At 47.5% G+C, this 57,671-nt stretch carries 56 protein-coding genes (2 of these 56 cut by a window edge); 25 read left to right on the forward strand and 31 right to left on the reverse strand.

Going from position 1 to position 57,671, the window contains the following annotated elements:
- Positions 1-153 carry the 5' end (the start) of a PTS sugar transporter subunit IIA gene (locus KNO91_RS11340; RefSeq protein ID WP_041917964.1) on the reverse strand. Its footprint begins 192 nt before the window's first position, so the window shows 153 of its 345 coding nt (coding positions 1-153); its start codon is at positions 151-153; the stop codon falls past the left edge of the window.
- A gap of 5 nt (positions 154-158) precedes the next feature.
- The gene (locus KNO91_RS11345) at positions 159-455 is read right to left on the reverse strand and encodes a PTS sugar transporter subunit IIB (protein WP_015880368.1); all 297 of its coding nucleotides are present in this window, start codon (positions 453-455) and stop codon (positions 159-161) included.
- Positions 456-589: 134 nt separating this feature from the next.
- Here KNO91_RS11345 and KNO91_RS11350 point away from each other — a divergent pair, with 134 nt between their 5' ends.
- Positions 590-2,377, forward strand: a complete 1,788-nt coding sequence (locus tag KNO91_RS11350) for a type I phosphomannose isomerase catalytic subunit (protein ID WP_214818004.1) — start codon at positions 590-592, stop codon at positions 2,375-2,377.
- A 186-nt stretch (positions 2,378-2,563) separates the two neighbouring features.
- Positions 2,564-3,001: a hypothetical protein gene (locus tag KNO91_RS11355; RefSeq protein WP_214795977.1), complete on the forward strand. Its 438-nt coding sequence runs from the start codon at positions 2,564-2,566 to the stop codon at positions 2,999-3,001.
- Between the two features lie 113 nt (positions 3,002-3,114).
- On the opposite strand, the gene KNO91_RS11360 is transcribed toward KNO91_RS11355, so the two are convergent.
- The 6 genes from KNO91_RS11360 to KNO91_RS11385 form a co-directional block, all read right to left on the reverse strand.
- Positions 3,115-4,560 carry a glycoside hydrolase family 1 protein gene (locus KNO91_RS11360; RefSeq protein ID WP_214818007.1) on the reverse strand — a complete coding sequence of 482 codons (1,446 nt, stop codon included), beginning with the start codon at positions 4,558-4,560 and terminating at the stop codon, positions 3,115-3,117.
- Between the two features lie 16 nt (positions 4,561-4,576).
- Positions 4,577-6,427 (reverse strand): beta-glucoside-specific PTS transporter subunit IIABC, encoded by a 1,851-nt coding sequence (locus tag KNO91_RS11365; RefSeq protein WP_214818010.1) that lies wholly within the window; start codon positions 6,425-6,427, stop codon positions 4,577-4,579.
- 102 nt (positions 6,428-6,529) lie between these two features.
- A complete protein-coding gene (gene licT, locus KNO91_RS11370) occupies positions 6,530-7,381 on the reverse strand; it encodes a BglG family transcription antiterminator LicT (protein WP_214818013.1) in 852 nt (283 codons plus the stop codon).
- Between the two features lie 210 nt (positions 7,382-7,591).
- Positions 7,592-8,335: an AAA family ATPase gene (locus KNO91_RS11375; protein WP_214818178.1), complete on the reverse strand. Its 744-nt coding sequence runs from the start codon at positions 8,333-8,335 to the stop codon at positions 7,592-7,594.
- On the reverse strand, positions 8,326-9,594 hold the full coding sequence (locus KNO91_RS11380) for a sensor histidine kinase (protein WP_214818016.1): 1,269 nt from the start codon (positions 9,592-9,594) through the stop codon (positions 8,326-8,328). The genes KNO91_RS11375 and KNO91_RS11380 overlap by 10 nt, the downstream gene beginning before the upstream one ends.
- On the reverse strand, positions 9,591-10,241 hold the full coding sequence (locus KNO91_RS11385; protein ID WP_214818019.1) for a response regulator transcription factor: 651 nt from the start codon (positions 10,239-10,241) through the stop codon (positions 9,591-9,593). Before KNO91_RS11385 ends, KNO91_RS11380 begins: the two co-directional genes overlap by 4 nt.
- 144 nt (positions 10,242-10,385) lie before the next feature.
- Between KNO91_RS11385 and KNO91_RS11390 the strand changes: the two genes are divergently transcribed.
- Positions 10,386-10,958, forward strand: coding sequence for a hypothetical protein (locus tag KNO91_RS11390; protein WP_214818022.1), 573 nt, complete (start codon positions 10,386-10,388; stop codon positions 10,956-10,958).
- Positions 10,959-10,993: 35 nt separating this feature from the next.
- On the opposite strand, the gene KNO91_RS11395 is transcribed toward KNO91_RS11390, so the two are convergent.
- Positions 10,994-11,701, reverse strand: a complete 708-nt coding sequence (locus tag KNO91_RS11395) for a hypothetical protein (RefSeq protein WP_214818025.1) — start codon at positions 11,699-11,701, stop codon at positions 10,994-10,996.
- 63 nt (positions 11,702-11,764) lie between these two features.
- Positions 11,765-13,681 (reverse strand): endonuclease MutS2, encoded by a 1,917-nt coding sequence (locus tag KNO91_RS11400; protein ID WP_214818028.1) that lies wholly within the window; start codon positions 13,679-13,681, stop codon positions 11,765-11,767.
- Positions 13,682-14,138: 457 nt separating this feature from the next.
- On the opposite strand from KNO91_RS11400, the gene KNO91_RS11405 reads away from it, so the two are divergent.
- Genes KNO91_RS11405 through nagE form a run of 3 tightly spaced genes read left to right on the forward strand, consistent with a single transcriptional unit; the run spans position 14,139 to position 16,983 of the window.
- On the forward strand, positions 14,139-14,627 hold the full coding sequence (locus tag KNO91_RS11405) for a PTS sugar transporter subunit IIA (RefSeq protein WP_214818030.1): 489 nt from the start codon (positions 14,139-14,141) through the stop codon (positions 14,625-14,627).
- 20 nt (positions 14,628-14,647) lie between these two features.
- Positions 14,648-15,496 carry a PRD domain-containing protein gene (locus KNO91_RS11410; RefSeq protein WP_251126635.1) on the forward strand — a complete coding sequence of 283 codons (849 nt, stop codon included), beginning with the start codon at positions 14,648-14,650 and terminating at the stop codon, positions 15,494-15,496.
- Positions 15,493-16,983 (forward strand): N-acetylglucosamine-specific PTS transporter subunit IIBC, encoded by a 1,491-nt coding sequence (gene nagE / locus KNO91_RS11415; RefSeq protein ID WP_214818032.1) that lies wholly within the window; start codon positions 15,493-15,495, stop codon positions 16,981-16,983. Before KNO91_RS11410 ends, nagE begins: the two co-directional genes overlap by 4 nt.
- A 285-nt stretch (positions 16,984-17,268) precedes the next feature.
- On the opposite strand, the gene htpX is transcribed toward nagE, so the two are convergent.
- Positions 17,269-18,156 (reverse strand): zinc metalloprotease HtpX, encoded by an 888-nt coding sequence (gene htpX, locus KNO91_RS11420; protein ID WP_214818181.1) that lies wholly within the window; start codon positions 18,154-18,156, stop codon positions 17,269-17,271.
- An 18-nt stretch (positions 18,157-18,174) separates the two neighbouring features.
- The gene (locus KNO91_RS11425) at positions 18,175-18,723 is read right to left on the reverse strand and encodes a LemA family protein (protein ID WP_015880351.1); all 549 of its coding nucleotides are present in this window, start codon (positions 18,721-18,723) and stop codon (positions 18,175-18,177) included.
- A 128-nt stretch (positions 18,724-18,851) separates the two neighbouring features.
- Here KNO91_RS11425 and KNO91_RS11430 point away from each other — a divergent pair, with 128 nt between their 5' ends.
- Positions 18,852-20,036: an amidohydrolase gene (locus tag KNO91_RS11430; RefSeq protein ID WP_214818034.1), complete on the forward strand. Its 1,185-nt coding sequence runs from the start codon at positions 18,852-18,854 to the stop codon at positions 20,034-20,036.
- Between the two features lie 10 nt (positions 20,037-20,046).
- On the opposite strand, the gene KNO91_RS11435 is transcribed toward KNO91_RS11430, so the two are convergent.
- The 5 genes from KNO91_RS11435 to KNO91_RS11455 all read right to left on the reverse strand — a co-directional run bounded on the left by KNO91_RS11435 (position 20,047) and on the right by KNO91_RS11455 (position 23,835).
- Positions 20,047-21,366, reverse strand: a complete 1,320-nt coding sequence (locus KNO91_RS11435) for a hemolysin family protein (RefSeq protein ID WP_214795960.1) — start codon at positions 21,364-21,366, stop codon at positions 20,047-20,049.
- Between the two features lie 99 nt (positions 21,367-21,465).
- Entirely contained in the window at positions 21,466-21,939 is a 474-nt protein-coding gene (locus tag KNO91_RS11440; protein ID WP_214790148.1) for a DMT family transporter, read from the reverse strand.
- Between the two features lie 11 nt (positions 21,940-21,950).
- The gene (locus KNO91_RS11445; protein WP_214795958.1) at positions 21,951-22,625 is read right to left on the reverse strand and encodes a Crp/Fnr family transcriptional regulator; all 675 of its coding nucleotides are present in this window, start codon (positions 22,623-22,625) and stop codon (positions 21,951-21,953) included.
- Positions 22,626-22,639: 14 nt separating this feature from the next.
- Positions 22,640-23,065, reverse strand: a complete 426-nt coding sequence (locus KNO91_RS11450) for a DMT family transporter (protein WP_214795956.1) — start codon at positions 23,063-23,065, stop codon at positions 22,640-22,642.
- Positions 23,066-23,175: 110 nt separating this feature from the next.
- On the reverse strand, positions 23,176-23,835 hold the full coding sequence (locus tag KNO91_RS11455; RefSeq protein ID WP_214795954.1) for a type 1 glutamine amidotransferase domain-containing protein: 660 nt from the start codon (positions 23,833-23,835) through the stop codon (positions 23,176-23,178).
- Positions 23,836-24,208: 373 nt separating this feature from the next.
- On the opposite strand from KNO91_RS11455, the gene KNO91_RS11460 reads away from it, so the two are divergent.
- A complete protein-coding gene (locus KNO91_RS11460; RefSeq protein ID WP_214795952.1) occupies positions 24,209-25,312 on the forward strand; it encodes a glycerol dehydrogenase in 1,104 nt (367 codons plus the stop codon).
- A 17-nt stretch (positions 25,313-25,329) separates the two neighbouring features.
- Here the strand turns inward: KNO91_RS11460 and KNO91_RS11465 are convergent, their stop codons facing one another.
- Together KNO91_RS11465 and KNO91_RS11470 are read right to left on the reverse strand one after the other, a co-directional pair.
- Complete coding sequence (locus tag KNO91_RS11465) at positions 25,330-25,797, reverse strand: hypothetical protein (RefSeq protein ID WP_214818035.1); 468 nt, start codon at positions 25,795-25,797, stop codon at positions 25,330-25,332.
- A gap of 55 nt (positions 25,798-25,852) precedes the next feature.
- A complete protein-coding gene (locus KNO91_RS11470; RefSeq protein ID WP_074036747.1) occupies positions 25,853-26,071 on the reverse strand; it encodes a hypothetical protein in 219 nt (72 codons plus the stop codon).
- Between the two features lie 174 nt (positions 26,072-26,245).
- Between KNO91_RS11470 and KNO91_RS11475 the strand changes: the two genes are divergently transcribed.
- Together KNO91_RS11475 and KNO91_RS11480 are read left to right on the forward strand one after the other, a co-directional pair.
- The gene (locus KNO91_RS11475) at positions 26,246-27,085 is read left to right on the forward strand and encodes a M15 family metallopeptidase (RefSeq protein WP_214818036.1); all 840 of its coding nucleotides are present in this window, start codon (positions 26,246-26,248) and stop codon (positions 27,083-27,085) included.
- Between the two features lie 76 nt (positions 27,086-27,161).
- Entirely contained in the window at positions 27,162-27,500 is a 339-nt protein-coding gene (locus tag KNO91_RS11480) for an antibiotic biosynthesis monooxygenase (RefSeq protein ID WP_214795946.1), read from the forward strand.
- Here KNO91_RS11480 and KNO91_RS11485 read toward each other — a convergent pair.
- Entirely contained in the window at positions 27,480-28,181 is a 702-nt protein-coding gene (locus tag KNO91_RS11485) for a CBS domain-containing protein (protein WP_214790131.1), read from the reverse strand. The genes KNO91_RS11480 and KNO91_RS11485 overlap by 21 nt on opposite strands.
- 114 nt (positions 28,182-28,295) lie before the next feature.
- On the opposite strand from KNO91_RS11485, the gene KNO91_RS11490 reads away from it, so the two are divergent.
- A complete protein-coding gene (locus KNO91_RS11490) occupies positions 28,296-29,027 on the forward strand; it encodes an AzlC family ABC transporter permease (protein ID WP_214795942.1) in 732 nt (243 codons plus the stop codon).
- A complete protein-coding gene (locus KNO91_RS11495; RefSeq protein ID WP_214795940.1) occupies positions 29,024-29,326 on the forward strand; it encodes an AzlD domain-containing protein in 303 nt (100 codons plus the stop codon). Before KNO91_RS11490 ends, KNO91_RS11495 begins: the two co-directional genes overlap by 4 nt.
- 31 nt (positions 29,327-29,357) lie before the next feature.
- On the opposite strand, the gene KNO91_RS11500 is transcribed toward KNO91_RS11495, so the two are convergent.
- Together KNO91_RS11500 and KNO91_RS11505 are read right to left on the reverse strand one after the other, a co-directional pair.
- Complete coding sequence (locus KNO91_RS11500) at positions 29,358-30,836, reverse strand: HD domain-containing phosphohydrolase (RefSeq protein ID WP_214818037.1); 1,479 nt, start codon at positions 30,834-30,836, stop codon at positions 29,358-29,360.
- A gap of 103 nt (positions 30,837-30,939) precedes the next feature.
- Positions 30,940-32,691: a mechanosensitive ion channel gene (locus KNO91_RS11505; protein ID WP_214818039.1), complete on the reverse strand. Its 1,752-nt coding sequence runs from the start codon at positions 32,689-32,691 to the stop codon at positions 30,940-30,942.
- 222 nt (positions 32,692-32,913) lie between these two features.
- On the opposite strand from KNO91_RS11505, the gene KNO91_RS11510 reads away from it, so the two are divergent.
- The 4 genes from KNO91_RS11510 to KNO91_RS11525 all read left to right on the forward strand — a co-directional run bounded on the left by KNO91_RS11510 (position 32,914) and on the right by KNO91_RS11525 (position 35,477).
- Positions 32,914-33,327, forward strand: coding sequence for a methylglyoxal synthase (locus KNO91_RS11510; protein ID WP_026824646.1), 414 nt, complete (start codon positions 32,914-32,916; stop codon positions 33,325-33,327).
- A 2-nt stretch (positions 33,328-33,329) separates the two neighbouring features.
- The gene (locus KNO91_RS11515; protein WP_251126185.1) at positions 33,330-34,232 is read left to right on the forward strand and encodes a hypothetical protein; all 903 of its coding nucleotides are present in this window, start codon (positions 33,330-33,332) and stop codon (positions 34,230-34,232) included.
- 111 nt (positions 34,233-34,343) lie between these two features.
- A complete protein-coding gene (locus tag KNO91_RS11520; RefSeq protein ID WP_214790115.1) occupies positions 34,344-34,859 on the forward strand; it encodes a YflT domain-containing protein in 516 nt (171 codons plus the stop codon).
- 12 nt (positions 34,860-34,871) lie between these two features.
- Positions 34,872-35,477, forward strand: a complete 606-nt coding sequence (locus KNO91_RS11525) for a YflT domain-containing protein (RefSeq protein WP_214818040.1) — start codon at positions 34,872-34,874, stop codon at positions 35,475-35,477.
- Positions 35,478-35,515: 38 nt separating this feature from the next.
- On the opposite strand, the gene KNO91_RS11530 is transcribed toward KNO91_RS11525, so the two are convergent.
- The 3 genes from KNO91_RS11530 to KNO91_RS11540 are packed head-to-tail and all read right to left on the reverse strand — an operon-like array spanning position 35,516 to position 38,802.
- Positions 35,516-36,478, reverse strand: a complete 963-nt coding sequence (locus tag KNO91_RS11530) for a 2-hydroxyacid dehydrogenase (RefSeq protein ID WP_214818041.1) — start codon at positions 36,476-36,478, stop codon at positions 35,516-35,518.
- A gap of 48 nt (positions 36,479-36,526) precedes the next feature.
- Entirely contained in the window at positions 36,527-37,669 is a 1,143-nt protein-coding gene (locus KNO91_RS11535) for a YcjF family protein (RefSeq protein ID WP_214818043.1), read from the reverse strand.
- Between the two features lie 14 nt (positions 37,670-37,683).
- Positions 37,684-38,802, reverse strand: coding sequence for a GTPase (locus KNO91_RS11540; protein ID WP_214818045.1), 1,119 nt, complete (start codon positions 38,800-38,802; stop codon positions 37,684-37,686).
- Between the two features lie 80 nt (positions 38,803-38,882).
- Between KNO91_RS11540 and KNO91_RS11545 the strand changes: the two genes are divergently transcribed.
- Together KNO91_RS11545 and KNO91_RS11550 are read left to right on the forward strand one after the other, a co-directional pair.
- Positions 38,883-39,272 (forward strand): VOC family protein, encoded by a 390-nt coding sequence (locus tag KNO91_RS11545; protein WP_214790105.1) that lies wholly within the window; start codon positions 38,883-38,885, stop codon positions 39,270-39,272.
- 93 nt (positions 39,273-39,365) lie between these two features.
- Positions 39,366-40,166, forward strand: a complete 801-nt coding sequence (locus tag KNO91_RS11550) for a formate/nitrite transporter family protein (protein WP_214790103.1) — start codon at positions 39,366-39,368, stop codon at positions 40,164-40,166.
- A 50-nt stretch (positions 40,167-40,216) separates the two neighbouring features.
- Here KNO91_RS11550 and KNO91_RS11555 read toward each other — a convergent pair whose 3' ends face one another.
- A complete protein-coding gene (locus KNO91_RS11555) occupies positions 40,217-41,689 on the reverse strand; it encodes an alanine/glycine:cation symporter family protein (RefSeq protein WP_214790101.1) in 1,473 nt (490 codons plus the stop codon).
- Positions 41,690-42,145: 456 nt separating this feature from the next.
- Between KNO91_RS11555 and KNO91_RS11560 the strand changes: the two genes are divergently transcribed.
- Positions 42,146-43,060: a hypothetical protein gene (locus KNO91_RS11560; RefSeq protein ID WP_214818047.1), complete on the forward strand. Its 915-nt coding sequence runs from the start codon at positions 42,146-42,148 to the stop codon at positions 43,058-43,060.
- A gap of 41 nt (positions 43,061-43,101) precedes the next feature.
- Here the strand turns inward: KNO91_RS11560 and KNO91_RS11565 are convergent, their stop codons facing one another.
- The 5 genes from KNO91_RS11565 to KNO91_RS11585 form a co-directional block, all read right to left on the reverse strand.
- Positions 43,102-43,269, reverse strand: coding sequence for a hypothetical protein (locus tag KNO91_RS11565; protein WP_015880321.1), 168 nt, complete (start codon positions 43,267-43,269; stop codon positions 43,102-43,104).
- Between the two features lies 1 nt (position 43,270).
- Positions 43,271-43,474: a YwbE family protein gene (locus KNO91_RS11570; protein WP_015880320.1), complete on the reverse strand. Its 204-nt coding sequence runs from the start codon at positions 43,472-43,474 to the stop codon at positions 43,271-43,273.
- 57 nt (positions 43,475-43,531) lie between these two features.
- Positions 43,532-43,870 carry a hypothetical protein gene (locus KNO91_RS11575; RefSeq protein WP_214818049.1) on the reverse strand — a complete coding sequence of 113 codons (339 nt, stop codon included), beginning with the start codon at positions 43,868-43,870 and terminating at the stop codon, positions 43,532-43,534.
- 54 nt (positions 43,871-43,924) lie between these two features.
- The gene (locus KNO91_RS11580; protein WP_214790453.1) at positions 43,925-45,580 is read right to left on the reverse strand and encodes a glycoside hydrolase family 13 protein; all 1,656 of its coding nucleotides are present in this window, start codon (positions 45,578-45,580) and stop codon (positions 43,925-43,927) included.
- 129 nt (positions 45,581-45,709) lie between these two features.
- Complete coding sequence (locus tag KNO91_RS11585; protein WP_214818052.1) at positions 45,710-46,471, reverse strand: alpha/beta hydrolase; 762 nt, start codon at positions 46,469-46,471, stop codon at positions 45,710-45,712.
- A gap of 374 nt (positions 46,472-46,845) precedes the next feature.
- On the opposite strand from KNO91_RS11585, the gene KNO91_RS11590 reads away from it, so the two are divergent.
- From KNO91_RS11590 to KNO91_RS11615, 6 genes are all read left to right on the forward strand, one after another.
- On the forward strand, positions 46,846-50,352 hold the full coding sequence (locus KNO91_RS11590; protein ID WP_214818054.1) for a lamin tail domain-containing protein: 3,507 nt from the start codon (positions 46,846-46,848) through the stop codon (positions 50,350-50,352).
- A gap of 99 nt (positions 50,353-50,451) precedes the next feature.
- Positions 50,452-51,654 (forward strand): NAD(P)/FAD-dependent oxidoreductase, encoded by a 1,203-nt coding sequence (locus KNO91_RS11595; RefSeq protein ID WP_214818056.1) that lies wholly within the window; start codon positions 50,452-50,454, stop codon positions 51,652-51,654.
- Between the two features lie 183 nt (positions 51,655-51,837).
- Positions 51,838-52,353: a hypothetical protein gene (locus KNO91_RS11600; RefSeq protein ID WP_251126637.1), complete on the forward strand. Its 516-nt coding sequence runs from the start codon at positions 51,838-51,840 to the stop codon at positions 52,351-52,353.
- 132 nt (positions 52,354-52,485) lie between these two features.
- Entirely contained in the window at positions 52,486-54,495 is a 2,010-nt protein-coding gene (locus tag KNO91_RS11605) for a catalase (protein ID WP_214790089.1), read from the forward strand.
- 153 nt (positions 54,496-54,648) lie between these two features.
- Positions 54,649-55,833 (forward strand): MFS transporter, encoded by a 1,185-nt coding sequence (locus tag KNO91_RS11610; RefSeq protein WP_214795914.1) that lies wholly within the window; start codon positions 54,649-54,651, stop codon positions 55,831-55,833.
- Between the two features lie 112 nt (positions 55,834-55,945).
- Positions 55,946-57,671 carry the 5' portion of a PAS domain S-box protein gene (locus KNO91_RS11615; RefSeq protein WP_214818060.1) on the forward strand. Its footprint extends 335 nt past the window's final position, so the window shows 1,726 of its 2,061 coding nt (coding positions 1-1,726); it begins with the start codon at positions 55,946-55,948; its stop codon lies beyond the right edge, outside the window.

Below are 57,671 nucleotides of genomic sequence, written 5' to 3' on the forward strand. Positions count from 1 at the left end.
TCCACGTGCCTCATCAATCTTTTCTTCGAACGTTTCATAAGAACTCGTTTTATACAGTTGAATCGCTTCCTGAATCGTACTTCTCGCATTGCCACTGTGCAAAATCATCATGAATGCCATTTGCTCCAAGGTTAACTCGTCTACCTGTTCCACGTTGTTCACCCCATTAATTTCATCGCTTGTTCGTATGCAGCTTTTCCATTCGCCGTGCCGTATGCCATCATATCGATTACTTCAATCGGTGTTGATGTTTGCGCTTTCAATTTATCCAACAAGAAACGCATTTGTGGACCAATCAAAATCACATCTGCCTCGTCCATCTCGGTTACGACCTGATCTTGACCGACTGCCCAAATCTTCGCCTCATCCCCGATTGATGTGGCATGATCTTTCATCTTCGTTACGAGTAAACTCGTCGACATCCCTGAACTACACGCTAATAAGATTTTCTTCATGTGTCCTCACTCCTTATTTGAAATCGATTACATGTTTTATTATACACATGATTTATTTCATGTCTATACTTGATTTATACTTTGTTTAGTTTTTAAATTCATAAGTGTATATTAAATTTACGGGAGGACAGGATATGAGCGCTATTCTTTTAAAGCCACACTATCAACAGCGACTTTGGGGAGGGGAGCGTCTGAAGCAATTTGGTTTCGATTTCAATGACCCTTCGATTGGTGAAGCTTGGACGGCTTCTGCATTAGAAAAAGGTAGTTCAACCGTTGTTTCCGGACCTTACGTTGGTCTTTCTTTGCGTGAACTCTATCAACAACATCCAGAGTTGTTTCAAATTAAAGCGGACGTGTTTCCGTTACTGATTAAATGGATTGATGCGAACGATGATTTGTCTATTCAAGTTCATCCGGATGATTCGTTAGCGGAACAACTCGAAAACGAATCATATGGAAAAAATGAATGTTGGTATATTCTCGATGCTCCAGCAAATGCGACACTCATTTACGGTCACTCCTATGCCACCTCAGAAGACTTCAACAAAGCGCTTGAAACAGGCGATTTGGAAAACGGCTTGATACGAAAATCGATTCATACCGGTGATTTTTTCTATGTCCCAGCTGGAACGGTCCATGCATTGACAAAAGGGGTATGCGTACTGGAAATTCAACAAAGTTCGGACACAACCTATCGTCTATACGATTACGAGCGACTGGATGTGACGACCGGTCGTCCACGTGAACTTCACGTAGAGAAGGGCATTCTCGCTTCTTTCGTCCCTCACCTTGGCTATAGTGAACCAATCCGTCAACTCGATCACTTTCGAACACGTTTGACGAAGAATCCATTCTTCTTCGTGGAAAAATGGCATGTTACAGCGAAAGAAAAGATTTCGACCGACACGTTCCGGTTACTATCTGTCGTGCAAGGAACACTAATCATTGATGAGATGGAAATACCTACGGGAGGTACACTCCTTCTCCCGGCCAATGAGTCGTTCTTGATTGAGGGAGAAGCGATTTGTCTAGTGACTGGTGTTCCTTCCGATGAAAAACAAGCTGTTCGAATCGGGATTGATTTAGGAGGGACGAACACTCGGATTGCGGCTGTTTCACTCAAAGGTGAAGTACTGAAACAACTCACCTTTAACACGCAGCCTCAACTTCCTTTCGAAGAGGCACTACAATCTATTGAGACTGCGATTCATCAATTCAATGTTGAATTCGATATCCGGCATGTCGGGATTGTAGCTCCCGGTCCACTCGATTTGAAACAAGGGATGTTTTTAACGCCTCCAAACCTTCCGAATTGGCACAATCAAAAAATCGTTGAGCCTTTAACACAGCGCCTCGACTTTTCTGTCACCCTTGAAAACGATGCGAATGCGGCAGCTCTCGCAGAAGCCAAATTTGGGGCAGGAAAAGGATTCGATGCTGTTTTTTATGTAACAGTCAGCACTGGAATCGGTGGCGGTTATGTCTATAAACATCAAATCATTCGAGGGGCGAACGGCAGTGCCGGTGAAATCGGAAATATGATTATCCGTTCGAACGGACCAGTTCATCCCGTATTGAATCGAGGCTCTCTCGAATCACTGGCAAGTGGAACAGCACTCATGAATCGTGCAAGTGAAAAAGGATATACAACTGTCCCATCGCTACTATTAGATGAGGAGTACCGCCATTACTTCGTCGAGGAATTAGCTAGTGGATTAGCCAACATCATTCATACCGTCGATCCTGATGTCATTGTATTAGGGGGCGGCGTCATGTTGTCGGCCTCATTATTTTGGAACGAATTACAAGAAGCCGTCTCGAATAAAATGTATCCACATGCTAGTGGAAAAACGCGTCTCTGCCTCACTCAATTGTCAGGAGATGCGGGCGTGATTGGCGCCGCCTTTGTCGAAGCATAATGCGATTTGAAAAAACGGACGTTCAACGTGAATGTCCGTTTTTTCGTATACAGACATATGAAATGAATCAAGATTATACTTTGCGAATCATCTACAGTTTCTTTTCTAGCTTGAGTGAGATTCGTTTACTTTAGCGTGGTAACGTGAAATGATAATGATAACAACTCTTTAAAGTGAGGTGACGGTGTGTCTACCACGGAGTACGAACAAGCGACATCTATTTTGCATCACCTCTTTACCGCCTCTTCCTTTGTAGGAATCGATTTCGGTTCCGGCCCGAATCATCATCTCCTCTATTTCAGCCGCCAAGGACTGGAATCTTGGATCTCCATCGAGGGACCTTGGCATGTCCATGCCACACAAGACACATTTGATGAAGGCGAACAACTCGAACAACTCATGCGACTCCGTCGTGAACGCATCCATCACGTACGACTCGGAGACGAGCATCCGCATCTCGAACTTCAATTCGAATCCGGTTCTCTACTATTCATCAACGGATACCAAGAACACTTTGAGTGCTGGCAAGCAGGAGACGCGAGACCACTTGGTGGAGACGCCTATCTGTTGGTCGCGATGCCACAAGGGGAGCTCGCAATCTTTGCGGATGGAGACGACGAATGAGCACATGGGTGGAAATTATTATGTATATGTTGATTGCTGGGGGCATTAGTCTCGCGATCATCTTATTGCGAAAAATCACGAAAGCATGAAAAAAGCGGCCGAGGCCGCTTTTTTCATTTGACTGATTCTTCTTCGTATAAGCTCGCACCTTGTGAACGAATCACATCTTGGTACCAGAAGAACGATTCTTTCCGTTTTCGCTCTAACGTCCCGGTACCATCGTCATGTCGATCCACGTAAATGAAGCCGTACCGTTTGCTGTACTCACCTGTTGAGGCACTCACCAAGTCAATACAGCCCCAACTTGTATAGCCCATCACTTCGACTCCATCTTCGATTGCATCCATCATCCCTTTTAAATGGTCGCGCAAGTAATCGATCCGGTAGTGATCATGAATCGTTCCGTCCGACTCGACTTGATCATATGCACCTAATCCATTCTCAACGATGAATAATGGAAGCTCATAACGTTCATATAATTTGTTTAAAATGACACGAAGTCCCGTCGGATCAATCTCCCATCCCCAGTCGCTCGCTTGTAAGTATGGATTTTTGACCCCACTCATAATATTTCCTTCCGCTTCATCTTCACCTTTTTCAGCCTTTTCAGTGCGCGACATATAATAACTGAGTGAAAAGAAATCAACGGTATTCTCTTTGAGGATATCAAGGTCGCCATCTTCCATGGCGAGTTCAATGCCGTTCTCTTGGAAGAAGCGTTTCGCAAAGCTCGGATACTTCCCGCGTACGTGAACGTCTCCGCAGAAGAAATTCATCATCCGCTCCGCATCATGTGCATACCAAACATCATCCGGGTTCGAGCTGTATGGATAAACTGGAGCTGCGATGAGCATACATCCAATTTGCATCGATGGATCAATCTCGCGTGCCGCTTTCGTCGCGAGTGCACTTGCAACCAGTTGGTGATGAAGTCCCTGATACGTCAGTTGTAATGTGTTTTCTTCGTCTCGGACCGCAATTCCTAGACTGAGCATTGGCATGAATTGCGCCCCGTTGATTTCGTTAAATGTCAACCAATACTTGACCTTGCCTTGATAACGTTCGAATAAGACGCGACTATATCGTTCAAAATAGGTGACGAGACGGCGGTCCCGCCAACCCCCATAATGTTTTGCAAGATGTAGCGGCATCTCATAGTGTGAAATCGTGACAAGTGGTTCAATCCCTTGTGCGACCAACTCATCGATGACACGATCGTAGAATTGAAGACCTTCCTCATTCGGTTCCGTTTCATCCCCGTTCGGGAAGATTCGTGACCAGGCAATCGACATGCGGAATGTCTTGAATCCCATTTCTTTAAAGAAGGCGATATCTTCTTTATAGCGATGATAGAAATCAATCCCTTCATGGTTCGGATACAAATATTCCTCATGTAATTCAAAATCAAACGTCGGGTCATGAATGATTTTCATTCGCTGTTTCCCACCAGGCATCACGTCAGCAATCGAAAGACCTTTCCCACCTTCTTGATAACCGCCTTCTAATTGATTGGCCGCAGTGGCCCCGCCCCATAAAAAATCACTTGATACTTGTTTCATCTTGTCTCCTCCTTTGTTATACAATGACGCGCAATACGCCATGATTCGCTTCTACCGCTCCTGTGTAAGTTGGTAATACGTCTAAATAATGATCGGTATTCGTGACAATAATCGGCGTGATCGTGTCATACCCTTCCCGGGCGATGGCATCCATATCGAATCGGACGAGCGAATCTCCTTCTCTCACTTTCTGTCCATCCGTCACAAGCGTTTCAAAATACTTTCCGTTTAGTTTGACCGTGTCTAACCCAATATGAATCAACACCTCAACACCGGTATCAGACCGAAGACCAATTGCGTGTTTCGATGGATAGACCGTTACAATTTCACCATTAAACGGGGCATACACTGCCCCTTCTGAAGGCATGATGGCAATCCCTTTCCCCATCGCCCCACTCGAGAACACTTCATCACGAACCGTTTCAAGCGACACGACTTCCCCTTTTAACGGAGCTGAGACCGGAAAGCCTACTTGCTCAGATACAGACTGGGCGACCTCTTGTTCCTGCGACTCGACTGTCACTTCTTCTTTGTGGAACACCATCGTCAAAGCGAGGGCAACCACTGCCGCTACCGCCATTCCGATAAATGCGCCGTAAAAGGCTAAATCGACACCAGTTGCCGGAATCATGACCGGGATACTGAAGATTCCGAGTCCTCCCATCGCATAGGCTGCTGTACCGAACAGACCTCCAATGACACCACCTGCCGCTCCACCAATCATCCCGAAAACGAATGGCTTCTTGCGAGGTAACGTTAATCCATACATCGCCGGTTCTGTGATTCCGAAGACACCCGCAATGGTCGAGGAAGTCCCTAACCCTTTCACTTTTGGATTTTTCGCCTTTAACGTGATTGCTAAAACAGCACCGACCTGACCAAATGTGGCCATCAATACACCGACAACGATCGTATCCATACCGACAACCGATAAGTTGTTGATGATGATCGGCACGAGTCCCCAGTGAAGTCCGAACATGACGAGCACTTGCCAGAACGCACCGATGAATGCGATGGCGATTGTCGGACTCAAGTCATATAAGAACGAGTATCCGTTCGCCAATCCTTGACTCGCATATGTCGCGACCGGTCCAATGGCTAAAAAAGTCAACGGGACAACGAGTAACAATGCCATCATCGGCGTCGTGAAGTTTCGGACGGCCTCATGTGTATGACGGTTGAAGAATGTCTCTATTTTTGAAGACACATATGTCGCCAAGATAATCGGAATGACCGAAGACGCATAACTCATCAAGACGACTGGTACATTGAGAAACGTTAACGACTCACCAGCCCCTTGTATCGCGACAATCGACGGATAAACGAGCGCCCCCCCGATGATCATCCCAATATACGGGTTCCCACCAAATTTCTTCGCGGCCGAATGTCCCAAAATCACCGGAAGGAAGTAAAACAGTGCGTCCGCTGCGGCATTTAAGACGACATACGTTCCCATCTCTTGTGTCAATAATCCGAGCGCAACGAGAATCGCAAGCAATCCTTTCAAAAGACCACTACCTGCCATTGGTCCGAGAATTGGCGTAAAGATTCCAGCGATCACATCAATCAATCGGTTGAACACTCCTGATTTTTCTTCATCATCGGTCGAAGCTGTCTGGAAACCACCAACCTCGACAACCTCTTTGTAGACGTATGGTACATTGTTTCCGATTACGACTTGAAACTGTCCACCACTTTGAACGACGGTGATGATGCCATCTTGTTGTTTCAATGTCGCCGCACTCGCTTTTGATTCATCCTTTAGTTTGAAGCGTAACCGCGTTGCACAGTGAAAGACGCTCTTGACGTTCTCCTTACCACCGACATGCTGCACAATCGTTTCTGCCAGTTGTTTATATTGTTCCATTTTGTTCACTCCTCATCATTTTAGGTAAAAAGAAAAACCTAAATCACCACACAAAAAATTGTGTAGTCATTTAGGTTTGGCCTGCATCATCAGTAACCATCCTTAGGATCGACGTTCTTTCATTAAGTTTTCGATATGAATCATCATGTACAGCCGTTCGTCCATCGATACATCGTAATGATATTTCGTCGCAATCAACCCGGCGATCTTTTCGACACATTCAAATGCTTCTGGATATCTTTGCTTCACCATCAGGAACAAAGTTTCGTCACCCGTTGATTTGACCTTCTCTCCAGATGCGAGACGCTGCACAAAATATTTTAGATGGGTCAAAAAGCGTGCATAAGCGTATGATTCCTCGTCCAATTCGATTTGAAAGTGATACGTGATGATCGTCAGAATCGCTTGCGTAGCTCTCGTCATCTCGGTGACAAGATGCAGGTTTTCACCTTTGACACCAGACATCGTCGCATTGACGAGGTGTAAGGCGATTGCCACTGCCTCGTCCTCATCAAGTTTGACCTCATGTCGCTCATTGATCAGGTTAACCGCTTCTTTCCCGATAGCGAACTCTGGCGCATAAAATCGTTTCACTTCCCAAACGAGAGGATTTCGAATTTGGATTCCATCTTGGTACCGACTGAGTGCAAAATGAAGGTGGTCAGCCAGCGTCACATATAGTGAGTCATGGATGGGTTGGTCCAATCGCTGTTCGGCCAATCTGACAATCTGCTTCACCGTTTCCATCTCAGCTGTCGGCATTTCATTTAAAAAGTGAACGAAACGCTCATAGCTCTCTTTACTCTCGAGCGTAAAGATTTTTTCGATTCGTGTCTGATCAATCTGATCGCCCGGTCGTTTTTGAAACGCAATCCCACGTCCCATCACGACCTGCTCTTGACCGTTCGCATCGATGGCTACGACATTGTTGTTGAACACTTTTGAAATATGCATGGTCTCCTCACCTCGCTCTCATTCAACTGAACTGAAAAGAAAAAAACCTAAATTCACACCAGAGTCCAACATGGAGTCATGGCATCAATTTAGGTTTTGCCTGCATCACCAGTAACAATCCCAAAGTGGATTTTCTTCTTTTCGATATAAGCATACTCCCTAGAAATCTTGACGTCAACATAAAAATAAAACGCTTACATCGTGACCGTTTTATTCATCAAACAAGATTCGTTGCATGCGTTCTGGCGCCTCTAAATAGTCACGCATAACCCGTACATGCTCCAAATCGTCAAACGCCGTCGGGGATAGCCCGGTCTCTACTTGCAAAATGACCGCGCCTGGATATGACATCAAGATGGGTGAGTGACTCGCGATGATGAATTGACTTCCGGATTGTACAAGTTCATGCATACGCGCGAGCATGGTCAGTTGCCGCATCGGTGACAATGCGGCTTCTGGCTCATCCAAAATATAGAGCCCTCTTTCTCGGAATCGATGCAACATGAGGGAAAGGAACGCTTCCCCGTGCGACTGTTCATGAAGGGAACGTCCGCCGTATGACTCATAAAACCGTTCAGGATCACGCCCTGATTTCGCCATCTCATCCACATAACTCGATAGCTGGTATGCCGTCTCGGCTCGTAAGAAAAAACCATCCTTCGGTCGATACGGACCGCGAATCGGGCGCAGCGCTTCATACAAAGAACTATGTGTCGACTCTGTTTCAAATTGGAAGGACGGTGCTCCGCCTTCTGGGTTGAAGCCCGCCGCTACAGCCATCCCTTCAATTAAAGTCGATTTTCCACTCCCGTTCTCTCCGACAAGAAACGTGACCGGATGATGAAACGTCAGTTCATCGAGGGTCTGAAAGATTGGTAGCGAGTATGGATATCCTGTCGAACGGATGCGTTCTCTCTCTAACCGTATCCCACGTAAAAATAATGTCATGTCCATTCGATCCAAAATGTCGCCCCCTTATGTGAATCGACCCCGTACGAGAATCCTTGCGCTTCAAGTAAGAGCTTCGTGATGGCGAGACCTAAGCCATGACCATTTGAACGATCACCCTTCACGTACATATCCCAAATCGAATGCCCAATGGAAGGGTCAATCCCGTCCCCTTCGTCTGTCACGGACAGTCGATGTGGTGTCAGTTTGATGGTAATCTTTCCGCCAGTAGGGCTCGCCTCATACGCATTTCTAATGAAGTTCGAGAGTACCCGTTCCATTGCGAGTCGATCAGCTTGAATCGATACCGGTTCGAGTTGTAAATCAAGCGTCACATCTTTTTGTCGGAACCACTCGGACATGCGTGACGTCAATCGACGAATCAAGTCGTCTAGTTGTAGCGACTCCATTTCGAGCGGAATCGTACCGGTGGACAACTTTGAATATTCGAGCATCTGATTGACGAGTCGGTCAATACGATCTACTTCCTCGGTAATACTTTTCCCTGTCATAGAAACCTCTGACGCCTTCACGACACCTAGCTCCAACATTTCTGCCTCGTTTCGAACGATGGCGAGCGGTGTACGCACATCATGCGTCACACCGGAGATAAATGATTTTTGGAGTGCTTCTTTTTCTTGAAGTGATTCATTCATTTGACCAATTGTAACGGTCAAATCTCCAATCTCATCGTTCGTCACGTTCGGAAGTGTAATGTCGTGTCGCCCTTCCATAATCGAGGTAGTCGCCTGTTTTAATTCTAATAGCGGTTGCGTGAGTCGGCGACTCATCCAAAACGTAACACCGATGGCAACCAACAGTGCCAGAATAAATCCGCCCGCTAAGATGAGATAGATTTGTTGGAACTGTGGATTTGAAAACGGCACCGGGCTGTACGTCACGATTTGGACGTCCCCTTCTTCTTGTAAGTACGTCAAGAAACGGGTCCCATTCACACTCACCTCGTCTTGAACTGCTAAATCATTCGGATCGAGGGTAATCGGCATCATGCGGTGCATCCGACCACCCCGCTCTAGCTCGATGCGTTGCCCGTCTTGAAATAAAAGTACGTCTAATTGACCTGGAATCCCGCGTCCTTCCTGAATGGCTTCATATACAATCGCCGCCTCGCGCTCCAATTGTGCATACGTCTCATCTTCTGCGAAACGTCCGATCAATAAGGATGTGAGTCCGAAGGTCAAAATCGCCATCACAGCAAGCGGTAGGATAGCCGTCCATAATAGTTTCTTCATCAGACGGTTCATGACAGTCCCTCTAATCGATAACCGACCCGGTGAACGGTCTTCAGCTGTTCTTTTAATGTCGGTGATTTGTCACGTAATTGCTTGATATGGGTGTCGACCGTACGCGTATCTCCGACAAACGTATAATCCCATACATCGTCGAGCAGGCGGTTCCGATCTAACGCCTCCCCGACGTGCTTCCATAAGTACAAAAGCAATTCATACTCTTTGTTCGTCAGTCGGAGCGGTTGCCCGTTCTCTTGTACCATCCTCGACTTGATGTCGATGGTGAGTGCGCCGAATTGAATCAAATCAGTCTGTTTCACGAGACGTTTCAAACGAATCTCCAACTCTTTCAAGACGATCGGTTTGACTAAGTAATCGTCCGCCCCGAGTTCCAATCCAAATACACGGTCATCCGCCTCACCACGTGCGGTCGTCAAGATGATGGCGGGCGATGGCTGTTGCGCTTTTAATGTCGGAATCAAGGTCCAACCTTCCCCGTCAGGCAAACGAACATCTAATAACACCGCATCAAATCGTTGATGTAGCTGTCGCTTCGCCTCACTGAGAGTCGTCGCCACGGTCACATCAAAACCGGCATACGTTAAAAAACGAGACATGCCGTCCGCCAGTTTTTGTTCATCTTCCACAACGAGTACGTTCATCTCATATCGCCTCCACACCCATTATATCGCACACATCGAATGTCCCACCGTTTCCCAAAGACAATTTGCAGAAATCTTGCAACTCCCTCACAACTTTCCTCACCTTCAGATCTACACTTGGAGTATCAAAAGGAGGAGATACACATGAAATCAACGAAACTTGCAATCGCCTTGGCCGGTCTATTAGCCGTCTCAGGCACTGGCGTATATGCCGCGACGAATGACACGACAACAGACGAATCGACAACGACAGCATCCACCCAATGTGAACGCGGCGAGCGAGGTCCTGGTATGTTCGGTGATCGGGAAGTAGGTCATGCCGCTCTCATCGAAGCGCTTGGTTTAACGGAAGAGGAAGTGGACGCTGCACGTGAAAACGGACAGTCACTTCCTGAACTCGCGGAGGAAAAAGGCATTTCGATTGAAGCATTCATCGATGCCATCATGACATCGCATGAAGAAAAACTGGCGACCGCTGTGGAGGAAGGAAACTTGACGCAAGAAGAAGCCGATCAAATCCTTGCGGATCACGAAGAGCGTTTTGCTGATGTGACAAGTTATGATGACTTAGAAGATGCTCGCGGTATGCGCGGCGGACGAGAAGGTGGTCGCCATGGCCACGGGCACGGCCCACATCATAACGAAGCCTCTTCTTCAGATGACGATGCTTCAACAGAGAGCGACAGCAACGTAGAGAATCAAAGCAACAACTTGTAAGTCAAAAGGCAGCCACGACGCACGTGGCTGCCTTTTCATATGACGAGTAATAACAACGCATAACCTAATAGTCCAACTAAAAACGCACCAAAACTACTCTCACGTTCAGCAGGCAATTCTTCTTTCATGACGTTCAAGATGACGCCACCTGCTAAAAAGGCGACAACGATGGACAAGCCAAGTTCATTCACTTCTGCAAATGTACCAACTGCCCACCCTATGAGTACAGCAAGCGCCAAGAAGATGCGCCCTTGTCGATCATAAAGTTGCTGGTGATGCTGACGCAATCCTTGATCGACCGTGACAAAGTGTATGCCGAGCGCTACAAAATAGAGGAACATCGTGCCATTTGACTGAAATTCACTTTCTGCGAGCACATACCCGATGCTAAACGTATAAAGCGTGAATGAACCAATGTGAATCCAAAATACATACGGTTTTTGTTTACGCTTGTTGGCCGTCGCGAATCGCTCGAGCCCATAAAAGACAGCCAGTCCTAACATACTGATGATCAAGATATGGTTCTCGAGGGAAGCGAAGACGTTATTTCCAATCTCTCCTTCGAGTTCACGTTGATATTCATTTAACTCTGGTAACAGATGAAGGAATACATAAGCAACGGCAATCCCGCCAGCCACTGATAAAAAACGGCTCCTCGGCACTTCACGCACATGAATGAGCTTTCCTGAAAAAAAGTGAATCACCGCAAAGCCGAGTGCAAACCAAAAACTTAACTCGAACACATAAGCCCCTCCCACATTAAGACTTCTCTCTATGTGCTCTTACCCGTTCGCTTTACGCTACATTCATTTCCGGTTAGATTGCTCTTGTTTCTTTCTTTCCCGAATCTCTTTTTCCACTCGTCGTAACGCTTTTTTCGATCCTCGTGCAAAGTCGTGGGCTTCCTTACGCTCCTGATACGTCGTGAATAACGTATCCAAATCATAGTCAGCCGGATAGAGTTCTGTGGCACGCGCCTCTAGCCGGACACGACGACTCGGTAGCTCTACATAATCGTCATTCACGAACACCTGGACATGCCGACGCGATGCATCAAACGAATAGACAAGCCCGACTTGATTTGTCTCTAACAACCGGACACGGTCACCTCTTTCAAAGCGTTCCGCCTCTTCAAGCGGAACCACTTCCACTTCGCGAGCGATTTTAGCATCATCGACTTTCGTGGTGTCATAGGTTTTCTCGTTCATATAACGAGATGCCTGTTTCAAAATCGCTTCCGGTAACTTCATCTTCCGAGCGATAAACAAAGCATTGCTGTCGCCAGACTGCCCCATGAGCAGTCGGTATTTCGGTTCGAGCGTTTCCGGATCAAACTGCATCGCTGCGTTCATGAAATCCGGATGCGCTTCAGAATACGATTTGATTTCTCCATAATGCGTCGACGCCACAACGATTGATCCACGTTTATAAGCCGCTTCTAAAATGGCAATCGCCAGAGCGGCCCCTTCATTCGGTTCCGTCCCACTTCCAATCTCATCGAATAATAGCAGCGACCGTTTCCCAGCGGTTTGCATGATTTTTGCGACATTGTGCATATGCGCCGAGAACGTACTGAGTGCTGACTCCAAGTCCTGATTGTCTCCGATATCGACGAACACCTCATCGAATGTGGAGATGACCGTATCTGTGTGTGCCGGGATATGCAGACCCGTCATCGTCATCAAACTGAGGAGTCCAATCGTTTTCAAGACGACCGTCTTTCCGCCGGCGTTCGGTCCAGTGATAATCAAGCCACGATAATCCGTACCGATGGCAAAATCGAGTGGAACGGCACTTTCTAAGAGCGGATGACGCACTTGCTTCAATTGGATTCGACCGGTCGCATTCACATGCGGTGTCACGCCATCAATCGACTGACTGTACTTCCCTTTGGCGAAGACCATATCGTACTGCGCGATGACATCGAGTGTTGCCTCGATGTCAGAAAGGACTTCTGTCACCGCTCCGGTCAATGTGGCTAATACTTGATACACTTCTACCGCTTCTTCCGTGCGTTTAATGACGAGTTCTGCATTCAATTTCGAAATAGCCTCCGGTTCGATAAAGACCGTTGTCCCACGATTCGATGTGTCTACAATCGTACCCGCTACTTTATGCTTGTATGAAGCTTTGATTGGGATGGTGAAGCGATCCTGTTTTTGCGTGACGAATCCGTCTTGAATCATCTCGCGATTGGCGGCGCTCTTCAAAAACTTGGCCAATCGCTCCTCGATTCGCCCTTCGAGAATGTCGACTTGTTTTCGGATCCGCTTCAACTCTTTCGACGCCTCATCGACGACTTGTCCAGCTCGAATCGCTTGCGTGATGTCTTCTTCTAGTGTCCGCCATTCGCCCATTCCAGCAGCATACGCGGACAGGAGCGGTGCAAAGAATTCATGTTCGAGCATGAATCGCTTCAGTTTACGTGCTCCTCGTAAAAATTCAGCGACCGCTTCAAGTTCTGTTGCTTCGAGTTGGATGCCTCGTTGTAGTTTTCCGATGATTGTTTCCATATCAGAAACCCCGATGAATGGGACGTGTGACGTCGCATCTAAAATCGCTCGTGCTTCAGACGTTTCCTGCAGACGCTTCTTCACCGTCGCAATATGGCTCGTCGGACGTTGTTGTTTGAGTAACCGTCGCCCGAATCCGCTGATGCAGAAGCGCTCTACTTTCGTCATCAATTCGTTGTATTGTAATTTTTCAAATGTTTGTTCGTTCATATGTCTCTCTCCTCAAATGTAGAATCGAGATACCGCGCAAACAAAAAAGCGTCGGTCGATGACGACCAACGCAAAAAGACAGACCGGTGTCTGGCAGTTTTTGATGGGCGGTATCTGTAACGGAACATGACGGCATGACAAAAAGACGTGTCATCCGACATTTTTCAGTTCGTTAGGCAGATACAACCTCACTCATCAACATGCAACACCTTTCTTCAATAGATTCGCCTTAACTATACAATAGATTCATCACCTTGTAAATTTTTAGAGAACGCTTTCAAAAAAAGACTTGTGTCTCAAATCAACACATGTTATGTTGTACGTGAAGAAACGAATAGCGATCACATGTGACTGATTCGATCAGGCATGGGGTAAGACGTACGGTGCATGCCACCCGTCTATACTCCATGCCTGTTTTGTTTTTCCGCGTTTTGTTTTAAGAAAGGATGTAGAAGATATGCTATGGAATAAGTTAATGAATCGACACAAACCGACACTACACTCGCCAATGGAAGGAGACGTCATTCCACTCGAACAAGTAGCCGATCCGGTCTTTAGCGAAAAAATGATGGGCGATGGCATCGCGATCACACCGACAGACGGAGCAGTCGTCTCACCAGCTGACGGAGAAATCGTACAAATCGCTCCGACAAAGCACGCCATCGGCATTCGGACCGAGGATGGTGCTGAGATTTTGATTCACGTTGGACTTGACACCGTCGAACTCGAAGGTCGACCATTCGATCTCTGTGTCGATGTGGGTGACCATGTGAAAACGGGGCAGCTGCTACTCACAGCGGACTTGGCACAAATCCATCAAGCTGGTAAAGACACCGTCACGCCGATGGTCGTGACGAATGGTGGAACGCTTGCCCATCACTATGCCTTCACATTTACGAAGGAAGCCGTCCCAGGTAAGACGATCGTCGCCCGAGTGGAAGCGTGACTCCGGAACAAGGAGGACACATGATTAAGATCAAAAAGATTCTAAATAACAATGCGGTCATCGTCTCGGACGATGGAGAAGAAAAGATTGCGATTGGTCCTGGCGTCGCCTTTAAAAAGACGAAGAACGACATCGTGAATCCCCATAAAATCGAAAAGTTGTTCATCATGCCGGAAAATGACAAGTTCCAACAGTTGTTGAGCCGAATCCCGGTCGAACACTTCACTGTCTCCGAGGACATTATTTCATACGCAGAGAAACGTCTCGAGACATCGTTCAACGAGCACATCCACATCGTCTTGACCGATCATATCTCATTTGCGATCGAGCGGGAGATGGAAGGCATCTCACTACGAAACAAATTGTTGAACGAGATTAAGATTCTCTATCGGAATGAGTACGAGATTGGACTGTGGGCGATTGAACACATCGCTGACAAACTCAATGTTCAAATGCCGAAAGACGAAGCCGCGTTCATCGCGCTTCATATCCATACGATGAAAGTGAAAGGAGGTGATTTACGCAAGACGGTCAAACAGACAACGATTGTCCGCGACATGATTCAATCGATTTCACGACGACTCGATGTATCCATTGAAGAAGATGACTTATCCTACCAACGATTATTAACGCATTTACGGTTCGTCATGGATCGGGTCAACCATTACGATCATCATACGATTGATGAAGACATGCTCCGCATGATTCAGACGAAATTCACGTCTGCCTATGCGTGCGCATCTGATGTCGCAAAAGAAATGGAAGAGACATATGGCATCGTCTTGCCCGAGTCAGAACTTGGCTATATTACGCTCCACATTCAACGTCTACAAGATCAACACCACCAAAAAGGAGGAAATCAAAAATGATGAACTTTTTCCAACGTCTCGGACGTTCCCTCATGTTACCGGTTGCTGTACTTCCGGCAGCTGCGATTCTCATGGGGATTGGTTATTGGATTGACCCAGTCGGCTGGGGATCTGAAAACATTGCAGCCGCCTTCCTAATTAAAGCGGGTGCTGCGATTATCGATAACATTCCAATTCTTTTCGCAGTCGGGGTTGCCCTCGGTATGGCTAAAAACCGCGACGGTTCAGCTGCACTGAGTGGACTCGTTGCCTTTTTGACTGTCACGACGCTTCTCTCTGCTGGCACGGTCGCCTTGTTCCAAGGTGTCGACGTCGAAGCCGTCAACCCGGCGTTCGGCAAGATTGCCAACGCGTTTGTCGGGATTCTTTCAGGTCTCGTCGCCGCTTCGATGTATAATCGTTTCAGTCACGTTAAATTACCAGACGCCCTCGCGTTCTTTAGTGGGAAGCGTCTCGTTCCAATCATGACAGCCTTCTCGATGATCCTCGTATCGGTCGCGCTTTACTTCATCTGGCCGGTCGTTTATACAGGTCTCGTCGGATTCGGGGAATCGATTTCTAAGCTTGGCGCATTTGGTGCCGGACTTTATGGGTTCTTTAACCGTCTCTTGATTCCAACAGGTCTTCACCACGCCCTCAACTCAGTCTTCTGGTTCGACGTCGCTGGCATTAACGACATCGGAAACTTCTGGTCGGGTGAAGGTGAGAAAGGTGTAACTGGGATGTATCAAGCGGGTTACTTCCCAATCATGATGTTCGGTCTCCCAGCCGCAGCACTTGCGATGTACCACACAGCGAAGACAAAACGGAAGAAACAAGCGGCTTCTCTTCTTCTTGCAGCTGCATTCGCTTCATTCTTTACAGGTGTAACTGAACCACTCGAGTTCTCATTCATGTTCCTCGCACCGGTTCTTTACCTTGTACACGCAGTCCTTACAGGAATCTCGCTCTTTATCGCGGCAACGTTCCAATGGACAGCTGGTTTCGGGTTCAGTGCAGGATTGGTTGACTTCGTGTTAAGCTCACGCTTGCCACTCGCGAACCAACCGTACATGTTACTCGTTCAAGGTCTCGTCTTTGCAGTCATCTACTATGCAATCTTCCGTTTCATGATTGTGAAGCTCAATTTGGCAACGCCAGGTCGTGAACCGGATGAAGTCGTTGATGCAGTCGCAAGTGAAACGACAGACGGCGAAACGAAAGTGGCGCCGGTCGCATCTGCCTCTGGCAACGAATTCTCAGCGATGGCGAACATGATCTATGATGGTCTCGGCGGTGACAGCAACGTCACAGGAATCGAATCTTGTATCACACGCCTACGCGTTGATGTCAAAGACATGGATACCGTTAACCAAGATCAAATCAAAAAAGCTGGTATTCCTGGCGTTAAAGTCGTCAGCCCGAATCATATCCAAGTCATCGTCGGTACAAACGTTCAGTTCGTTCTCGACGAGATTGAAAAAATCCGTAACCACCGCGCAGGATAAACGTCGAAAGCCACCTCATTCAGGTGGCTTTTCTTGTTTTTGTGCATATTGTTTATAAAATTGAACGAAATAGTAGAGGAAAATCCATGGCAAAATATATTGCGTGAGCCACATGAAGACCTTAAGTACTGTATGCACAATATATGGTCCTAGCCCAAATAAAAATAATACGACTAGTAAAGCGACCCCTAAACCTATGTATATCTTTTTATCCAACTCACCCACCCCCTTATTTTCCCAGTTCAGTGTAACATAAAGAGCCTGCCGCAACTGGACAGGCTCTTCTTACATTTGACGAAGTCGGGAAATCCGCTCGACTGGATCAGGGTGCGTCGAGAACAAACCGCTCACTTTCTTCTTGAGTGGGTCGGAGAAGTAAAGTGGGGCCGAGGCACTCGACGCTTGCTCGACCGGTGTCTCGACGTTTGCAATCTTCTCAAGCGCTGAGGCGAGGGCATCCGGGTTACGGGTCAGTTCCGCTCCACTGGCATCTGCTAGGAACTCGCGATTACGTGAAATCGCCATATTGATCAGCATCGCGATGAGCGGGGCTAACACCAATAAGACGAGCCCGATGATGAGGAAGATTGGATTCTGATTTTGATCGCGTCTCCCTCCACTGATGCTTCGGAAAAATAACATACGTGAGCCGATGTCGCTCATGATGGCAATGACCGATACGAGTGCGAGCGTGACCGTCGAGAGACGCACATCATAGTTTTTTATATGTGCGACCTCATGCGCGATGACACCTTCTACTTCTTCGCGCGATAAGCGCTCCAACAGCCCTGTCGTGACGGCGACGGCCGCCTTTTCTGGCTTCAACCCCGTCGCAAATGCGTTCGGTGACGAATCGTTGATGATAAAGATGCGTGGCATCGGTACTCTCGCGACCATCGCCATGTTTTCGACCGTATGCCATAAAAAACGATGCTCTTCGACCGAGGTCACCTCTTGCGCCCGATTCATCTTCATGACGATGTTCGTGCTCGACATGATGACGATACCGACATAAAACAATGAGAAGATTGGTGTGAAAATCAACCCTGGGATTGCGTCCCCGTAGTTGACATAGGAGATGGCTGCCCCTACGAGAAGAACGAATAAGACGAACCCCGTGACGATGAAAACGGTCTTCACTTTATTCTTTCGAATCTGTTCATAGAGGAGCATAGCTGCCACCTCGATTCATCAAAACGACACGCGAACGTTTTCGCGCTCTTCAGCACGTGCTTCAAGCATGTCGCGTTTTTCGAAATGATGGACGGACGCGATGATATTCGTCGGTACCGATTCGATTTTTGTATTGTACTTCATGACCGTATTGTTATAGAGCTGACGCGAGTAAGCGACCTTGTTTTCAGTCTGCGTCAATTCTTCCTGCAACATTTTGAAGTTCTCATTCGCCTTCAAGTCTGGATACGCTTCACGAAGCGCGAACAGATTTTTCAACGCCCCGCTCAGTTGGTCGTTCACCGCCATCTGATCTTGACGATTCGACTTCTCACCAAGCTGATTTCTTAGTTCAACAACCTTCGCAAGCGTCTCTTGCTCGTGTTTCGCATACCCTTTCACCGTCTCGACCAAGTTCGGAATCAAATCATACCGCCGCTTCAACTGAACATCGATTTGAGCCCATGCCTCATCGACCCAGTTCCGATATTTGACGAGCCCGTTGTACATCGAAAAATAGATGAGTACGAGCACGACAACCGCTACAATTGCAATAATCCACCCCATGTTGGCACCTCATTTCTTCATTTTCTCCTGTATTAATTCCCTTTACTCGTATAAGATAAGCTTAACTTTCATAACAATTTGTAAATGGATTCATTTCTTGACACGGTAATCACAAAGGAGTGTTCGCAATGATCGTCACGCATGCCGAAGTACGTTTGACAGAGTTGTTCGAAGAGATGGTGTCATTAAGGCGCCATTTTCACCAATATCCAGAGCTGTCCTTTCAAGAAGTCGAAACGCCAAAGATGATTGCCTCTTATCTCCGTGCGCTTGGAATCGAGGTGCGTGAACACGTTGGCGGTAATGGTGTCGTTGGTCGAATCAAAGGCGGTGACGGCCCGACCATCGCGTTACGTGCCGATTTTGATGCCCTTCCGATCCAAGATGTGAAAGATGTCCCCTATCGTTCAAAAGTAAATGGGGTCATGCATGCTTGCGGACACGATGCCCATACGGCGACACTTCTCGTCCTAGCGAAAGTGTTGACCGAGATGGACCTTCCGGGAGACGTCGTGTTGATTCATCAGTTCGCTGAAGAGTTGGCTCCAGGGGGTGCCAAACCGATGATTGAAGACGGGTGTCTCGACAACGTAGATTATGTATACGGCGCACACATTTGGACGCCGCTCCCGTTCGGAACGATTGGCGTGAAAACAGGTCCCGTCATGGCTGCAGCCGATCGATTTGAATTGACCATTACAGGAAAAGGTGGACATGGCGCGATTCCGCAACATACGGTCGATGCGCTCATGGTCGCCGTGAACGTGGCTAATCATCTCCAACAAGTGGTCAGTCGACGCGTTGACCCGCTCGAACCAGCCGTTCTCACCATCGGGACTCTCCATTCCGGTCAAGCGTTCAACGTGATAGCCGAAGAAGCGAAGTTATCTGGAACCGTGCGTACGTTCACCCATGAGACGCAAGAAAAGATGATCATGGATATGGAACGTATTATCCGTTCCGTCTGTGCTGCGAGCGATGCCGAGTACGAGCTCGACTATATAAAAGGGTATCCAGCTGTCGTCAATCATGTGACGGAAACGGAACACGTCCGGCAAAGCGCAATCGACGTCGTCGGTTCAGATGGTGTCATCGAGATGGCACCGCTCATGGTCGGCGAAGACTTCGCCTACTATGTAGAACAAGTGCCCGGTAGCTTCTTCTTCACGGGAGCCGGGAATCCCGAGCTTGCGGCAATCTTCCCTCATCACCATCCTCGTTTCGATGTAGATGAACGGGCGATGTTACACACGGCTCAAACTTTACTTGGTGCTTTACAACGCACGTGGATGACACACGAAAAAGAGGATTGATGCGATTGCATCAATCCTCTTCTTTGGTTGGATGTTGTAATTCAGAGACAAGTACTTGGTCGACACGCTTCCCGTCCATGTCCACGACTTCAAAGCGAAGACCGTACGCTTCGACCACGTCACCCCGCTTCGGAAAATCGCCTAGTGCATAAATGACGAGACCTGCGAGCGTATGGTACGAATTACGTCCTTCGTCGAATCGGTCATCCCGAATCTCGAACGTTCGTTTCAAATCCTCGATTCCGAGTAACCCATCCGCCAAATACGATCCGTCCTCACGACGAACCACTTCCGGTGTATCTTCTTCAATCATGACCTCTCCGACGATTTCTTCTAAAATATCGAATAACGTGACCATTCCGAGGAATCCACCATATTCATCTAAGACAAAGGCAATCTCGACACCATTTTTCTGCATCATCTGAAGCACTTGGCTCGCCTCTCGTTGCTTTGGAACGATGAGCGGTTGCTTGATGCGTTTTAAAATCTGTGACGGCTCACGCAATGTCGGTAACGTCAAAATGTCACGCACATCGATATATCCGACAAAATCGTCGAGCGAGTCGCGACCGACTGGTAACTTGTTATGCTTACTTTCGTAAATCGATTTTTTCATGTCGTCCATGTCATCCTCTAAGTCGACCCATTCGAGCGTCGTCCGAGGTTGCATCAGTTCATAAATCAACTGATCATGGAACGCGAAGACGCGTTCAACTTGCTGAACTTCTTCGTGAGCAAACTGACCTTGCTGTGCCCCTTCAAAGAGGAGCTGCTTAATCTCAAGCTCTGTTTCTCCACTTGTTTGTTCTGCCTTCAACCCAAGTAGCTTGAATAAGAAGAGCGTCGATTTCGATAAAATCCAAATGAATGGGCGCATCAACTTGCTAAATAAATCAAGCGAAGGAATGATTGCCATCGTTACTTTTTCAGGCGAGACGAGCGCAATCCGTTTCGGTACCAATTCACCAATGATGAGCGACAAATACGTAATGATTGTAACGACGGCCACATAAGCTACCGTTCCGGCATACTGCGTACTCATCCCGGCTTGTTCAAACGCCGATGCGAGAGGAGCCGAGAAGCGCGCACCCCCGTAGGCCCCGTTAATAATCCCAATCAATGTGATTCCGACTTGAACGGTCGACAACAAATCTGTCGGGTCTTTCGAATAGTGAAGCGCAATCTTCGCACTTCGTTTCCCTCGATTTGCTTCAACCTCAAGTTTTGCAGGTTTCGATGAGATGAGCGCAATTTCTGTCATCGCAAAAATCCCGTTCAACACAATCAAAAACAAAACAATCAACAAATCAATCACTATGGAAGAATCCACTTTTTTATCACCTCAGCTAATTTTTAAACCATACTGCTTCATTTTATCAAAAAATCGTTACCAACCTGTACCCGTTTTGCTCAGAAAAATAGCCACTCCTCAAGAAGTGGCTTCGTTGACAGCTTGTTTGGCGATGGCCGCGGTTTGGGACTGCTTAAAGAGAATCACTCCGACGAGCAGGACCGTAAGCCCAACGACTTGTCCAGACGACAAGGTGATTTGAGGCATCCCGAAGGCACCGTACAAGTCGACCAGTAACGCCCAAATCAATTGGGACACAAGGATAAGGGATACCGATAGCGTTGGTCCAAGTAACTGGATGCTCCGCATGACACAATACACGACACCTACACCAAGTAACCCACCAAGCCAATAGATGGGAGAGACGTCACGTAATCCGGAAAGATTGCCTCCGAATAATAACAACGGGATGATGGATCCGACCAAACCGACGATAAAGACCAGTACCGTTGTCGCCCAAGCTCCTAAATTTGTATTCATTTTTGCATTGACCGCTGCCTGGACACTAATAAATGCTCCGGCCACTGCTGAACAGATAATTCCAAAAACCATGTAATCGCTCCTCACTCATAAAACATGCCGTTCGCACGTTCTTTCAATCGCGCACTATTTAATATGACAACTTCTTTTCTCGTTCGTTTGACCAATCCTTCATCGACGAACGCCTGCAACGTCCGATTCAAATGACGATAGCTGGTCCCCAGCCATTCGGCGACTTCTTTACGCTTCAGTTGACTCATCTCAGCTTGAAACAGCTCATTACCTGATTCGCTAAGCGAGATCAAATAACCAGCCAACCGTTCTTCAAGTGTCGACATGAGATGATTGGATGAGGCGTTTGCCTCGATGAACAGTTTTTCAGATACCCCGCGCAATAGATGTTCCGTGAATTCGACCGTACGATTATGACGACGAAGTACCTCGAACGGAATGCGTAAACAGGTTACCGGACCTACCGCCTCGACGGTATGCAACACGTTACGACCACTCGCATATTCGATGTCACCAATCAGGGTAGGTGCAGCTTTTAAACGAAGCAAGCGCAACTTCCCTTCTTCACTCAGCGTATAAATTTTGACACGTCCTTCGAGAACGACAAACAAGCATTCAATATGTTGATTGTTCGAACAAAGCATTGTCCCGGATTCATAAGTGACTAAAGAAGAAGCTTCGAGCGTTTCGTTAGAAAAAAGATGATCCCACTGCAAACGTGTCAGTGCATCCATAATATTCATCATTGGAATTGAACTCCTTACGCGAATGTATAAATTCCGATACCGACGACCATCAAGACGAGTCCCATGACCTGTCCCGTATTCATCGGCTTCCGTTTGACACCAAACCAGCCGTTCAAATCGATGATAAAGGCTCCTACCAATTGTGCCACAAGCAGGACACAGATTGCCCACGTCACACCAAGTTGTTGAATCGCTGTCAGTTCGCCGAATACGACGAATACACCAAACAGTCCGCCTAAACTATAATACCAAGGGACACGTTTGAAGGCCGTCATGTCAGCATCTCGTTTGAACAAATAAATGACGAGCGCTAATAGAAGTCCGACGAAATGGACGATCGTGACAGACATCCATGCCCCTACTGCATCTCCTAGTTTGGCATTAAAAATCCCTTGTAACGCGATAAACGTGCCAGATAGTATGGCAAATATAACTCCCATGTCATTCCCCTCTCTCTTTGTCTGACTGTACAAAAAGAATGACAGCTTGAATAGGACATATGTCCAAAAATAAAAAGCAACTTCGAATGATCGAAGTTGCTTCATCATATTTATCCGAGCAATTTGACAAGTTCTTTCCCGACCGCTTCAGAAGACTGAGGGTTTTGACCTGTGACGAGTCGATCGTCCACTGCCACATTCACCGCCCAGTTGTCGGCTCCTTTGAACTGTCCGCCTTGATTGCGAAGTCCCGTCTCCAATAAGAACGGTACAGCTGAATCAAGTTGCATTTCTTTTTCTTCTGCATCCGTGAACCCTGTCACTTGTTTATCTTTGACGAGTGGTTCATTGTTACTAAGCTTCACATTGACCAATCCAATCGGTCCATGGCAAACCGCTCCAACAATGTTTCCACTTTCGTATACGTTGCGAATCACGCGCTGTAGCGTTTCATTTTCTGGGAAATCAACGACTGTCCCGTGACCACCAGGCAAGTAGATTGCGTCGTATGACTCGTCTGCGACTTGATCGAGACGCGCTGTGTCTTTGAGCAACTCGCGTGTATTTAAAATATCTTCTGACAAGCCATCCTCTAAACTATTCGCATCGATTGGCACGTCTCCACCTTCGATACTTGCGACCGTCACTTTGTACCCTTCTTTTTCAAACAACAAGTAAGGAACGGCAAACTCTTCAAGCCAAAGTCCCGTTGCATGGCCATTTGATAATTCATTCGCTGACGTTGTGACAATCAGTACATGTTTCGACATACTCAATTCCTCCTTCAATAATCAACATACGACACTATTGTTCCCGATTCATCATCCGTTAAACCTGATGAACTGTCTCGACATCATGAGGTGTTTCTATTTTTGACCTGGTGATTTATTCAGCCTACCTCTTTTGTATATCCTTCTATACTGAGGATGAATCGTCACTCTGAACAATGAAGGGGATATCTCGTATGACGAAACGAATGAATGACTGGGGGTTTCTCGCTGTTGTTGCCATCATCATCTTGTTGCTTGTGCTCGGTCAGTTGAAGATCTTCATGTAATCTTCACGGACATTCCTTCACAAACTGTAGTATGATGGCGTTGTAAGCACTTACAACAAACCCAATAGGAAAGGATGAATTTCACTATGTCAGAACGTATTTTCATCAGTCCGGCTAAGTATGTGCAAGGGAAACAAACGATTGATCGTATCGGAGAGTTCGTCGCTCATTTCGGTTCAAAAGCTTTACTCATCGCCGATGACGTCGTGTGGGATTTAATCGGTTCGCGTGTGACAACGTCGCTAGAGACGAGCAATCTTGAGTCGACGAAAGCAGATTTTGTCGGAGAGGCATCGAAACATGAGATTACTCGAATCGCCACAGACGCCAAAGAGAGCGGTACAGCATTTGTGATCGGTCTCGGTGGCGGTAAGACGCTCGATACGGCAAAGGCGGTTGCAGATGAATTGGATGCGCGCATCGTCATCGTACCGACGATTGCCTCGACAGACGCACCGACGAGCGCACTTTCAGTCATTTATACAGATGAAGGCAATTTCGAAAGCTATCGTTTTTATAAAAAGAATCCAGACCTCGTTTTAGTGGACACCGAGTTGATTGCACAGGCACCGCCACGTTTCCTTGCATCAGGCATTGCCGATGCTTTAGCGACGTGGGTTGAAGTGCGAAGCGTTCTTTCATTTAGAGGGAAAACGATGGCCGGTGGTGTCCCGACGCTTGCGGCGGAAGCGATTGCCGAACGGTGTGAAGAAGTGCTGTTCACGTACGGCATTCAGGCGTATGAAGCCGTCAAAGCAAAAGTCGTCACACCTGCGCTCGAAGCCATCGTTGAAGCCAACACCTTATTGAGCGGTCTCGGCTTTGAAAGTGGTGGCTTGGCTGCTGCCCACGCCATTCACAATGGATTCACCGCGTTAGAGGGGGACATCCACCATTTGACGCACGGTGAAAAAGTTGCATTTGGAACACTCGTGCAACTCGCACTCGAAGGACGTCCTCAAGAAGAATTCGAGCAGTACGTTGCCTTTTATATGGCACTTGATTTACCGGTCACACTCGAAGATATTAAATTGAAAGATGCATCTCGAGAAGATATCTTGAAAGTCGGAAAAGCCGCCACGGCAGAAGGTGAAACGATTCATAGCGGTTTTGATGTCACGCCTGAAGAAGTGGCGGATGCGATCATCGCGGCTGACCGGTATGCCCGTCTTTATCAAGAGCGTTTATGAAAATAGCGAGAGGAAGCTCACACGGCTTCTTCTCGCTGTTTTTTAGTCGGGAGAAACGAAAGGACAACTCCAATCCCCATGCAACTGACTGTCAGGAAAAAGAAAGTCAGTTGGTTCATATAGATGATATTCGTGAATTGGTTCCATCCTTCTGCGAAAGACTCGTTCGTAGATAAACGAATTCCTTCCCGAAGAGACGTCGCTTGCGATTGATTGGTCACCCAAGCAATCCCGGCCATGATGAGACTACCCAAACCTAATACGACTCTCCCGATTGGTCGCACGGATGCTGTGACTCGACGTGTCATCCGGATTGTAATCCAAATGAACAATAATAGAAACGGCCAGCCAATCAAGAGCACAATCCAGTATATATTCCCTTCACTCGGCGTTTCCGAATAAGGGGTCGTCATCACTTCACCAAGCTTAAAGATTCCAAACGCGATCAACGTCACGATAAACCATGCTTTTATTAACTTCTCCATCTCAACACCTCGTCCTTAGTATAGCAAAAACACCGTATGCGTCTGCATACAGTGTTTAGTCTTTCGGTCGGACGACGTAGTAAATCAAAATGACGAGCCACGTCCACACCCCTGTGAAAATCCCAATAATCCCGACGATGAAGAACCCAAGCGGAATCATCGATTTCGTTCGATTGTAGTCCTTCCACATATTCGATAGCCCTTTGATATTAAAGTATAAAAAGGCAAAGAACAGGACGAGCAACAACAGTGGTAATCCAAATAAGACTTCCATTCGCTCACTCCTTTCTACGATCTCATTCGTTATGTTTATTGTATCGGATTTGGTGTCTCGCTTCATCGGGCCCAAGCTGTATCCTCATCCGACCTAAGGATGGATAAAAGATGCTCAGTCCATCAAAAAAACGGGAAAAGGAACATCATCTAACCCAAGAGGAGGCGTTTTGCCATGAAGTCCCTGCGTATCTTGATCATTTGTCTGCTATTGTTTCAGACCTCGCCGGTGATGGCGGCATCATCGTCCCCACAACAAGGTTATACGATTAAAACAACCTACTTATATGGTCGCGCAATGCAAGCTTCTCCTGTGTTAAAGACGTTACGAACGAATATACCGGTCCGTTACACCACGTATAACCGGAGTTGGGCAAACGTTTATATCGGAAGTGCAAAGTACTTCACTCCGACCGCTAATTTGAAAGCCGGTATCCCTAAAATGCCTACGGCCGATCGGTTACGACTTGTCAATAAAACGTATGGACTCCCGTCCACTTATCGTTCCCCACAACTTGTGACCTTAACCGTCCCAACTGTCTATCAAAAAGGGAGTGAGCGTACACTGATGACAGCGGAAGCCGCTTATGCACTGGCGAAATTATATTATGCAGGTCGGAAACAAGGTCATACGTTGTACGCACTCAGCGCGTATCGCTCCTATTCGACCCAAAAATCACTATACACTTACTGGGTCAATACACGCGGAGTTTCATACGCTTCAAAATATGTCGCCCGTCCCGGTCATAGTGAGCATCAAACCGGGTTAGCCGTTGATATGACGAGTCAACGCATGCGACTAGGATTATATGCATCCTTTGACCAATCGCCTGAAGGAAAGTGGATGATCCAAAACGCACATCGTTACGGCTTCATCGTCCGTTATCCGAAAGGAAAAGAAAAGATCACCGGCTATAATTATGAACCATGGCATTTGCGCTATGTCGGGGTCAATGAAGCAACGATGATGAAGCAAAAGAATTGGGCGTTTGAAGAATGGTGGAACCAACGTTGAGTGAGCATCCTTTTTCAGGCATTTCTCCGTTCAAGTTATAATGGAGTCATCTTATTCGTATAGGGGGAAATGCGTGATGTGGATCGTGATGAACAAACTAGATGTTGAAAAAGGAAAGGTCGATGCGGTCAAAGCACGCTTCGAAACGACAAAAGGAATCGAAGCGATGGATGGCTTTGTCCGTATGCAAGTGTTAACAGATACGTCTGATGCGGCAATGGATCATGTGGTCATCATGACCACATGGCGTGATGCGGAAAGCTTTGAGAACTGGCGTGACAGCAATGCCTACAAACATGCCCATAAAAAACGGGATGACGGGACGTCCGAAGTGAAACCGATCGTCCTCGGCAACACCGTCACCCAATATGAGGTCGCCATTGAACATCTTGCCTCAACGGAGCGCGTTCAGTAAATCTTGAGGACGAATGATTCCAAGTAACGTTTCATCCGGGCTACCGGTATTCGTAATCAGGAGGGCGTCGTATCGTGCGCCCTCTTTCATTTGTGTGAAGCAATGTTGTGCCTCGATGACCGTAGCATCTTTTCGAATGAATCGATAACGATGCATATGTGGATCATGATGAAGCACATGCTTCACGCGGACTCCTTTGAGTGATAAGTTGGTCCCGTCGATTGTCTCGGCCAGCCAACTCGTCACTCCTTTTTTCGTCAGTAGACCACGCCACGAGCCATTGTCGTGATATACCGGAAACTGCGAGTAATTTTTATCGCGAATCTCGCGTAGCACCTCCGTCAAAAAGTCTTCTGACTGAAACGTCACCACGGATTTCGCAAACAACGGGATGACGAGACGGGGATGAAGTAGCTCCCGCTCCACCTCTAAAATCAATTCAACGAGCGACTCGTGTGGTTCCGCGATAATAAAATCAGGTTCTCGTCGCTCATGGACGATGGCATTTCGCAGTTGACTCATTTGATGCAAATCTTCTTTATAACGGTCGATGATTGGGTTTTGTTTCGCTAACCGATTCACCATGTTGCTAAAGCTGAAATGTTGTCCATCTCCCATCTCTCGACTCAAGTAGTCCTCGATTCGATGATAAGAGGCCAAAAATTCTTCAGCACGACTCATGTGACCACCCTCCTTAACGATACATGTATACCCTCTTTTTCATCGTTTGAGCAGGAAACCGTCCATTCATCCCGAATGACATAGAAATCATCTTGATTCTTAAGGAGGGCTGTCATGGCGACTTCGATTCAATCCACATCCCCATCTTCACAACAATCGACATTTCGTGCCGGCCTTCGGGCAGGTATTCCCGTTGCAATTGGATACATCCCGATTGCCATCGCCTTTGGGCTTTTAGCAAAATCGTTTGATCTTCCAAACGCCATCACGTTATCCATGTCGTTTTTCATCTTCGCGGGAGCGAGTCAGTTCATCACCGTGCAATTACTGATGACCGGTTCGATGTATTGGGAAATCATTCTGACCACGTTCATTCTAAACTCGCGACACTTTTTAATGTCCGCCTCGTTGTCACAACGAATCGAAACGACGTCTCGAAAACTATTAGCAACCATCGCCTTCGGAGTGACGGATGAAACGTTTAGTATCGCATCCACCCGAAAAGAGGCACGTTCTGGTCTGTTCGTCCTCGGATTAAATACAATTGCCTTTCTCGCTTGGAATATCGGTACATGGATTGGCGTCTTCCTAGCCTTCGGTCTTCCCGGCACGTTACAGGCGAGCATGGGCATTGCGCTATATGCGATGTTTATCGGGTTACTCGTCCCTTCATTGACGACTCGTCCCGTCTTCGTTGTCGCGAGTTTCGCCATCATGATTCAAGCGATACTTCATTGGGGTATCACACCGTTCTTTCCAATCTCAGACGGCATCCGAATCATCATCGCGACCGTTGTTGCAGCCGGAATCGGTGCTTTTGTATTTAAGGAGGAACAGGTCACATGATATCGTTGTTTCTGCTCGTCCTAGGGTTGGCTCTTGTCACGTACCTCCCTCGCGTCATTCCGCTACTGTGGTTAAAGGAATTGGCGTTACCGGCATATATGAAACGATTTCTCTCCTTCATCCCTTATGCGGTATTGGCCAGTTTGATCTTTCCGGGGGTCTTATCCTCCACAACCACTACGACGTCCGCCTTATTCGGAGGGGTGGTTGCTACGACGCTTGCGCTACTCCGCGTTAATCTCGTCGTTGTCGTCATAGGAGCCGTGTTCGGTGTTTACGCCTTCCAAACCTTATTGTAAAAGGAGTCGCACACGAGGTGCGGCTCCTTTTTCATGCAGAGATGGCTTGTCGACGAAGTCGTACAAAGATGTCTACGAATTCGGCGTCCCATTGTGTCCCACGACCGCTCTCTAAAATAGAGAGTGCCTTCTCAACCGGCATTCCCGATCGATAAGGTCGGTCTGATGTCATGGCATCATAAGCATCGGCAATGGCCATGATTCTCCCGAATAGAGGAATATCGACTTCACTTAGACGATCCGGATAACCCTTTCCATCGATTCGTTCATGATGGGATCGAACTCCGGCTAAAATGGGTTGAAGGGATGCCGGCAAATGGATTTGACTCAAAATATGAATGCCGATTGTCGGATGTTCCTGAATCTTTGAAAACTCTTCGTCTGTCAACTTCCCCTCTTTTAACAGGACATCGTCGCGAATTCCGATTTTCCCGATGTCATGAAGCAGTGCTGACTTATTGAGTAAATCGATTTGTTCTTTTGGCAAATCAAGGGCACGGGCAAGTTCCACCGAGTACATCGCTACACGTTCCGAATGACCTGCTGTATATGGGTCACGTGCATCGAGTGTTGCGGCAAACAAAATGAAGAGGCTATCTAGCAGTTGCGCATTCTCTTGTTCTCGAGCGTTCACCGTCTCAACCATTTGGTTGAAGCCACCGATCAATTGGGCGAACTCGTCTAAATAGGGATTTTCGATTTTTTGGAGTCGTCCCGACTCCATCTGTTCGATTCCCGATGTCAAAAGTCCAATCGGCCGTTTGATGTTGTCATAAAGTAAGAAACTACATAACACCGCAATCCCGACAATGATGACGAGAATCACGAACGCCCAGTTCCAATACGTATCGGTGCGTGTCGAGGTCGAAAGTTGAACGCTCGAAGCCAACATAAACAGCATAATCGGAAAGACACCTGTAATGAGCATGCTGATCAATAATTTCGTTCGGACACTAAACGATTGATATGTTGCATGGATAGGTTGATGAAAGAGCTCATAGTGCTTATCCTTCATATGCACAAGAAGCGGTTCCACTGACCGTACCGTTAAAAAATATTCAATCAATGCATGTAACACGGCAATCATGACAGCACCGATGGCGGCTAGCCCAATCAAACGATACGGTAAATCAATCCAATCATAATAAATACAAAGGGTCGTCAAAGCAATTGACGGGATGGATAATCCAAATAAATGCGGACCTAGAATCCGCTGTACCGTTAAAATCGGGAATCGACTCGCTTGCTCGAACGCTGACGTCAATTCATCAATTGTCGGTGTGTCGGTCGCAAAAAACTGTCGAATCGGTCGAATGTGACGGCGGTATAAGAAAAGTTCGGATGTGATCATGATAATCCCTGAGCCTAGCATGATGGTCAATAGCAACAACACCTCACGAACCGACAAATCAAGCGTCTGAAAAATAAAGACTCCACCCACTCCAAAAACGGCTAATCCTGATCCGATGATATAGTTGATTACGAGTGTTCGTTGAAATCGTTCAAACATTCCCCTCACCTCTGTCTCTCTTTTCTTTACCTATCGACCAGATTCCTTTATAAGTTGAACACAAAAAACGGATCTCCGCATGGGAGATCCGTGAAAGATTCAATTAAGGACGCAACGGACCATCATTGTCATCAAGTGAACGATTGTCTTGATCCGGGGTGATATTTTCGTGGAACGGATTTGGTTCCGGTCCGTCAACGTGATCTCCCGTTGAATCATGAACGTCTCGCTTCATCTCTTGCTTCGATTGTTCCGCTTCGTGCTTCGACTGCTCAACACCTTGTTTTGCTTGATGCTTCGCAGCTTCCGCTTCACGACTCATCTGTTCTTTTTCTTGCTCGAGCCCTTCTTTTGACACTTCTGTCTCATCAATACGTTGCTCCGCTTTTTTCAAATAGCGTGCCGCCGTCTCGCGACCACCAAGACCGAAGGCAAGTCCGAAGGCGAGAGCCACGGCTCCGAGAATGAGAAGGAATGCCGTATTGACAATCATTGGCGCGATGCCAAGTTGACTGATTGCCATGAAGAAGACGAGACCGAGAATCGCGTATTTCGCTACGTAACGAAGTGCGCTCGGTTGTCCTGCTCCATCGACAAGGACACTTCCGACCAAACGCTCTGCCATATTAGCCAACCAGAAGCCGACCGCCAAGATGATGAGTGCTGCAATCACCATTGGCAAGTAAGCGAAGATTGCCGTTGCGAGAGATGCCATGAACTCGAGATTCGCGACCTGAAGTGCCTCAGATACGAAGAGTAAAATCACGATTACTTGGACAATGACACCGACCACTTGGGCGATTGACATCGAAGATGCGCGTTCCCCGAAGCCCATTTTTTGAGCCAGTGAATTGACGCCAAGGTTTTCAAGGAGCGATACGACAACACCTTTCAACCATCTTGCGACAAACACACCGACGAGGACGAGAACGATTGCAACAAGGATGTCCGGAATCATGACAAGGACATCGTTCAGCATCGCAATCGCTGGTTCCGAGATACCTCGAATATCAAGCGCTTCAAGTGCTGAGATTGTGACCGGAATCATGATGAAGATGAACACGATTGTACCGATCGCTTTCGCAAGACTCGATCCTTTTACATAGTCAGAAAGATGGAAACGTTCTGCCAATCGATCTAAACCTGCTGCCTCGAGGAACTTCGTCAAAATATCGCGGACGATCTTCGCGACGACATAACCGATTGCGAAGATGAGGGCTGCTGCGACAAGCTTCGGAATGAATCCAAGGAAACTGTTTAACAAGTCCTCGAATGGTCCGCTGACCCCACGAAGTCCAAGGGCGTCAAGTACAGCCGGTAATGCAAGTAAGAGGACGAGATAGAAGACGATATTCGCGACCGTATCGACCCATTTCGTTTGGTTGACACTTGTCGATTCTTGTCCTGTCTTTTCCATCAACTTGCTCAAATTCAAGCGATGTCCCGCCATTTGAATCCCTTTTTTCAAAAGAGTAGCGATGACCCAAGCAACGAGTAAAATCAAACCGGCTTTAATGACACCAATAATCAATCCAGAGAATCCTTCATAAATCTGACTGAACGGCTCTGTGATTGCAGGAACGTTCATAAATTCAAAGATGATCAGGAATGCGAGAAGTAAGACTCCAAAGAACACCACTTTTGCAATAATGCGTTCAGGCGTCCACTTATCTCCTTTTTCCCCCTCTTTTTTAATACCGGCCCGCTCATCGAGTCGTGCCTTCTTCAATGCTTTTCGTGTCACGTTTTCCAATACTTTCGCCAAGATATAACCGACTACGAGAATAACAATTGCCAGCAAAAGCTCTGGTAGCCATGACATGAACGAATTGAAGTTATACGTCGTATTGTTCATTGAATCTTCCTCCTTTTTTTATGAAATGATTGCTTTTCCTTAACAGTGCTCCTTCTTTAAATACCTATATTTCAAAATCATCAAACATCATGCACATAACAACTCGTTTACATGACTATTACGATTTATCGGAATTGGGTACGTTAGTTAAGAGAGAACTCGTGTCAAATCACTCGAGATATGATACGAATAACATGAGAAGTCATTTTAGGAGGAATTCGAATGAACATCGCTTTAGTGGCTCACGACAAAAAGAAAGACGATTTGATTGTCCTCATTAAAACGTATGCACATATTCTAGAAAAACATCAATTATTCGCAACGGGTACGACAGGTAAACGGATTGCGGAAGCGACTGGGTTACCGGTGCATTGTTTCCGCTCAGGACCGCTTGGAGGGGACCAAGAAATTGGAGCTGCCGTCGCACGCGGAGAGATGGATATGATCATCTTCTTCCGAGATCCATTGACTGCCCAACCTCACGAACCAGATGTGAGCGCATTGATGCGTCTGTGTGACGTTTATTCCATCCCCCTTTCAACAAACATGGGCGGAAGTGAGATTTTGATTCGAAGCATCGAACAAGGTGATTTTGAGTCGCTCAAACTTTCTCATAATGACGAACCACCTGCGTGACCATGACAAACCAAGAAAGGAGAGGAATCTCCCTGGAACCGAATATGATTCACGACCCGAACGTCCAACAGTTTTTTAACGAAGTGCGAAAGCGCCTGATTGAACTAGTTGGAAATGAGGCGGAAGCGGACCGCCTCTTGCTGGCACTCGCCGGCTACATCCGCCATGCGGAGAAAAGTGGACAGTCGTTAGACGGCCTCTTAAACCAAGATCCGCACGAGTATGCTCGTTTCCTCATTGAACAACCAGAAACAAATGAAGAATATCGACGTCGTTACCACGTTTTGATCGAGGCCTCGGATGAATTAAAACCTCATGAAAAAGCTCAGGCGAATCGAGATTTCGATTGGGCCGTCAATCAACTGGATGAAGCGAAACTCTCATTAAAAGAGATTGAAGTACGAGACCTTGCATTCCTCGCCTATACAAAAATCGAAGCACTCAAATCGTCACGTGCGATTTGGAACCGATTTGGCTGGTTGCTCGGTATGATTTTGGCATTTTCCTACGCCAACTTACTGCTCGTCATCGACGATGTATTTAGCGGACGGTTATTCACTGCCCCAATGTCGACTTATCCGGTAGATTATTTAGCCTTCCTGTTACCCGTCCTCGTGACTGGTGCCATCTTTGGTGTATTGACCCGCTTTCGGCACCACATCCAAACGCTCGGAAGACGAATCGCATTTGCTCTACTCATTGTAGTCGTCTACGTTACATCCATCTTTTTGATTCAACCGCTTTTAATGATGCTCGGTTGGTCGTTTGTCATTCAATTGACTCCACTGTATGCTCTCATTCTCTTGGCAATCAGCGGCTTTATGGCCATCTGGACGTTGATTGAATTCGTCTGGAAGAGCACACGTTGTTCACTCGGTGACGACACGCTCATGCTTTACTACTAACCACGCCACTCCTTTAAGGAGATGGCGTTTTTTGTTTCGATTTTGGACAGAACGGAAATTACTCCTATTGTGACGCTAATTGAAGAGTGACAAAATCTAAGGGGGTATTCGATGTCAGAACGTAAAATGATTGGTCTGTTTCAGACGGAACAAGAAGTCATGCATAAAGTAGATGAATTAAGGGCTGCAGGGGAAGCCGAGAAAAATATGCATGTCGTCGCCAAACGAGATGGGGAAATCTCTGCTTTACGTGACCATACGGATGTAAATGCCGAGGCTGGGGTTCGAGATGTGAATTTGCTCGATCGCGTCAAAGCATTCCTACATGGAAGTGACCGTATCCGTGACGAGCTGCGCAACATGGGCCTTAGCGATGCAGAGGCGGAGCAATACTATGACGCCATCGATGAAGGTCAGATTTTACTCTATGTCGATCGCCATTCGTACGACCGCTATCCGAATATGTATAAAAAAGATAGCGAACTCGATCATGACAAAGGGGAAGAGGCAGATGGAATCGCGTTTGACGCGAAACCATTCAACGACCATGACGAGGAACCAAAAGGTACAAAGGATGACCCGATTGTTCGCGGACATTCAGGTTTAGAAGACCATCGACGACTATAAGGAGGAGTTACTATGAACGAGAAACGATTCATCAGTATGCACGACACACAAGATGCGGCGCTTGGAAAAATTGAAGAGTTACGCGCAAAAGGGTACGAGGACTCACACATTTACGTCGTCACGAAGCATGAAGACAACATATCGATTTTGAGACGGGACACAGACGTTCATACGGAAGCTGCACATCATACAAGTTGGTTCGATAAGGTCCGATCCTTCTTAAGCGGACATGAAGATGTTCATGCCGGTTTACGAAATATGGGACTTAGCGAAGATGAAGTGAAACGTCACTATGACGATGTCGAGGCCGGTAAAATTCTCGTTTACGTCGATGAAGATTTTGAACGTCGTCATCAGGACGGGGTGACGGTTGACGCGAAACCGTATCAAGACGCATCATCCACTCATCTCGGTAGTCATACAGACGACGGATTAGAGATCGATTCGAAACCTTATCATGAAGCCCAGACGGTCGATCCAAGTCACCCGGTGGACCCAGAACAAGATAAATTAGACGAAGAAACGAAGAAACCTGACCGAGAAGAAAAACTACGTGGTCTCGATGATCGTGCTTACCGAAATGACGTCGAAGACCCAGACAACATTCGACGTTTTTAATTATAAGAAGAGCCTGACGCGTCCGCGTCAGGCTCTATTTACGTCAATCGATTCTTCGGTTCTTTTCCTTCCAGCACGTTCACGATCGCGTCTCGGTTCAACGCCATCATCGCGAGACGCGTTCGAATCGAGGCACTCCCGATATGCGGCAGTGTCGTCACGTTCGGAAGCGTCAATAGCGGATGATCGAGATTGACCGGTTCTTTCGTGAACACGTCGAGTCCCGCTCCCCAGATTTTCTTTGCCTTGAGTGCCTCATACAACGCCTGTTCATCGATGATCTCTCCACGAGCCACATTGATAAAAATCGACGTTTCTTTCATCTTGGCAAACTCCTCAGCTCCGAGCATGCCTCGAGTCTCATCCGTGAGCGGAGCGAGAACGACGACGAAATCAGATTGCGTCAACAGTTCATCGATTTCCGCATACGTGAAGCCGTACATCGACTCCGACTCATGACGACGCGTCCGGTTGTGATACAGCACCTCCATATCAAACCCTCGTGCCCGTCGTGCGACCGCCTCACCAATCCGTCCCATGCCGATAATGCCGAGCTTCGCTTGATAAAGGTCCATCCCGACATACCCCATCGGTAGCCAAGACTTCCACTCGCCAGCACGTAAATCACGCTCTGCCTCACCGAGACGCCGTGCCGTCATCATCATGAGTCCAAACGTCAAGTCCGCTGTCGTTTCGGTCAAGACGTCCGGAGTATTCGTCACGATGACTCCCTTCTCTTTCGCTGCGTTCAAGTCGATGTTGTTATAGCCGACAGCCAAGTTGGAAACGACCTCCAAATTCGTTGCACGTTCAAATACCTCGCGGTCAATCGTGTCACTGAGCATCGTCCACAGTGCATGTGCACTTGCCACCTCTTCTAGAAGAACCTCACGTGGGACACTCTCACCCTCATGTTCCCACATCCGTACGTCATAATGGTCACGAAGTGGCGCGACTGCTTCTTCCGGCAAACGCCGCGTAATATAGATTCGTTTTTTCATCTTTCTCCCCCTCTCTACACTTACTTGTAGTCTAACAAAAGGGAGCCGTTAAGATGGTTGATCCGACTTCGGAGTTTGTTTCAGGAACTTTTCAAACAAGGAGCCGAACTCTTGATTCAACAACTGCTCGATTGTTTTTGAGGAGTCCATCGCATTTCGATAAGCAATTTCGTTGATGGCGAGTCCTATCGCCCACGTGATCCCCGAGGCGACAGTTGCATTAATGACACCAGCTGCGGCGTTCGCTCCAGGGAAGAATTTCATTACGTTCAATAGTAGCGTCTTCGATAGCGTACGACCGATTTGTGGGATGATCGTGCTTCCAATGAGTGTCTTCAGTAAATCGTCACTCGCCTTCACACCCCAATAACGGAACAGGTGGACGCTCATCGTCACTTGAATCGGTGTCAATGCCACGGCATCTGCGAATGGAAGTGGCACTGCCGCAGCAGTCCCCGCACTCGCCACATAGCCTGAGATGATTCGATTCGCTTTCTTCCGTTTCAACTTGAGCATCGCTTCACTCTCTGCCTGAATTTCCATCAAGAGTCCTTCCTGTAATGAAGTGTCTAACTGTTCGACCGACCACACAATCAACCGTTCCCAATCGACATACTGTCGTAACGTCTCATCATTCAATATTTCTGGGGAAATGCTGACTTGGAAGACGGATTCCTCTGATACGACCTCATCTAGTTCACTTCGTAGCGCCGTCAGTTCATCCAAATCGACTTGGTCGATTTGTGTAAATAAGACAGCCACAGCAGTCGAGTCACGTAGACGACGAATGAGCGTCTTGTCGAGCGGCGTGACACGTTTTGTCGCAGCGTTGATCGTGTACCATACAAGATGGATTCGATTCGTTGCCTCTTGTCGCTTTGCGTTCTCCACAAAACCGATGACTTCTTCCTCATAATGTTGCTGCCGTGCGCTGCCAATTTCATATCCTTCACTATCAAACAACGTGACCGCAATATCCTCACTTTTATATTGGTGAATTCCTCGAGTGACTGGCTCCCCCGCCGCCACCTTCGTCAAATCACGACCGAACACATGGTTCACGACCGAACTTTTCCCAGCCCCGGTCGCTCCTGCGATGAGGATGTTTGGTTTCTTCACATTGCCACGAAGGCGATCGAGCTCTGCTTTTAAATCATATTCTTTAAAATCAAACCGCTTTGTCGATTCCATTCTCGTTTCCCCCTTTATGAGTTGAGCGTTTGACCAAGTTGACGCATCTCTCGCTCAAAGCCACGTCGAATCTCTTCTTCAATCGTTTGTTTCACGGATGCATATTGTTGATCGATGGCCTTTTTGATGCCTCGTTCTGCCGTTCGGCGCTTGAATGCCCAGTAGATGAAGTGCACCCCAGGAATCATTCCAAGAACCATCTTTCGGACTGTTTTCCCGAACGAATAGTCAAATCCGAGCTCGACTCGTCTCGTTCTAAACAGATGATCGGCTTGCTCACCGACCAGAGGATACCGCTGCATGAGTTGGATATAGTGACGCACCCCTTCTGCCATCGCGTCTTCCGTCGTCACGGCCGCCTGTTCGAGCGTTTTCTCTAAATCCTTTTCAATATTCCGGGCTTTCCAACTGATCATCGCTTGCGGAGTCAGCATGCGGATTTTTTCCGCTGACGTGATACTTCGAATGCGCCAATCTTCCAATTCTTCTATGAGATGATTCGTCAGATTGATGGGAAGTTTTCGTTCAATGTCTTTCCACAAGTTCGTTCGATTCCGTTTCCACACCTCTTCGTACCCTCTCACCGGGACACGTTTCCCCGTCAGTAACTTCTTTTCGACACTGTTGACACGGATGATGTCTCCTTCTTCAATCGGAAGTTCGCGTAACAGCACCCGCTCCATCGCTTCCGCCTTCTGTACACTCATCGGGTCTTCCTCATTGAAGTTGGTCAGGATGAGGGTGACGTTGCTCCCCCGTTCATATAACGGCTTTAAAATCGCCTCGAGCTCGTATGCCTCGACACGTCCTGATTGCACGGACAACAAATAATAGATGGTGTGAAACCACTCTGCGATATCGAGGGCACCTTCGCGCTGATGAACAATGGATAGGATCGCTTGATGCCATTCTTCGGAACGGCCTGCTTCAAGCCCCCACGTATCAAAGAAACGAAATAAGATGCCTCGCTCTAAATCGTAATACTCGTATTCATGAAGCCCTTCTGCGGTGACCGGACTTCCGGCACGCGATTCGGCGACGTCATGACCGTATATATAATTGATGAACGCACTCTTTCCGACACCGGTCTTCCCGGCAATCAAAATATTCGAGACGAGCCCTGTCCGATCCATATGCTTCCTCCCCCATTCGTTGTATAGTTCAATTATACCGAACGGACCGATTTCAAACGTCCATCGAAAGGATGATTCTCATGCTTCACCATGTTGAACTGTACGTATCCAACCTTGATGACAGTGTGCGTGCCTGGGAATGGCTCCTCTGTGACCAACTGGCGTACACACTTTACCAATCGTGGCCAGAAGGTCGGAGCTATCGTTACGGAGATACATATCTCGTTTTCGTCCAGACAGAGGAAGATCACCTTTCTCCGCCCTATCATCGAAAAAAGACTGGTCTGAATCATTTGGCGTTTCATGCCTCATCACTCGAGCAATTAGAAGAAATTCGACAACAGCTCACATCACACGGGTTTCGCGAATTGTATGCGGACCGTTTCCCTCACGCAGGTGGTCCGAACTATACAGCACTGTTTTTTGAAGACCCGGACCGTATCAAAGTTGAACTCGTGGCAACGATGTGAACGGTTTCTTGATAACTTCTTGAAAGTTTGTGAAAACAATTGCAAACTTTATGTCAACCTCCTAGACTGAAAGGGTCTAAAGGAGGTCTTTTTATGGAAAAGCAAGTCGTCGACTATATGGAAGAAGCCGCATTTAAAAAATCATCCTTGCTTCAGCAATCATTTTCGCAATACATGCTACGCTCAATCATCGCAGGGTTTTTGATTGGAATCGGAGTCGTCTTCTCGTTCACGGTCGGAAACATGTTCATCGATGTGCCCGGCACGATGCTCATCGCCGGCGCGAGCTTCTCGGTCGCACTCGTCTTCATCGTGTGGATGGGTGGAGAACTCTTTACGAGTAACACCATGTATCTCTATACCGGTGCAAAACGAGGTCGTGTCGCTTGGCTAGACTTAGCAAAAATATGGGGACTCAGTTGGGTCGGTAACTTGATTGGTGCCATCATCCTGGCCTTGCTCGTCATCGGTGCCCATAGTATGGGGGAAGTGACAAGTGAGCACTTACTCGCCGTCGTCGCAACGAAAAAAATCGGTGGAGATGCCCTCGCGATTTTTCTGAAAGGGATCTTATGCAACGTGCTCGTCTGTTTGGCCATCTTCATGCCGCTCAAAACGAACAATGACGTCGCGAAGATTATGCTGACGATGATTCCAGTCGTCGTATTTTTTGCCGCCGGGTTCGAGCACTCGATTGCGAACATGGGCGTTTTTGCCCTTGCGCTCCACTATGTACCGTCGGACCTCATCACCTTCAGCGGTGCCCTTTACAATTTGTTCTTCGCCACACTCGGTAATATTGTCGGTGGTGCGTTGTTCGTTGCGGGGAGTTACTTATATTTGAACAAATCGGAGACGGAGCAAGCCGTCAAACCGATTCGCCAACGTGCATAAAAAGACAGGGACCCCGATTCGCAGGGTCCCTGTTTGTTTCATTTCACGAATTATGATTTTGAAGAGTCAGCAGCGGCTGCTTGAACAGAACCTTGTGCCACTTCGTCTTCTTCCACGTCCCAGCACTCTGTGTTCTCGATACCGAGCTTACGAGCAGAGAAGCGTGGGTTGAGACCTTGAGCACGTTGCTCTTCGTAGTCTTTGAGGACTTTGAAGGCAACACCACCGAGCAATGTGATGGCCGCGATGTTGATCAATGTCATCCCTGCCATGAAGAGGTCAGCGAGGCTCCAAACGAATCCGAGGCTAGCGACCGCTCCGATGAAAACGAATGCCATTGTTGCAAGACGGAATCCGAGGACTGCACCTTTGCTCTTCTTGATGAATTCGATGTTCGTTTCACCGTAGTAGTAGCTTCCTGCGATCGAGCTGAACGCGAACAAGAAGACGCTGACAGCGATGAATGCTGGAGCAAGCGCTCCGATTTGTTCAGTCAAAGCGTTTTGAAGAAGGACAATCCCTTCACCGTTCCCTGAAGCGTAGCTATCTGAGAGAAGGATGATTGCTGCAGTTGCCGTACAAACGATCAATGTATCCAAGAATACACCGAGTGCTTGAAGGAAACCTTGTTTCGCTGGGTGCGATACTTCAGCAGCAGCTGCTGCGTTTGGTGCAGAACCCATACCAGCTTCGTTCGAGAAGAGTCCACGACGAACACCCATTGAGATCGCAGCACCGATTGAACCACCGACCGCTTCGTCTAAGCCGAATGCGCTTTGGAAGATCATCGCGAAGACAGCTGGAAGTTCAGCGAAGTTTACAACGACAACGTAAAGTGCGATTGCAAGGTAGAGAACAGCCATGACAGGTACGACGATTGCCGAGAAGTTCGCGACACGTTGTACACCACCAAAGATGACGAGACCTGTAAGGACGACTAAGACTGCTCCACCGATGACTGCATCGACACCGAACGCGTTATCGAATGCTGCAGCGATCGTGTTCGATTGAACTGAGTTGAAGATCAAACCGAATGTGACGGCGATGAGAACCGCGAATACGATTCCGAGCGCACGGTTGTTCAAACCTTTTTCAATGTAGTAAGCCGGACCACCGCGGTACGCGACATCGTCTTTCACTTTGTATACTTGAGCCAATGTACTTTCAATCATCGCTGTCGCTCCACCGAGAAGGGCGACAATCCACATCCAGAAGACCGCTCCTGGTCCACCGAGTGTGACCGCTACCGTAACCCCTGCAAGGTTACCCGTACCGATACGAGTAGCTGCACCGATGAAGAATGATTTCATTGGTGTGATACTCTTTCCATCTTTTGATGGTGTTACGTCCGATTTATCTGTAATCGTCCGGAACATTTCTTTTAAGTAACGGAACTGCATAAATCGTGTTTTGACTGTGAAGTAGATCCCGGCTCCGACGAGCACGGCGATCAATACGTACGACCATAAGATGTTGTTCAAAAAGTCGACGCTTCCTTGTAACATACCTTGAATCGCTTCCATGAATAAGTTCCTCCCTGTTGTGTGAATCTGAAGTTGAGAATTTTTTATGATGTCTTAGTTCTGAATTATACAAAGATTCTGACAATTAGCAACAATTTTTTTATAGGTGATTTCACTCTTTTTTCACATCAATTCGACGAGATTCCTTATTTTTAGTCATTTAAAGCGCTTACATAAAAATGTTTAGAAATATTAAATCATGATTGTTTTGACATATTTGAAAACTCAATTTCATGAATTTTAAGGGTAAGTCAGTCCATTATCCCTCTATTTTAAGCTGTTTTTTTGGAGTTTCATCTATGTTTTCTCTGTTTATCGGGTATTAACTTACTATAGTTGTCACCTTCTGTTCACCACGTAAAGTCATCTAGAAGAAAGAAGGAATCCATCATGAAAAGGCATCGGAAATGGTTGTCTTGGTTCGTTGTGTTGGCATTCGTGTTGTCCTTGTTACCCATGAAAGGTAATGTTGTCGAAGCAAATGACGGGACGCAGTGGTGTATCTCCACCACCTCTGATTCAACCATCTATGCAGGACAGAACATCCCAATCGGAGTCGTCGATTTTGAGTTTGTCGCAGACGGTCTAAAAATTGTCATCGATTTAAATGATGGTGTGACATTAGCTGACGTGCCTGAAAACATCAAAATTGATTTTCGGTTAACAAGCGAATCACTCGAACGTGGAAGTCCAGGCGCATACGAATTTAAAACAGCATCGCTCGTTGATCCAACACATCTACTAATCCCTTATGCTTCGTTAGCAAGTTATCTTGGCGTAGACGAAAGTGTATTGAAGTCAAACGGCTTCCAATTTAACGTTTTCCTTCACCTAGATACAATCGTCAATGGAAAGACGGAGACGGCTTATCCTGGTGATCCAGGCACTGGAACTCCTTGGGTCCGCTATGTGACATTGACTGTTGAAGAATGCACACCTCCGCCACCAGAGATCGATTATGGGGTCTATACAATCGGATTCTGGAAGAACATCTTCAACTATGAAAAAGTCTCGTTTGAGTATGGTTCAATCGTTTATATTCAAGGAGTATCCTATGATGTCAGCACACTTGAAGGACAACAGGCGTTGTCTGCATTAATGACAGGTTCTCCAAAATCAATGACGGAAGAAAAACGATTGATTATGCAGTTGACAGCAGCGAAAATCAACGTATTATTGAATGACCCTGCGTTCCTTGATCTAGAGCTCGTCTATAAAGACAGTGGCATATCGACTGGTTTGACAGTTGGCGAACTACTTTCCGGCGCAGAAACAGCTTTAGCTAACAATAACGTAGACCAAATGAAGTATTACCAACAACTTCTCGATCAATTCAACAACGGTTATTTTGAAAATACGTTACACGACTAATCCATCAAAAAATGCAGTCGCTTCTTTCAAGCGACTGCTTTTTAAATACCAGTACGTTTCTTCTGGTTATTAGGTTTTTTCGTCAATTGACTCGTTAACGGTTTTTGTTTTGTACCATGTAAACCTGTCGGAACCTTCGTCTGGTTCTGTTTCTTTTCTGCAAGCTTTTGTTTCATCGCTTCTTGAAAAGATAGTTTTTTCTCGCTCATCTTACTCACCTCCAGCTTCGATCACTTTCACACGACCGACCTGTCCATCGCTCAAACGCACTTTGATTCCATGCGGATGACGTGGCGAGTTCGTCAAGATATCTTGAACGACGCCTTTCGTCAGCTTCCCGCTTCGTTGATCTTGTTTCAAAACGATTTGGACATGGAGCCCTGGGCGAATGTCAGCACGTTTCGTTCCATCCATACCCGACACCCCTTTCCATTTAGTCAATCTCTATCATATGCTCTTTTCCCTCATTTGTCACAGCCTATTCCAGATCCCGATTTGTCGCATCGTTTCCGTCATGTAACTTTGATCGGTCTGTAGCACCTTCTCCGGAAAGGGATTATGGAACGCGATACGGACGCCCCGATGTGAGAAGCTGACGTCGATGACCTCGTTTCCGTCTATATCGCAAAGCGTAGCTAATCCTTGTAGAGAATGAAAAGCCTCCGCGAACGTCTCTGCAAAGTCGAGATACGCCGTCACAGCGATCACACTACAACTTTCCCCAATCCGTAAAGTTAATCGTTCACGATTGGCATTTGCAATCACAACCTGCACTGACTCGTTCTCATTCGAAAATATAACCGTATGCATCCTCGTCTCACCTCATATTCAAAAGAGGTACCCTCCTAAGAAGGTACCCCTCTATCATAAACGATACAAACGTGCTGCGAATGGTCGCAACATAAATGTCTCGGTATCAATCGTCTCCGGATCGATTTCATTCGTCATGACAAGCGTCGCACTCGCAATCTCCGGAATGGTCACTTCTGCCGGATTAGCGGTCAAGTTGACGACCACGAAGAATCGATTATTTTCAAATGTACGTTCGTAGACGAAAGCCTGCTTATGTTCCGGCAAGACATCACGATAACGACCGTACGTGAACGTATCCTCGGCCCGGCGAAGACGAATCATCTCCTTGTAGAACGATAAAATCGAGTGTTGATCGTGTTTCTGCGCCTCAACGTTGAGTGTCTCGTACTCTTCATGAATCGGCATCCATGGGGTTGTCGTCGAGAAACCGGCATATGGTGACGCATCCCATTGAATCGGTGTTCGCACGTTGTCACGGGACGTGCCCCACACTTGTTGCATCGAATCAAGCTCACTCATCCCGTTCGCAATTCGTTCGAAGTACTCATTTTTCGTCGCGACGTCATCGTAGTCATGGATGGACGGGAGCGGCACGTTCTTCATCCCAATCTCTTGTCCTTGATAGATGAACGGTGTCCCATGCATAAAGAAATACATCATTGCGAGCGCAGTCGCACTCTCCCGCCAGTAGTGTTGCTCATCCCCGACGAGCGAGACCGCTCGCACCATGTCGTGGTTTTCAATATATAGCGCGTTCCATCCTGTGTCGCGTAAACCTTGCTGCCACTTATCGAAGATTCGTTTCAACTCGACAACATCGAGTGGGGCGAGTCGCGACCGTCGCATAATGTCGACATGGTCAAAATGAAATGCCATATTCATCGCACCGTTTTCTGGCCCCATCCAAAGATCTGCCGCTTCCGGTTCAATCCCGTTCGTTTCACCGACGGTCATTATATCGTATTTCGAGAACGTCTCCCGCTTCATCTCTTGAAGGTAGTCATGGATTCCTTCAATGTTTGAATACATCGAGAACGCCGTGACGACCGGCTTGCCGTCCGGAGATGGAAGCATCGTCCCTGTTGGCATCTTTTTAATATGACTGATGGCATCGACACGGAACCCGTCGACGCCTTTATCGAGCCACCAGTTGATCATGTCATAGACGGCCGTTCGGACTTCACGGTTCTCCCAGTTCAAATCCGGCTGTTTCTTCGAAAAGACGTGTAAGTAATACTGGTCGGTCTGCGCATCGTATTCCCAAGCAGAGCCGCCAAAGATACTTGCCCAGTTGCTCGGTGGCGCACCGTCTTTTCCGTCTCGCCAGATGTACCAATCCCGTTTCGGGTTATCTTTGGAGCTTTTCGACTCGAGGAACCACGGATGCTCATCCGACGTATGGTTGACGACGAGGTCGAGCAACAGTTTCATGCCTCGTGCATGCACCGCCTCTAACAGCGCATCGAAATCTTCCATTGTCCCGAACTCTTCCATAATGTCTTGATAGTCACTAATATCATATCCATTGTCATCATTTGGCGATTTATACATCGGACAAATCCAAATCACATCAATGCCAAGGTCTTCTAAGTAATCGAGTTTTTCGATAATGCCACGGAGATCCCCAATTCCGTCTCCGTTTGAATCTTTGAAACTTCGTGGATAGATTTGATAGGCAATCGCCTCTTTCCACCATACGCGACTGATTTCTGTTTGTTTCGTTTGGCTGAACAACGTCTCCATACGGCACGTGCCTCCTACAATAAGGTATGATTCACATTTACCATAGCATTAGTGCAAGCGTTTGCAAATAATCAACTCACAAAAAAATGCAGTTTACACTGCATTTGAATGAAGCGCCCCCACTTGTTCACAAAAAGTCGTGATGAGCTTCGATAAGTGTTTCCAATCATGATCCATCGTCGCGACATGATACGAGTTCGGAAGCACCGCATATTCTTTTGTACCTTGAAGTTGATCGTATAACCAAATCGAGTCGGTTGGCGGCACGACGTTGTCGACAGCCGAATGGATGACGTATGTCGGGACGTTTACCGAACCGACTTGTGGTCTCACCTCATCAATCAATGAAAGCAACTCCCGAATCGCTTTTGTCGGCACACGGTCATAGACAATCTCGTACACATCCTCTGCTGCGATATCCGGAGCGTCTTCATCGATAAAGCGACACTCGGTATCTGATGCATGACACGCATATCCCGGTACGGATAACGCAGCATTAATCGTCACGATTGCATCTGCTTTTTCGTCAAGGGCGGCCTTGAGCGCTAGCGTCCCACCCATCGACTGCCCTACGACGATGACCGTCCGACATGATTCACGTAATCGGTCGATGCCTTCAACCACACTCTTATACCAACATCGATGAGTCGAACATCGAAAATCTTCCGGGTCTGTCCCGTGTCCTTTTAAACGCGGTGCATACACGGTAAATCCTTGTTTCATCAATTCGATTCCGACGTCTTGAACACTTTGAGGCGTTCCATTGAACCCATGACAAAGCAAAATACCGATTTCGTTTCCTTCATAATAAAATGCGCCTGCCCCAGGAATGACTGGATAGTTGATTGCTCTCATTACTGCCTCCTTTTAATACCCACTTAACCGATACAATTAATTCGTATTAGAAGAGTGTAAAAGTTATCCGAGTAATCGTCAAGTTCTTCAATGATCCTTTACTTTGTCATCAAACTGTAATCATAACTTCGTATTTAGTGGATTGAGTTCTGACGTCTGCTTGGTTATGTTTAACATGTAGTTTAAAACTTGGGAAATGTGTTTGTCATTTTTGACAATACACGAATAATTTTTCAAGTGATTCGTTAAAAGGAAAGTAATGTAAGCGTTATCATAGTTTTTTTTGATGTGAAGGAGGGTTGTTTATAATCAATTTATGACAACGTACGATGGGGAAATCGGATTACACAATTACATCCAAGGGAGACTTACACATGGGGAAACCAACACAATCATTTAAGGCAGTCACTGGACTCGCCTTGTCAGCAGGACTCATCGTCAGCAGCATGACGCCAATCGCGGCAAACGTGTACGCCGAGACGTTGAACGCTTCAGACCTTTTCATTTCAGAATATGTAGAAGGTTCGAGTAACAACAAAGCAATCGAGTTGTTCAACGGAACAAACGCGACAATCGATCTTTCTGCTTACACAATTGAATTGTATTCAAACGGCGGCACGACTGCCGGAAACACATTGAACCTGACGGGAACACTCGAACCAGGGGCTACATATGTCATCGTGAACGGCAGTGCATCGGAAGCATTGAAAGCAAAATCGGATACAACGAGCGCTGTCACGAACTTCAACGGTGATGACACAATCATCTTGAAAAAAGGAGACACGGTTCTCGATGTCTTCGGCCAACTCGGCTTCGACCCAGGTACAAAATGGGGAACGACCGTGGCGACTGCCGACCAATCGCTCATTCGTAAAGATACAGTGACGCGTGGCGATAGTGATGGCAGCAATGCCTTCGATCCTTCGGTTGAATGGACATCGACGCCACAGGACTCGTTCGATAACCTCGGAGCACACACGTTCCAAGGCGTCGAGTACGGAGATGGCGGAACGACGGAACCACCTGCACCGGTCACACCGATCTCAATCGCTGATGCACGGACAAAAGCAGAAAACGAGACGGTCACGGTAAAAGGAGTCGTCACAGGAAAATTAGCGAACACGATCTCCATTCAAGACGCGACAGGTGGTCTTTCCATCCGTCCAACGTCGCTTGCGGTCAATGTCGGGGATGAAGTCGTCGTTACGGGTGTCGTCGGTTCGTATCGTGAACTTCTTCAATTGAACAGTGCGGTCGTCGTATCGAAGCAAGCGGCGGCGCTCCCTGCCCCACAAGTGTTGACGGGCGAACAAATCAATGAGGATGCTGAGTCAGAGCTGGTCACTGTCAAAAATGTCACGCTCACAGGTAGCGGCCAAAACTTGACAGCAACGGACGGAACGAAGGAGTTCATCGTTCGTGACGAGCGTGGCATCCTCGATTTGCAGACAGACGTGAACTATTCATCCATCACAGGAATCGTTCAACAGTTTGACGACGTTTATCAAATCATCCCGCGTGACCCGGCGGATACGGTCATCGATACGTCTGTTCTTCGTCCTGCCGTCGCAAAACCAGGTGCTGGTACGTTCGTTGGATCGCAAGACGTTACGCTCTCGACAACGACGGCAGACGCTGAGATTTTCTATACACTCGACGGTTCTGATCCGAAAGAAAACGGAACTCGATATGAGAACCCGATTCGCATCGAAAACTCGACGACGTTGAAGACAGTTGTAAAAACAGGAGATACATTCAGCGCGGTCTCCACGTTCTCTTACAAGATCACAGACAAGATTCGTATTCACGACATCCAAGGAGCGAACCACACGGCTCCGATGAACGGTCAGACGGTTGAAGGTGTTGAAGGAATCGTCACATCTACTTTCGTCTCGAGCGGAACGACGTATTACTTCATTCAAACTCCTGATACGGAAGCCGATGACGATGCACGCACATCTGAAGGGATTGTCCTTTACGGTGGACGTTCAATTGCTGGCATTCAAGTCGGTGATCTCGTCAAAGTGAACGGAAAAGTAAGTGAGTACGCGATTGAAGGATATAGCGATCGTCAACAGACAGATATGAAGATGACGCAAATCGATACGCGTAATGGGAAAGTTGAAGTGCTCGAGAGCGGTGTGACACTTCCGACTCCGATTACCATTGATGCGACAAACCTCCCGACTGAGTTTATCGACAGTGATAACCTCGCCGTCTTCAACCCTGAAAAAGACGCCATCGACTTCTGGGAGAGCCTCGAAGGCATGCGCGTTCAAACGAACAACTTGAAATCGGTCGGACCTCAAGAATACGGTGACTTGGTGACCGTTCTCGAAGATACACCAACGGAGACGTTCAATGGTGGCGTCTTATTGAAAAAGAACGACGCGAACCCAGAACGCATTCAGTTCCGTCTTGAACCGAACGCAGAAGCGCGTGACTTCGATGTCGCGACAGGTGACCGTTTCAACGGACCGATCGTCGGTGTTGTCGGCTACTCGTTCGGTAACTATAAGATCCAAGCCTCTCTCGAGAACATGAAAGCTGCTTTCGTCAAAGGGGACGCGCAACGTGAGAAGACGTTCATCGAAGCAGCAGAAGATCAATTGACGATTGCGTCGTACAACTTAGAGAACTTCTCGAACAACATCAAAGAAACATCTGATGAGAAAGCACTCAAATTGGCGAAAGCGTTCGTCAACGAATTGAACAGCCCTGACATCATCGGCGTGACAGAAGTACAAGACAACGATGGACAGGACAAAGGTGCAGGTTCTGCCGCCGACCAAAGCTATCAACGCTTGATTGACAACATTGTAGCTGTCGGTGGAAAAACATATAAGTACGTCAACATCGACCCAGAGAACAACCAAGACGGTGGCGCACCGGATGCCAACATCCGCGTCGGCTTCTTGTATGACCCTGAGCGCGTGTCATTGACGGATGGAATGCCTGCTGGTGATGCGACGACGGCTGTCGGATACGAGGACGGCAAGTTGACACATAACCCGGGACGCATCGACCCGACGAATGAAGCGTTCGATCGCTCACGTAAGCCGTTAGCAGCTCAATTCGACTTCCAAGGCGAGAACGTCATCGTCATCGCGAACCACTGGAACTCAAAAGGTGGAGACACTGGCTTCTTCGGTTCACAACAGCCGGTCGTGCTCGGAAGTGAGGTACAACGTAAGAAGATCGCAGAAGTCGTACACAACTTCGTGGCGGACGTGAAGACGAAGAACCCAGAAGCGAACGTTGTCGCTCTTGGAGACTTCAACGATTTCGAATTCTCAGATGCACTTCAAATCTTCAAAGGTGACTTGATGACGAACATGGTCGAGAAAGTCCCTGCTGTCGACCGTTACTCATATGTCTATCAAGGGAACTCGCAAGTGCTCGACCATATCCTCGTGTCGAACCGCTTGGCCGCTTCTACAAAGATTGACATGATTCACGTCAATGCGGACTTCACGGAGATGTCAGGTCGCGCCAGTGACCACGACCCGGTTCTCGCACAAATCGATTTCACACCGGAACCTGAAGTCGAGTTGACACGTTACACGGTAGAAAATCATCCGGCCGCTCGCCTCGTCCTTCAAGAGGATTTCATCGGCGTGACGATTGGAAAAGGCACGAACTTTAAAAACGGCATCTTCGTTCGTGGTGCATTCACGGAATTGACGGGTGACGCTTTGAAAAACGTCGTCGTTCAAGTGAAACCAAAAGAAGCCGGTGCCATCATCGACTTCAAAGGCGCAACAGTGAAGGAAGTCATTGTTGACGGGAAAAATCTTGCCGAGATTCGCGGGGCAAAAAATGTCCAACGCATCACGTATACGAAGGGTGCTTCCTCTTCATCCATCATCATCAAGAAATAACATGTTGAACCGCAGACACATCGTCTGCGGTTTTTTTGGGTTTCGCCTCTCTTGAAGGGGGGATAAAAAGAAAGATGCTGAATCATGGAGGATGAAACGATGGAATTGTATAACGGAGACTTATATTGGCCGACGACCGAATCAGATGACGTCGTATTGAAAAAACCTGAGAAAAAAGAGCATTATGACGTGCTCGTCATCGGTGCCGGTATGTCCGGGACGTTGACCGCCTATACGTTACAACAGGATGGTGTGGATTTTGCGGTACTGGATGGACGGAAAGTCGGAACGGGTAGCACGTCGGCGAACACGGGACTCATTCAATATTCGAATGACATCATGCTACATGAACTTGCAGAAAAAATTGGCGAGGAAGCAGCAGTACGCTTCTATCACCTTTGTCTCGATGCCGTTGAATCGCTCGATCAAGTAGCGGAAGATGTGGGCGCATCCGAGATTTATATTCGACGGGATAGCCTTTGCTTTGCGAGCGAAGAGGCCGATGTTGCCAAATTGAAACTTGAGTATGAGATGCTTTCGAAGCATGGTTTTGAAGTAGAATGGCTTGATCGTGAGGCGTTGCGTGAACGCTTCCCATTTGAGAAACCCGCGGCATTGATCACAAAAGGGGATGCTGAAGTCAATCCACTCACGCTCAGCCGTCAAATCATTCGTCACTTATCGAAACAGCATGTACCGATTTTTGAAGAGACGTCGGTCGATGAAGTCGTTTCGGACGGTGAGGATTGGCTCGTTTTCACTTCAAACGGAACATTTAAAGCGAATAAAGTCATCTTTGCGACGGGCTACGGCCCTGCTCCCCTACTCGATTCTCATCGTATCGATTTGAATCGTTCGTATGCCATCGCCACAAATCCGATTGCTGAATTTACCGAATGGGAAGGGCGTGCACTCATCTGGGAGACGAAACGACCGTACCTCTATTTACGTACGACTCCGGATGGTCGAATTATCGCTGGCGGTCTCGACGAAGACAAAGCAGAGACGCCTCACAATGAGGCGCTCATGAATGATCGGGCTGAGCGAGTGAAGGAGAAGATCGCTGAACTCTTCCCGATGTATGATCTCGAAGTCGACTACGCCTGGGTCGCCTTATTTGGAGAATCGGTGGACCAGCTTCCGTTCATCGGGGAACACCCGAATCGACCGAATTTGTTTTACTTGCTCGGATATGGGGGAAATGGGACGGTGTACAGCATGCTCGGCTCTCACATCCTGAGCGCCCTCGTTCGTGGTCAAGTCCATCCGGATGCCGATCTCGTTCGTCTAGATCGAACGTAACCCCTATTCTTTGGGGTTGTTACATATTGAAGGAGTGTTTTTGGATTGAAGAAAAAAAGAAAAGCAAATTGGGTGTACACGTTTCGCCGACTTATCGTGTTTCTCGTTCCTCTCGGCTGCGCCCTCTGGTTTTGGCCGCACGAGTCCACGCCCACTACACAATTAAAGTCTGAACACGTCTCTATGTCCGAGGAAATATATACAATTGAAGAACGTTCACCTGTTCAAGACGACGGTGTCACCCGCTATGAATACGATGTCGTCGTTCATGGCGAACCAAGTACGGATGAACTTCAATCAATCAGTCACGACGTCATCGATGAAGTTCGACAGTCCGATCAGTTTCAAGCCGCCTTGCTACGATTTTATGATGATGCCGCCTATATCGGGACAGACCCCACACTTGGTGAAGCCGTATTCGCTCCTGAAGGCGACTATGCGCTTGCCGATTGGGTCGAGCCCGGTCAAACAGACGAGATGTCGTTCGGCTGGCAACTGCGTGAGAAAGAGTGGTCGACGAAACTGACTGACAAAGAGATTCAAATCTGGGCGTTATGGCAAGAACAATATACAAAACAAGATCCCGACGATCCTGATGTGAAGTCAAAAGTGACGCGAATCGTTTCCAATGAATATGATCTCGACCCAAAAGCCGTGCAACAAGTCGTCTTGAAACAGCATGTATGGGCCGTACTGTAAGCTAATCGACCATTTGTGTGAAATCTCTCTTTTTTGAAAAAGAGGGATTTTTTTATTTCCGTTAGGGAACATCGATACAGTAGGTCAAAACGCGACTTACGACGGTCAGTCATACTTAAGGGAGGCAATCACATGGGGAACAAGAAAGAAGAGCAATTAAAACAACATACGATTGATAACGAACAACAAGCAGGCTTGACGACGAACCAAGGGTTGAAGATGGCGGAAGATGAATTCTCACTGAAAGCAGGGCGTCGTGGTCCTACCTTGATTGAAGACTTTCATTTCCGGGAGAAGATGACCCACTTCGATCACGAGCGGATTCCAGAACGCATTGTTCACGCTCGTGGCGTCGGTGCTCACGGAGAGTTCCACGTATATGAACCGCTCGCCGACATCACGAAGGCTGATTTCTTGAACGACCCTTCGAAGACGACACCGGTATTCGTCCGTTTCTCGACCGTCCAAGGATCACGTGGTTCTGCGGATACGGTGCGTGACGTCCGTGGCTTTGCGACAAAGTTTTATACAGACGAAGGAAACTACGACCTAGTTGGGAACAACATCCCTGTCTTCTTCATTCAAGATGCGATCAAGTTCCCTGACCTTGTCCATGCCGTAAAACCTGAACCGCATACGGAAGTGCCGCAAGGGGGAAGCGCGCACGATACGTTCTGGGACTTCGTCGGACAAAACCACGAAACTGCTCATATGGTCATGTGGGCGATGAGTGATCGGGGGATTCCGCGCAGTCTACGCATGATGGAAGGGTTCGGGGTCCATACGTTCCGTCTCGTGAACGCAGAAGGAAAAGCACATTTCGTCAAGTTCCATTGGAAACCGAAGCTCGGGGTTCATTCACAAGTATGGGACGAAGCCCAAAAAGCAGTCGGGAAAAATGCCGATTTCCATCGTGTCGACTTGTATGAAGCCATTAACAAAGGGGATTATCCAGAGTGGGAGCTCGGTCTTCAGCTCATCCCGGAAGAAGATGAGTTCAACTATGACTTCGACATTCTAGACCCGACTAAACTATGGCCAGAGGAAGAAATCCCTGTGAAACTTGTCGGGAAGATGACGCTCAATCGAAACGTCGATAACTTCTTCGCCGAAACCGAGCAAGTCGCGTTCCATCCGGGACACCTCGTCCCAGGGATTGATTTCTCGAACGACCCGCTCTTACAAGGTCGTCTATTCTCTTATACGGACACGCAACTTTCGCGTCTCGGTGGACCAAACTTCCACCAAATCCCGATCAACAAGCCGGTTTGTCCGTTCCATAACAACCAGCGTGACGGCATGCATCAAATGGCCGTCCATAAAGGACAGACGAGCTATCATAAAAATGCGCTCAACAACAACCAGCCAGAACCCGTACCAGCCGACCAAGGTGGATTCGAGCACTACCAAGAGAAAGTCGATGGACATAAGATTCGGGGACGCAGCGACAGCTTCCTTGATTTCTATTCACAGGCGAAGCTCTTCTATAACAGCATGACCGATGTCGAGAAGCAACATATTCAAGACGCCTGCAGCTTCGAGCTCGGGAAGTGTGAGTCCGACATGGTGAAAGAGAACGCTGTCGATTTATTGAACCGAATCGATCGTCATCTTGCCGAAGTCGTCGCCGACAACTTAGGCGTACAAGTGCCAGAAGAGAATAATGAGGTCCAGTCAGACAAGACGTCCCCTGCCCTCTCCATGGCGAATACAATCAAAAAACCGGATACGAAGAGCGTCGCCCTTCTTCTCGCCGGTGATGTGGATGCGAATCAAGTGAAACAATGGGTGAAGAAGCTTGCCGACCACAACGTCAACTACAGTCTCGTCGGCAAGAAGGCCCATATGCTGGGTGACCTGAAAGTAAAAGAGACGTACGACACGGTCGACTCGAGCCTCTTCGATGCCGCTTTCTTGGTGAGCGCCGCAACCCATGTCGAAGACGACGTTCTCGAGTTTATCGAAAATACGTACAAGCACTATAAACCGCTCGCCCTGCACGTGCATCATAAAGAAGCACTCGCAACGTGCCGCGTGAAAACAGACCAGCCTGGTGTCTTCACGTTTGACGAGCATAACCTCGATGGATTCGATACATTCATCGACGGGATCGCGACCGCCCGTTTCTGGGACCGCGCTTAACGACTTCACTCGACTCGATTTATGAGTCGAGTTTTTTGTGCTCGTCCGCTCCATCGGATGCATCATCTCAGACAATCCTGTTTTGATTTGGTATACTCTTTTAGTTATGTTTATTAACTATTCGATTTTGAAGAAAAGGAGGCGTCGTGTTCGATGCATCAACCTATCCAAAAACTATGGACGAGAGACTTTCTGATCATCTCGCTCATCAACTTCTTCCTGACGCTCATCTTTTTCTTATTGATGGTCACCATCGGGGTACATGCCGTCGAGTCGTACGGGGCGACGACGAGCCAGGCAGGACTCGTCACCGGCATCTTTATCATCGGGACACTGACCGGGCGATTGTTCATCGGTCGACTCATCGATTCGATCGGTCGGAAAAAGACGCTCTATATCGGTCTCGTCTTTTTCACCGCAACGATTTTGCTGTACTTCGTCCATTGGGGCGTCGGTTTCTTGTTACTCACCCGCTTCGTACACGGTCTCGGGATGGGATTATCGAGTACCGCAACCGGAACAATCGTAGCGCAAGTCATTCCTGCGACTCGAAAAGGTGAAGGAATCGGTTATTACAGTATGAGCTCTACCCTGGCGACAGCCATCGGGCCATTCGTCGGGTTGCTCCTTAGCCAATATACGAGCTTTACGGTCATTTTCGGACTTTGTTTCGTGATTGGACTGATCAGTTTAGCGAGTACGTTCTTCGTGAACGTACCTGAAGTAGACGCTCCTGAAGTCGTACGTGGCTTCACTTTGAAGTCATTCGTCGAACCGAAGGCGTTACCGATTGCGCTCATCATCGGGATGGCTGCACTTAGCTACTCGAGTGTCTTATCCTACATCAACTTTTACGCAAGTGAACTCGACTTGATCGAAGCAGCGAGTATCTTCTTCCTCGTCTATTCCGTCGCCGTCCTATTGTCTCGTCCGATCACAGGGAAGTTGATGGATGCGCGCGGCGCGAACGTCGTCATGTATCCGGCAATCGCCATCTTCGCCATCGGGCTTCTCGTGCTTAGTCAAGCAAACAGTGGCTGGATGCTATTACTCGCAGGTGCTCTGATTGGACTCGGGTTCGGGAATATCCAGTCCGGTACTCAAGCGATCGCCGTTAAGGCCTCACCACCGCATCGGATGGGAATGGCCACCTCGACGTTCTTCATCGCCCTCGATGCAGGTCTCGGATTTGGTCCATACTTCATCGGTTTACTCATTCCATTGACCGGGTTTTCGACGTTGTACTTGATGCTTTCTGGTGTCGTTCTCTTCACCATTTTCTTGTATTACCTCATGAACGGCCGAAGCGAACAAAAACAATTGAAAGAAGCTGCCTGACAGGATGTCTACACATCCTGTCTTTTTTTGAAAGTTCACACATTTTACCGAAGGATACGTTAAGATAAAAATGACGTGTAAAAAATAGAATGAACGAAATGAGGGAGACGAGATGAAAGCTGACCAAACACTTCAATACAACGCATCGATTTTATTACGGACGTTCGATAAAATTTCAGACTATGTGTTCTTTATGGAAGTCGATGGTTCAGCTTATCGGTATGTCTTCGTGAATGAACCTGCAAAGCGCGCAATCAAGTGGTCGGACGCAGATGTCGGAAAGCAGATTGACGAACTCGTCCCTGCCGATACGGCCGCGCTCATTAAAAAGCATTACGATGAAGCGATTCGAACGAAAAAAAGTGTCGTCTATGAAGATTATCGTCTCGCTGACTCGTTCTATACAGATACGGTAGAAGCGGATGACGTGTTAACACTTCCCCTTCATTACTTCGAGTCAGAAGTAACACCTATTTTTAATGATGAGGGGATCTGTACCCATATCGTCTCGGTCGTTCGCGAAGTGACAGAACGAAAGCGTCGCGAACTTGAATTATCGATTTTAAAAGATCATCATGAATCACTGAGACGTTACTCGCCTCATGGGATTTTCGTGCTCGATCATCATCTAAATATCAAATCGGTCAACCCAGCTGTTACAGCCATCACTGGATATGCAGAACAGGAGATGCTCCATCAACCGTTTCTTCATTGGCTCCCTGAAGAAGAACGTTCTCGTGTCCGTAAAGGATTACAGTTCACCTTGTCCGGCATCCCTCATAAATATTCGATTTACGCTACTCATGAGTCGGGGGAACGGCTCGATTTGTCCGTGTTGAACATCCCGATCGAAGTCGGCGGTAATATTACGGGACTGTTTGCGATCATCATCGATTTGACGCCTGAGAAGAATGCCGAACGCGCTACAATTGAAAGTGAGCGCCGCTATCGTCAACTCATTGAGACGATTCCAGAAGGCATCATCGTCCATCAAAACGGTAAGATTTTGTATGCGAACGAGATGGCGCTCGCCACGATCGGGGAGACATATCTCGAGAGTGAGTCCATCTTCTCTTTCATTGCGGAAGAGTATCATCAGTCCACTCGTAAACGCCTCGCCTCCCTTGAACTCGGGGGACCTGTACAAGATACGGAAATGGTCATTGTAACGTCAGGCGGAGACAGACTACAGATGGACATCAGTAGTCTCCTTATCGACTATGAGGGACAGATGGCCGTGTTGACGATTTTGCGTGATGTCACGGAAAAGCGTGAAATGGAGCAAGCTTTGAGGCAAAGCGAATTACAATATCGACTGATTACGGAAAACATGAGCGATCTCGTCTGCATGTTAGAACGGGACGGTGCTGTTCGTTATGCATCCCCATCTCACCAGACAATTCTCGGTTTTGCGCCCGGTTACTACGAAGGAAAGAATACGCTTGACTATATTCACCCGGATGACATCCATATCGTGCGTAAGCAATTAAAAGAATTGAAAGAGCAAGATGTCTCATTGACGCTTGAATTCCGTCACTTCCATGCCGACCAACGCTGGGTATGGCTCGAAACAAAAATTCAACCGATCTACAACGAATCGGGTCAACTTCTTCACTACTTGACGGTCAGTCGTGAAATCATGCAACGTAAGGCGCTCGAGAAGCAATTGAAGCATTTGGCGTATCACGATACGTTGACCGATTTGCCGAATCGACGCTACTTCCTCGCCTATCTCGAAGAAGCGATTGGACAAAGCGAACTGGAACAGGAGAAATTGGCCGTCCTCGCCCTCGATGTCGACCGTTTTAAACAAATTAATGATACGTTCGGACATGATG

The organism is Exiguobacterium sp. s59, assembly GCF_018617475.1.
Lineage (GTDB): Bacteria > Bacillota > Bacilli > Exiguobacteriales > Exiguobacteriaceae > Exiguobacterium > Exiguobacterium aestuarii.

What these genes read in the sequence shown, in the direction of transcription:
- KNO91_RS11440 (WP_214790148.1), bottom strand. Translation starts at nt 21,939, where the DNA reads ATGGTTTTTGGAATTATCTGTTCAGCAGTGGCCGGAGCATTTATTAGT.
- KNO91_RS11460 (WP_214795952.1), top strand. Translation starts at nt 24,209, where the DNA reads ATGTCAGAACGTATTTTCATCAGTCCGGCTAAGTATGTGCAAGGGAAA.
- KNO91_RS11450 (WP_214795956.1), bottom strand. Translation starts at nt 23,065, where the DNA reads ATGGGAGTTATATTTGCCATACTATCTGGCACGTTTATCGCGTTACAA.
- KNO91_RS11585 (WP_214818052.1), bottom strand. Translation starts at nt 46,471, where the DNA reads ATGAGAGCAATCAACTATCCAGTCATTCCTGGGGCAGGCGCATTTTAT.
- KNO91_RS11500 (WP_214818037.1), bottom strand. Translation starts at nt 30,836, where the DNA reads ATGTTTGAACGATTTCAACGAACACTCGTAATCAACTATATCATCGGA.
- KNO91_RS11490 (WP_214795942.1), top strand. Translation starts at nt 28,296, where the DNA reads ATGGCGACTTCGATTCAATCCACATCCCCATCTTCACAACAATCGACA.
- KNO91_RS11360 (WP_214818007.1), bottom strand. Translation starts at nt 4,560, where the DNA reads ATGAAACAAGTATCAAGTGATTTTTTATGGGGCGGGGCCACTGCGGCC.
- licT (WP_214818013.1), bottom strand. Translation starts at nt 7,381, where the DNA reads ATGCATATTTCAAAAGTGTTCAACAACAATGTCGTAGCCATCGATGCG.
- KNO91_RS11410 (WP_251126635.1), top strand. Translation starts at nt 14,648, where the DNA reads ATGATTAAGATCAAAAAGATTCTAAATAACAATGCGGTCATCGTCTCG.
- KNO91_RS11400 (WP_214818028.1), bottom strand. Translation starts at nt 13,681, where the DNA reads ATGAACGAACAAACATTTGAAAAATTACAATACAACGAATTGATGACG.
- KNO91_RS11365 (WP_214818010.1), bottom strand. Translation starts at nt 6,427, where the DNA reads ATGGAACAATATAAACAACTGGCAGAAACGATTGTGCAGCATGTCGGT.
- KNO91_RS11425 (WP_015880351.1), bottom strand. Translation starts at nt 18,723, where the DNA reads ATGGGGTGGATTATTGCAATTGTAGCGGTTGTCGTGCTCGTACTCATC.
- KNO91_RS11525 (WP_214818040.1), top strand. Translation starts at nt 34,872, where the DNA reads ATGAACGAGAAACGATTCATCAGTATGCACGACACACAAGATGCGGCG.
- KNO91_RS11520 (WP_214790115.1), top strand. Translation starts at nt 34,344, where the DNA reads ATGTCAGAACGTAAAATGATTGGTCTGTTTCAGACGGAACAAGAAGTC.
- KNO91_RS11485 (WP_214790131.1), bottom strand. Translation starts at nt 28,181, where the DNA reads ATGAGTCGTGCTGAAGAATTTTTGGCCTCTTATCATCGAATCGAGGAC.
- KNO91_RS11510 (WP_026824646.1), top strand. Translation starts at nt 32,914, where the DNA reads ATGAACATCGCTTTAGTGGCTCACGACAAAAAGAAAGACGATTTGATT.
- KNO91_RS11375 (WP_214818178.1), bottom strand. Translation starts at nt 8,335, where the DNA reads ATGGACATGACATTATTTTTACGTGGGATACGGTTAGAGAGAGAACGC.
- KNO91_RS11390 (WP_214818022.1), top strand. Translation starts at nt 10,386, where the DNA reads ATGAAATCAACGAAACTTGCAATCGCCTTGGCCGGTCTATTAGCCGTC.
- KNO91_RS11480 (WP_214795946.1), top strand. Translation starts at nt 27,162, where the DNA reads ATGTGGATCGTGATGAACAAACTAGATGTTGAAAAAGGAAAGGTCGAT.
- KNO91_RS11590 (WP_214818054.1), top strand. Translation starts at nt 46,846, where the DNA reads ATGGGGAAACCAACACAATCATTTAAGGCAGTCACTGGACTCGCCTTG.
- KNO91_RS11455 (WP_214795954.1), bottom strand. Translation starts at nt 23,835, where the DNA reads ATGTCGAAACATGTACTGATTGTCACAACGTCAGCGAATGAATTATCA.
- KNO91_RS11495 (WP_214795940.1), top strand. Translation starts at nt 29,024, where the DNA reads ATGATATCGTTGTTTCTGCTCGTCCTAGGGTTGGCTCTTGTCACGTAC.
- KNO91_RS11535 (WP_214818043.1), bottom strand. Translation starts at nt 37,669, where the DNA reads ATGGAATCGACAAAGCGGTTTGATTTTAAAGAATATGATTTAAAAGCA.
- KNO91_RS11565 (WP_015880321.1), bottom strand. Translation starts at nt 43,269, where the DNA reads ATGAGCGAGAAAAAACTATCTTTTCAAGAAGCGATGAAACAAAAGCTT.
- KNO91_RS11385 (WP_214818019.1), bottom strand. Translation starts at nt 10,241, where the DNA reads ATGAACGTACTCGTTGTGGAAGATGAACAAAAACTGGCGGACGGCATG.
- KNO91_RS11505 (WP_214818039.1), bottom strand. Translation starts at nt 32,691, where the DNA reads ATGAACAATACGACGTATAACTTCAATTCGTTCATGTCATGGCTACCA.
- KNO91_RS11350 (WP_214818004.1), top strand. Translation starts at nt 590, where the DNA reads ATGAGCGCTATTCTTTTAAAGCCACACTATCAACAGCGACTTTGGGGA.
- KNO91_RS11600 (WP_251126637.1), top strand. Translation starts at nt 51,838, where the DNA reads ATGTCCGAGGAAATATATACAATTGAAGAACGTTCACCTGTTCAAGAC.
- KNO91_RS11545 (WP_214790105.1), top strand. Translation starts at nt 38,883, where the DNA reads ATGCTTCACCATGTTGAACTGTACGTATCCAACCTTGATGACAGTGTG.
- KNO91_RS11445 (WP_214795958.1), bottom strand. Translation starts at nt 22,625, where the DNA reads ATGATGAATATTATGGATGCACTGACACGTTTGCAGTGGGATCATCTT.
- KNO91_RS11555 (WP_214790101.1), bottom strand. Translation starts at nt 41,689, where the DNA reads ATGGAAGCGATTCAAGGTATGTTACAAGGAAGCGTCGACTTTTTGAAC.
- KNO91_RS11605 (WP_214790089.1), top strand. Translation starts at nt 52,486, where the DNA reads ATGGGGAACAAGAAAGAAGAGCAATTAAAACAACATACGATTGATAAC.
- KNO91_RS11530 (WP_214818041.1), bottom strand. Translation starts at nt 36,478, where the DNA reads ATGAAAAAACGAATCTATATTACGCGGCGTTTGCCGGAAGAAGCAGTC.
- KNO91_RS11610 (WP_214795914.1), top strand. Translation starts at nt 54,649, where the DNA reads ATGCATCAACCTATCCAAAAACTATGGACGAGAGACTTTCTGATCATC.
- KNO91_RS11570 (WP_015880320.1), bottom strand. Translation starts at nt 43,474, where the DNA reads ATGGATGGAACGAAACGTGCTGACATTCGCCCAGGGCTCCATGTCCAA.
- nagE (WP_214818032.1), top strand. Translation starts at nt 15,493, where the DNA reads ATGATGAACTTTTTCCAACGTCTCGGACGTTCCCTCATGTTACCGGTT.
- KNO91_RS11380 (WP_214818016.1), bottom strand. Translation starts at nt 9,594, where the DNA reads ATGAACCGTCTGATGAAGAAACTATTATGGACGGCTATCCTACCGCTT.
- KNO91_RS11345 (WP_015880368.1), bottom strand. Translation starts at nt 455, where the DNA reads ATGAAGAAAATCTTATTAGCGTGTAGTTCAGGGATGTCGACGAGTTTA.
- KNO91_RS11595 (WP_214818056.1), top strand. Translation starts at nt 50,452, where the DNA reads ATGGAATTGTATAACGGAGACTTATATTGGCCGACGACCGAATCAGAT.
- KNO91_RS11475 (WP_214818036.1), top strand. Translation starts at nt 26,246, where the DNA reads ATGAAGTCCCTGCGTATCTTGATCATTTGTCTGCTATTGTTTCAGACC.
- KNO91_RS11405 (WP_214818030.1), top strand. Translation starts at nt 14,139, where the DNA reads ATGCTATGGAATAAGTTAATGAATCGACACAAACCGACACTACACTCG.
- KNO91_RS11430 (WP_214818034.1), top strand. Translation starts at nt 18,852, where the DNA reads ATGATCGTCACGCATGCCGAAGTACGTTTGACAGAGTTGTTCGAAGAG.
- KNO91_RS11465 (WP_214818035.1), bottom strand. Translation starts at nt 25,797, where the DNA reads ATGGAGAAGTTAATAAAAGCATGGTTTATCGTGACGTTGATCGCGTTT.
- KNO91_RS11560 (WP_214818047.1), top strand. Translation starts at nt 42,146, where the DNA reads ATGAAAGGTAATGTTGTCGAAGCAAATGACGGGACGCAGTGGTGTATC.
- KNO91_RS11550 (WP_214790103.1), top strand. Translation starts at nt 39,366, where the DNA reads ATGGAAAAGCAAGTCGTCGACTATATGGAAGAAGCCGCATTTAAAAAA.
- KNO91_RS11470 (WP_074036747.1), bottom strand. Translation starts at nt 26,071, where the DNA reads ATGGAAGTCTTATTTGGATTACCACTGTTGTTGCTCGTCCTGTTCTTT.
- KNO91_RS11540 (WP_214818045.1), bottom strand. Translation starts at nt 38,802, where the DNA reads ATGGATCGGACAGGGCTCGTCTCGAATATTTTGATTGCCGGGAAGACC.
- htpX (WP_214818181.1), bottom strand. Translation starts at nt 18,156, where the DNA reads ATGCTCCTCTATGAACAGATTCGAAAGAATAAAGTGAAGACCGTTTTC.
- KNO91_RS11575 (WP_214818049.1), bottom strand. Translation starts at nt 43,870, where the DNA reads ATGCATACGGTTATATTTTCGAATGAGAACGAGTCAGTGCAGGTTGTG.
- KNO91_RS11515 (WP_251126185.1), top strand. Translation starts at nt 33,330, where the DNA reads ATGACAAACCAAGAAAGGAGAGGAATCTCCCTGGAACCGAATATGATT.